This is a genomic window from Fontibacillus phaseoli (genome assembly GCF_003337355.1).
GTDB classification, from domain to species: Bacteria; Bacillota; Bacilli; order Paenibacillales; family Paenibacillaceae; genus Fontibacillus; species Fontibacillus phaseoli.
In genome coordinates this window covers 115,343-173,013 of the sequence record NZ_QPJW01000001.1, presented here as the reverse complement: position 1 = coordinate 173,013, position 57,671 = coordinate 115,343, and the positions used below count along the sequence as shown (strand labels likewise).

At 47.6% G+C, this 57,671-nt stretch carries 55 protein-coding genes and 1 pseudogene (2 of these 56 running past the window's edge); 16 read left to right on the top strand and 40 right to left on the bottom strand.

Annotated elements, in window-relative coordinates:
* A protein-coding gene (locus DFP94_RS00825) for an ImmA/IrrE family metallo-endopeptidase (RefSeq protein ID WP_114494555.1) crosses the window boundary here: on the top strand, window positions 1-241 show its final stretch. It extends 362 nt beyond the left edge of the window; only the last 241 of its 603 coding nucleotides appear in the window; its start codon lies off the left edge, out of view; its stop codon occupies window positions 239-241.
* Window position 242: 1 nt separating this feature from the next.
* Window positions 243-599: a hypothetical protein gene (locus DFP94_RS00820; protein WP_114494554.1), complete on the top strand. Its 357-nt coding sequence runs from the start codon at window positions 243-245 to the stop codon at window positions 597-599.
* Window positions 600-976: 377 nt separating this feature from the next.
* On the opposite strand, the gene DFP94_RS00815 is transcribed toward DFP94_RS00820, so the two are convergent.
* From DFP94_RS00815 to DFP94_RS00785, 7 genes and pseudogenes are all read right to left on the bottom strand, one after another.
* The gene (locus DFP94_RS00815) at window positions 977-1,954 is read right to left on the bottom strand and encodes a sugar kinase (protein WP_245954407.1); all 978 of its coding nucleotides are present in this window, start codon (window positions 1,952-1,954) and stop codon (window positions 977-979) included.
* A 93-nt stretch (window positions 1,955-2,047) separates the two neighbouring features.
* Window positions 2,048-3,622: a glycoside hydrolase family 43 protein gene (locus tag DFP94_RS00810; protein ID WP_114495718.1), complete on the bottom strand. Its 1,575-nt coding sequence runs from the start codon at window positions 3,620-3,622 to the stop codon at window positions 2,048-2,050.
* Between the two features lie 155 nt (window positions 3,623-3,777).
* Complete coding sequence (locus DFP94_RS00805) at window positions 3,778-4,695, bottom strand: dienelactone hydrolase family protein (protein WP_114494552.1); 918 nt, start codon at window positions 4,693-4,695, stop codon at window positions 3,778-3,780.
* Window positions 4,696-4,773: 78 nt separating this feature from the next.
* Window positions 4,774-6,126: a glycoside hydrolase family 28 protein gene (locus tag DFP94_RS00800; RefSeq protein ID WP_114494551.1), complete on the bottom strand. Its 1,353-nt coding sequence runs from the start codon at window positions 6,124-6,126 to the stop codon at window positions 4,774-4,776.
* Window positions 6,127-6,200: 74 nt separating this feature from the next.
* Window positions 6,201-7,313, bottom strand: a complete 1,113-nt coding sequence (locus DFP94_RS00795; protein WP_114494550.1) for a glycoside hydrolase family 88/105 protein — start codon at window positions 7,311-7,313, stop codon at window positions 6,201-6,203.
* Window positions 7,314-7,420: 107 nt separating this feature from the next.
* On the bottom strand, window positions 7,421-7,798 hold the full coding sequence (locus DFP94_RS00790; protein ID WP_245954406.1) for a type 2 periplasmic-binding domain-containing protein: 378 nt from the start codon (window positions 7,796-7,798) through the stop codon (window positions 7,421-7,423).
* Window positions 7,776-8,171: pseudogene (locus DFP94_RS00785) on the bottom strand (sugar ABC transporter permease); the annotation flags it as partial. The pseudogene DFP94_RS00785 and the gene DFP94_RS00790, both read right to left, overlap by 23 nt.
* Window positions 8,172-8,559: 388 nt before the next feature.
* Here DFP94_RS00785 and DFP94_RS00780 point away from each other — a divergent pair.
* Window positions 8,560-9,444, top strand: coding sequence for a carbohydrate ABC transporter permease (locus DFP94_RS00780; RefSeq protein WP_114494549.1), 885 nt, complete (start codon window positions 8,560-8,562; stop codon window positions 9,442-9,444).
* A gap of 150 nt (window positions 9,445-9,594) precedes the next feature.
* On the opposite strand, the gene ptsP is transcribed toward DFP94_RS00780, so the two are convergent.
* From ptsP to DFP94_RS00745, 7 genes are all read right to left on the bottom strand, one after another.
* Complete coding sequence (gene ptsP / locus DFP94_RS00775; RefSeq protein ID WP_114494548.1) at window positions 9,595-11,307, bottom strand: phosphoenolpyruvate--protein phosphotransferase; 1,713 nt, start codon at window positions 11,305-11,307, stop codon at window positions 9,595-9,597.
* Window positions 11,300-11,575, bottom strand: a complete 276-nt coding sequence (locus tag DFP94_RS00770) for an HPr family phosphocarrier protein (RefSeq protein ID WP_114494547.1) — start codon at window positions 11,573-11,575, stop codon at window positions 11,300-11,302. The genes ptsP and DFP94_RS00770 overlap by 8 nt, the downstream gene beginning before the upstream one ends.
* 64 nt (window positions 11,576-11,639) lie before the next feature.
* The gene (locus DFP94_RS00765) at window positions 11,640-12,254 is read right to left on the bottom strand and encodes a YczE/YyaS/YitT family protein (protein WP_114494546.1); all 615 of its coding nucleotides are present in this window, start codon (window positions 12,252-12,254) and stop codon (window positions 11,640-11,642) included.
* Between the two features lie 10 nt (window positions 12,255-12,264).
* On the bottom strand, window positions 12,265-13,704 hold the full coding sequence (locus DFP94_RS00760; protein ID WP_114494545.1) for a glycoside hydrolase family 1 protein: 1,440 nt from the start codon (window positions 13,702-13,704) through the stop codon (window positions 12,265-12,267).
* A gap of 23 nt (window positions 13,705-13,727) precedes the next feature.
* Window positions 13,728-14,075 carry a PTS lactose/cellobiose transporter subunit IIA gene (locus DFP94_RS00755; protein WP_114494544.1) on the bottom strand — a complete coding sequence of 116 codons (348 nt, stop codon included), beginning with the start codon at window positions 14,073-14,075 and terminating at the stop codon, window positions 13,728-13,730.
* A 46-nt stretch (window positions 14,076-14,121) separates the two neighbouring features.
* The gene (locus tag DFP94_RS00750; RefSeq protein ID WP_114494543.1) at window positions 14,122-15,351 is read right to left on the bottom strand and encodes a PTS sugar transporter subunit IIC; all 1,230 of its coding nucleotides are present in this window, start codon (window positions 15,349-15,351) and stop codon (window positions 14,122-14,124) included.
* Window positions 15,352-15,365: 14 nt separating this feature from the next.
* Window positions 15,366-15,674 carry a PTS sugar transporter subunit IIB gene (locus tag DFP94_RS00745; RefSeq protein ID WP_245954558.1) on the bottom strand — a complete coding sequence of 103 codons (309 nt, stop codon included), beginning with the start codon at window positions 15,672-15,674 and terminating at the stop codon, window positions 15,366-15,368.
* Between the two features lie 271 nt (window positions 15,675-15,945).
* On the opposite strand from DFP94_RS00745, the gene DFP94_RS00740 reads away from it, so the two are divergent.
* Entirely contained in the window at window positions 15,946-17,853 is a 1,908-nt protein-coding gene (locus tag DFP94_RS00740) for a BglG family transcription antiterminator (protein WP_114494541.1), read from the top strand.
* A gap of 2 nt (window positions 17,854-17,855) precedes the next feature.
* Here DFP94_RS00740 and DFP94_RS00735 read toward each other — a convergent pair whose 3' ends face one another.
* Entirely contained in the window at window positions 17,856-20,108 is a 2,253-nt protein-coding gene (locus DFP94_RS00735; RefSeq protein WP_114494540.1) for a helix-turn-helix domain-containing protein, read from the bottom strand.
* A gap of 184 nt (window positions 20,109-20,292) precedes the next feature.
* On the opposite strand from DFP94_RS00735, the gene DFP94_RS00730 reads away from it, so the two are divergent.
* From DFP94_RS00730 to DFP94_RS00720, 3 genes are all read left to right on the top strand, one after another.
* A complete protein-coding gene (locus DFP94_RS00730; RefSeq protein ID WP_114494539.1) occupies window positions 20,293-21,288 on the top strand; it encodes a LacI family DNA-binding transcriptional regulator in 996 nt (331 codons plus the stop codon).
* 165 nt (window positions 21,289-21,453) lie between these two features.
* On the top strand, window positions 21,454-22,176 hold the full coding sequence (locus tag DFP94_RS00725; RefSeq protein WP_114494538.1) for a rhamnogalacturonan acetylesterase: 723 nt from the start codon (window positions 21,454-21,456) through the stop codon (window positions 22,174-22,176).
* Window positions 22,177-22,181: 5 nt separating this feature from the next.
* Entirely contained in the window at window positions 22,182-23,054 is an 873-nt protein-coding gene (locus DFP94_RS00720; RefSeq protein WP_245954405.1) for a sugar phosphate isomerase/epimerase family protein, read from the top strand.
* Between the two features lie 92 nt (window positions 23,055-23,146).
* Here DFP94_RS00720 and DFP94_RS00715 read toward each other — a convergent pair whose 3' ends face one another.
* On the bottom strand, window positions 23,147-24,184 hold the full coding sequence (locus DFP94_RS00715; protein ID WP_114494537.1) for a DUF4179 domain-containing protein: 1,038 nt from the start codon (window positions 24,182-24,184) through the stop codon (window positions 23,147-23,149).
* Window positions 24,153-24,683 carry an RNA polymerase sigma factor gene (locus tag DFP94_RS00710; RefSeq protein ID WP_114494536.1) on the bottom strand — a complete coding sequence of 177 codons (531 nt, stop codon included), beginning with the start codon at window positions 24,681-24,683 and terminating at the stop codon, window positions 24,153-24,155. The genes DFP94_RS00715 and DFP94_RS00710 overlap by 32 nt, the downstream gene beginning before the upstream one ends.
* A gap of 164 nt (window positions 24,684-24,847) precedes the next feature.
* Here DFP94_RS00710 and DFP94_RS00705 point away from each other — a divergent pair, with 164 nt between their 5' ends.
* Window positions 24,848-25,471 carry an acetate uptake transporter gene (locus DFP94_RS00705; RefSeq protein WP_114494535.1) on the top strand — a complete coding sequence of 208 codons (624 nt, stop codon included), beginning with the start codon at window positions 24,848-24,850 and terminating at the stop codon, window positions 25,469-25,471.
* Between the two features lie 132 nt (window positions 25,472-25,603).
* On the opposite strand, the gene DFP94_RS00700 is transcribed toward DFP94_RS00705, so the two are convergent.
* From DFP94_RS00700 to uxuA, 7 genes are all read right to left on the bottom strand, one after another.
* The gene (locus DFP94_RS00700; protein WP_245954404.1) at window positions 25,604-26,785 is read right to left on the bottom strand and encodes an MFS transporter; all 1,182 of its coding nucleotides are present in this window, start codon (window positions 26,783-26,785) and stop codon (window positions 25,604-25,606) included.
* 192 nt (window positions 26,786-26,977) lie between these two features.
* On the bottom strand, window positions 26,978-28,054 hold the full coding sequence (locus DFP94_RS00695; protein ID WP_114494534.1) for a Gfo/Idh/MocA family protein: 1,077 nt from the start codon (window positions 28,052-28,054) through the stop codon (window positions 26,978-26,980).
* 41 nt (window positions 28,055-28,095) lie between these two features.
* Complete coding sequence (locus DFP94_RS00690; RefSeq protein WP_114494533.1) at window positions 28,096-29,178, bottom strand: Gfo/Idh/MocA family protein; 1,083 nt, start codon at window positions 29,176-29,178, stop codon at window positions 28,096-28,098.
* Window positions 29,179-29,180: 2 nt separating this feature from the next.
* Window positions 29,181-30,134, bottom strand: a complete 954-nt coding sequence (locus DFP94_RS00685) for an AraC family transcriptional regulator (RefSeq protein ID WP_114494532.1) — start codon at window positions 30,132-30,134, stop codon at window positions 29,181-29,183.
* 3 nt (window positions 30,135-30,137) lie between these two features.
* The gene (locus DFP94_RS00680; RefSeq protein WP_114494531.1) at window positions 30,138-31,181 is read right to left on the bottom strand and encodes a Gfo/Idh/MocA family protein; all 1,044 of its coding nucleotides are present in this window, start codon (window positions 31,179-31,181) and stop codon (window positions 30,138-30,140) included.
* A 449-nt stretch (window positions 31,182-31,630) separates the two neighbouring features.
* Window positions 31,631-33,241: a mannitol dehydrogenase family protein gene (locus DFP94_RS00675; RefSeq protein WP_114494530.1), complete on the bottom strand. Its 1,611-nt coding sequence runs from the start codon at window positions 33,239-33,241 to the stop codon at window positions 31,631-31,633.
* The gene (gene uxuA, locus DFP94_RS00670; protein WP_114494529.1) at window positions 33,242-34,327 is read right to left on the bottom strand and encodes a mannonate dehydratase; all 1,086 of its coding nucleotides are present in this window, start codon (window positions 34,325-34,327) and stop codon (window positions 33,242-33,244) included.
* A 202-nt stretch (window positions 34,328-34,529) separates the two neighbouring features.
* Here uxuA and DFP94_RS00665 point away from each other — a divergent pair, with 202 nt between their 5' ends.
* Window positions 34,530-35,183: a GntR family transcriptional regulator gene (locus tag DFP94_RS00665; protein ID WP_114494528.1), complete on the top strand. Its 654-nt coding sequence runs from the start codon at window positions 34,530-34,532 to the stop codon at window positions 35,181-35,183.
* A gap of 429 nt (window positions 35,184-35,612) precedes the next feature.
* Here DFP94_RS00665 and DFP94_RS00660 read toward each other — a convergent pair whose 3' ends face one another.
* The 5 genes from DFP94_RS00660 to DFP94_RS26245 all read right to left on the bottom strand — a co-directional run bounded on the left by DFP94_RS00660 (window position 35,613) and on the right by DFP94_RS26245 (window position 40,977).
* Window positions 35,613-36,371: an ABC transporter ATP-binding protein gene (locus tag DFP94_RS00660; protein ID WP_114494527.1), complete on the bottom strand. Its 759-nt coding sequence runs from the start codon at window positions 36,369-36,371 to the stop codon at window positions 35,613-35,615.
* A 4-nt stretch (window positions 36,372-36,375) separates the two neighbouring features.
* The gene (locus DFP94_RS00655) at window positions 36,376-38,706 is read right to left on the bottom strand and encodes an ABC transporter permease (RefSeq protein ID WP_114494526.1); all 2,331 of its coding nucleotides are present in this window, start codon (window positions 38,704-38,706) and stop codon (window positions 36,376-36,378) included.
* A 2-nt stretch (window positions 38,707-38,708) separates the two neighbouring features.
* Window positions 38,709-39,851, bottom strand: a complete 1,143-nt coding sequence (locus DFP94_RS00650; protein ID WP_114494525.1) for a HAMP domain-containing sensor histidine kinase — start codon at window positions 39,849-39,851, stop codon at window positions 38,709-38,711.
* A complete protein-coding gene (locus DFP94_RS00645; RefSeq protein WP_114494524.1) occupies window positions 39,848-40,534 on the bottom strand; it encodes a response regulator transcription factor in 687 nt (228 codons plus the stop codon). Before DFP94_RS00645 ends, DFP94_RS00650 begins: the two co-directional genes overlap by 4 nt.
* Before the next feature lie 347 nt (window positions 40,535-40,881).
* On the bottom strand, window positions 40,882-40,977 hold the full coding sequence (locus DFP94_RS26245) for a cysteine-rich KTR domain-containing protein (protein WP_281269467.1): 96 nt from the start codon (window positions 40,975-40,977) through the stop codon (window positions 40,882-40,884).
* Window positions 40,978-41,234: 257 nt separating this feature from the next.
* On the opposite strand from DFP94_RS26245, the gene DFP94_RS26440 reads away from it, so the two are divergent.
* Window positions 41,235-42,035, top strand: coding sequence for an IS110 family transposase (locus DFP94_RS26440; protein WP_181872982.1), 801 nt, complete (start codon window positions 41,235-41,237; stop codon window positions 42,033-42,035).
* 357 nt (window positions 42,036-42,392) lie between these two features.
* On the opposite strand, the gene DFP94_RS26435 is transcribed toward DFP94_RS26440, so the two are convergent.
* Entirely contained in the window at window positions 42,393-42,701 is a 309-nt protein-coding gene (locus tag DFP94_RS26435; protein WP_114494522.1) for a transposase, read from the bottom strand.
* Between the two features lie 859 nt (window positions 42,702-43,560).
* The gene (locus DFP94_RS25815) at window positions 43,561-43,842 is read right to left on the bottom strand and encodes a beta/alpha barrel domain-containing protein (protein WP_245954554.1); all 282 of its coding nucleotides are present in this window, start codon (window positions 43,840-43,842) and stop codon (window positions 43,561-43,563) included.
* Between the two features lie 183 nt (window positions 43,843-44,025).
* Between DFP94_RS25815 and DFP94_RS00615 the strand changes: the two genes are divergently transcribed.
* Entirely contained in the window at window positions 44,026-44,979 is a 954-nt protein-coding gene (locus DFP94_RS00615) for a sugar kinase (protein WP_114494521.1), read from the top strand.
* Window positions 44,980-45,482: 503 nt separating this feature from the next.
* Here DFP94_RS00615 and DFP94_RS00605 read toward each other — a convergent pair.
* Complete coding sequence (locus DFP94_RS00605; RefSeq protein ID WP_114494519.1) at window positions 45,483-46,391, bottom strand: EamA family transporter; 909 nt, start codon at window positions 46,389-46,391, stop codon at window positions 45,483-45,485.
* A gap of 180 nt (window positions 46,392-46,571) precedes the next feature.
* The gene (locus DFP94_RS00600; RefSeq protein ID WP_114494518.1) at window positions 46,572-47,048 is read right to left on the bottom strand and encodes a MarR family transcriptional regulator; all 477 of its coding nucleotides are present in this window, start codon (window positions 47,046-47,048) and stop codon (window positions 46,572-46,574) included.
* A 343-nt stretch (window positions 47,049-47,391) separates the two neighbouring features.
* On the opposite strand from DFP94_RS00600, the gene DFP94_RS00595 reads away from it, so the two are divergent.
* Both DFP94_RS00595 and DFP94_RS00590 read left to right on the top strand, forming a co-directional pair.
* Window positions 47,392-47,961 carry a nitroreductase family protein gene (locus tag DFP94_RS00595; protein ID WP_114494517.1) on the top strand — a complete coding sequence of 190 codons (570 nt, stop codon included), beginning with the start codon at window positions 47,392-47,394 and terminating at the stop codon, window positions 47,959-47,961.
* Window positions 47,962-48,005: 44 nt separating this feature from the next.
* Entirely contained in the window at window positions 48,006-48,488 is a 483-nt protein-coding gene (locus tag DFP94_RS00590; RefSeq protein ID WP_114494516.1) for a nitroreductase family protein, read from the top strand.
* Between the two features lie 789 nt (window positions 48,489-49,277).
* Here DFP94_RS00590 and DFP94_RS25810 read toward each other — a convergent pair.
* Together DFP94_RS25810 and DFP94_RS00585 are read right to left on the bottom strand one after the other, a co-directional pair.
* The gene (locus DFP94_RS25810) at window positions 49,278-49,661 is read right to left on the bottom strand and encodes a hypothetical protein (protein ID WP_245954403.1); all 384 of its coding nucleotides are present in this window, start codon (window positions 49,659-49,661) and stop codon (window positions 49,278-49,280) included.
* Complete coding sequence (locus DFP94_RS00585) at window positions 49,588-49,923, bottom strand: alcohol dehydrogenase catalytic domain-containing protein (RefSeq protein ID WP_245954552.1); 336 nt, start codon at window positions 49,921-49,923, stop codon at window positions 49,588-49,590. The genes DFP94_RS25810 and DFP94_RS00585 overlap by 74 nt, the downstream gene beginning before the upstream one ends.
* Window positions 49,924-50,494: 571 nt before the next feature.
* Here DFP94_RS00585 and ytxJ point away from each other — a divergent pair.
* Together ytxJ and DFP94_RS00570 are read left to right on the top strand one after the other, a co-directional pair.
* The gene (ytxJ, locus tag DFP94_RS00575; protein WP_114494515.1) at window positions 50,495-50,833 is read left to right on the top strand and encodes a bacillithiol system redox-active protein YtxJ; all 339 of its coding nucleotides are present in this window, start codon (window positions 50,495-50,497) and stop codon (window positions 50,831-50,833) included.
* Between the two features lie 88 nt (window positions 50,834-50,921).
* Window positions 50,922-51,182 (top strand): rhodanese-like domain-containing protein, encoded by a 261-nt coding sequence (locus DFP94_RS00570; protein ID WP_114494514.1) that lies wholly within the window; start codon window positions 50,922-50,924, stop codon window positions 51,180-51,182.
* Window positions 51,183-51,441: 259 nt separating this feature from the next.
* On the opposite strand, the gene DFP94_RS00565 is transcribed toward DFP94_RS00570, so the two are convergent.
* Window positions 51,442-51,930: a MerR family transcriptional regulator gene (locus DFP94_RS00565; protein ID WP_114494513.1), complete on the bottom strand. Its 489-nt coding sequence runs from the start codon at window positions 51,928-51,930 to the stop codon at window positions 51,442-51,444.
* Between the two features lie 175 nt (window positions 51,931-52,105).
* On the opposite strand from DFP94_RS00565, the gene DFP94_RS00560 reads away from it, so the two are divergent.
* Window positions 52,106-52,963, top strand: coding sequence for an SDR family NAD(P)-dependent oxidoreductase (locus DFP94_RS00560; protein ID WP_114494512.1), 858 nt, complete (start codon window positions 52,106-52,108; stop codon window positions 52,961-52,963).
* A 164-nt stretch (window positions 52,964-53,127) separates the two neighbouring features.
* On the opposite strand, the gene DFP94_RS00555 is transcribed toward DFP94_RS00560, so the two are convergent.
* The 4 genes from DFP94_RS00555 to DFP94_RS00540 all read right to left on the bottom strand — a co-directional run.
* The gene (locus DFP94_RS00555; protein WP_114494511.1) at window positions 53,128-55,404 is read right to left on the bottom strand and encodes a preprotein translocase subunit SecA; all 2,277 of its coding nucleotides are present in this window, start codon (window positions 55,402-55,404) and stop codon (window positions 53,128-53,130) included.
* A 35-nt stretch (window positions 55,405-55,439) separates the two neighbouring features.
* Complete coding sequence (locus DFP94_RS00550) at window positions 55,440-56,150, bottom strand: ABC transporter permease (RefSeq protein WP_114494510.1); 711 nt, start codon at window positions 56,148-56,150, stop codon at window positions 55,440-55,442.
* Window positions 56,147-56,992, bottom strand: a complete 846-nt coding sequence (locus DFP94_RS00545; protein WP_114494509.1) for an ABC transporter ATP-binding protein — start codon at window positions 56,990-56,992, stop codon at window positions 56,147-56,149. The genes DFP94_RS00550 and DFP94_RS00545 overlap by 4 nt, the downstream gene beginning before the upstream one ends.
* A 138-nt stretch (window positions 56,993-57,130) precedes the next feature.
* On the bottom strand, window positions 57,131-57,671 hold the 3' portion of the coding sequence (locus tag DFP94_RS00540) for a LytTR family transcriptional regulator DNA-binding domain-containing protein (RefSeq protein ID WP_114494508.1). Its footprint extends 395 nt past the window's final position; 541 of the gene's 936 nt are visible here — the last part of the coding sequence; its start codon lies beyond the right edge, outside the window — the gene reads right to left on this strand; the stop codon is at window positions 57,131-57,133.

The following is a 57,671-nucleotide window of genomic DNA, read 5'->3' as shown; positions in this document are numbered from 1 at the left end:
CGTTCCGGATCAGCGATGTGAAGCGATTCCTTTTCTCGCCGAAACCTTCCGCGTTCCGTATGAGTTGGCGGAACATAGGCTGGATCAAATCCAACGGCGGGTGCTCCACGGCAGTCTGATGGCCGCCGCCAAAGAGGCGGATCGGCAAAATCAGCGTCCCTCCGTCTGGTCCGGGGAAACCAAACGCGTTCTGGCCCAACTGGAACGCCAGTTAAGCGGCAGCGGAAAGCGAGGATTATAGGGTGCGTTTGGCGGTATACTGCGATTTCGTTTTGGATGGAATACGCCCCTTGCAGCTTGTGATTCAAACTGAGCATGGAGAGTTGGACTGGAGTGAGATATTGTACTTGCCGCTCTCGGGTCCTTTTGAGCGGTTCGAGCCCGAGCAGTTTGACGACCAAATCGGGGTGTCCGTGCTGTTGGAAGATCTCGTCTTGAAGCGCGATGGGGATGAGGAACTCGGCATTTCCCTCCCGAATCTCGCCCGGCGACATCCGGGAGCCGACATTACGCTGCTGGTGATCCAAATCAGCGATGCGGAAGAAGTGTTGGAATATAAGTGGGGCGACCGCTTAATGGAAAACGGGTGGGTTGAATAAAGAAAGCGGCAAGTAAAAGAGAGAAGCCGTGGCGGATTCGAAAAGATCGTGGATACTCAGCTTGGGGTGGGGGGGCCAATCTGATTGCTCAACTTGCTTTCCAAGTAACTTAGATCTCGAATCGCGCCTCTCTCTGTTACCTAAAACAATTTTAATGGAAAAACTACAGCTATTTCGGGGTAACCCCCCTTTTTTCACAAACTAACTGTAAAAACTACCGCTAAATATTGGACTTTTGTGCTTTATAGCCTGTTTTGATCAAATTAGAAAAGAATAACTGTAGGTTTTCCATCTATTTTCTTAGATTGGATGAATTGCTGAAAATTAGATGTAGAAAATCCAGTTAATCAGTTCTAGCACACTCGCACTCGCATCCGCTAACGCTCGATATGGATAACTCCGCTCAACTTGCTCCGGACCTCTTCCCGGGTCGGTAGCCCTTCCCAGTCTCCGGGGGCCTGGATAACCATGGAACCGATCAGGTTCCCCAGTCGTATCGCCTCTGGGTGTGAATCCCCCTGAAGCAGGCCCGCCAGAAAGCCCGCGCAGAAGCCGTCGCCGGCTCCGACGGAATCGACGACATGCTCCACCGGATAATAAGGTACGCTCGACAACTCCCCGTCCTCCAATAGGTAGGTCACCTGGTCGCCGCCTTTGATGATCTTTACCGCAGCCAGCTTGTTTAACTCAGGGATCATCTCTTCGAGGTGCTCCTTATTATAAAGAAGCCGCAGCTCATCCAGGCCCGGCAGGAAATAATCCGCCTGTTCGGCGAGCGCCAGCAGAACAGGCCTGGCTTCTGCCAGATTCCACAGCTTCAGCCGGAGATTCGGATCAAAGCTGACTTTCGTTCTGTGCTTTTTGGCCAGGGCCACCGCTTTAAACAGCGTTTCTTTACTGGAAGAGCTTAATGCGGCGGTGATGCCGGTTACGTGCAGAATTTTGGCGGAGGCGATATAATCTTCATCCAGGTCGCCCGGCCGCATCTGGCTGGCGGCTGAATGACGGCGGTAGTAGTAGACTGAGCTTCTGCCAAAGGCCTTTTCCCTCAGCATCAAACCGGTCGGAGCCTCGCCGGCCAAGCTGACTCGGGATACATCGACCCCTTCCCCCCGAATCGTTTTGTGGATTCGGCGGCCCAGCGGATCTTCCCCCAACCGTCCAAACCAGCCGGACCGGCAGCCCAGCCTTGCCAGCCCGATGGCGACGTTGCTCTCCGCACCGCCAAACGACATTTCCAGTTTGGAATCGTACTCCAGACCTCTCATATCGGCTGAAATCAGAAGCCCCATCGATTCCCCGAACGTTACGACTTCCGGCCCGCCAAATTCACCCGGAGACATACCAGTCCTCATGTTCAATTCGCTCCTTTTACAGCAGATGGGTGTGTACAAATCCAATTCGAGAACTTTCCACACTAATAATTAATCCAAATCCCAATTAACCGCTTAATCATCGTATCCGAAGTATTTAAAGTGCGAAAAATCGGCATAGCTGCCTTGGAGCATCCCCATATCATGGGCCGCGATGCCTACGAAATTCCCCGTAAAGCCGCCGGACAGAAATCCGATATGCTGTTCCGCAAACAGCTTCGACCACTTACTTTCATTGATTTGGCGCCAATGGAATTGCGCGGAGGCATTCTGCACTTCGACAGCCAGTTGAATCGGTAATTTCCCGTCAATCTCGATGACTTCGGAAATCAGAGAGAACACATCGGCCTCGCACTTCAGCATGCGGATCACTTTTCCCCGTTCTGTCTCATGGCTCACATAGGCATACAAATAATTGTCTTCATTCAGGTACAAGAGCAATCCGGCCATTTGCAAATAGTTATTCGGCTCGTATTCCATAGCCGTCTCGGCCCGAAAATGGATATCCCGCTGCCGGATCGCCAGAATGTGATGGTCAAACAGGCTTTGTACCGACTCCCCGGCCGTAAGCCGCAAATAACCGGGACGGGCCGTAAGCGAGCACCAGCTGTCGTCCGCCAGAATGCGCAACGTATTCCAAGTTTCGTGCAGGCGGGGACCATTAAAATTATCTTCAAAATAGTACCGTTTCGAAGATCCTTCCCGATCTCTTCCGCCGCCTGGCACCGGAACTTCTACCGATGGCGTGTTTCCGCCCGCCGTAAGCCGCAGCCAGCCTTCCTCGTCCCAATAGACTTGCTGCAAAGCCGTCTCCCGGCCAAGTATGGCATACTTTCCTTCCACCGGACGGGTACACAAATGCGCCATGTACCATGCCCCTTCCGGCGTCTGCACCAGGCTTCCATGGCCTGCACATTGCAGAGGCAACTCCGGTTGGTCCCGCGATGTCAGCATCGGATTGCGCGGATCCACTTCATACGGTCCGGTCAATTCACGGGAACGCGCCACGGTGACAGCATGCCCAGAACCCGTGCCGCCTTCCGCCGTGATCAAATAATAAAAGCCGTTTTGTTTATAAATATGTGGCGCTTCCGTTTTTTTCAGCCAGGTTCCGTCGAATAGCTTAAGCGGTTCTCCGATCAGCCGTTGCTGCTTGTCATCATATTCCTGCATCACGATTCCACTTGATTTATTTCCTTCCGGTATCCGATAATCCCAAAGCGTATTAAGCAGCCATTTCCGGCCGTCGTCATCATGAAACAGGGACGGGTCGAACCCGCTGCTGTTAAGATAAACCGGTTCCGACCATGGACCCCGAATATCCTTCGCCGTAATCAGGAAATTGTGATCGTCCTTGAACGGCCGCTTGGTGCTTTTTACATCCGTATAAATCAAATAAAAAAGACCTTCATTATAGCTCAACTGCGGTGCCCAAATGCTGCAGTTTTTCGGATTTCCCCGCAGGTGGACCTGATCCGTCAAAATATCGGTACAGTGCTCCCAGTTGGCCAAATCCTCCGATTGATACACCCGTACCCCAGGCAGCCATTCGAACGACGAAACGGCAATATAATAAATTTCCCCCACCCGTAAAATGCACGGGTCCGGATTAAATCCCCGCAATATCGGATTTTTGATTATGGTATTCATCTTCATCTTGTAACCCCCATCTCCCTTCTTCCTCATTCCCAGCAAGCACCTGCTCCATGCTCCAGGCTTCCCCGCCCGATAATGAGCATGCTGCCCAGTCCACTGCATTTTGCATACATTAATTATAAGGCCAAGACCATGAATCAATCCTGTCGTCAATTCTCCAGCAAATGCTTTGCCAAGAACGGCATCCAGGCGGCCCTTATCTCCGCGGTCTCCATATGGCCGCCCACGCCAAGAAGGGATTGCCAGTGTTCCGGTTTTCCGGCCGCAGCATAGGCCGCGCTTAGCCCGGATGATAGCAGTTCCACGCCTTCGACCGGGCAAAGCCGGTCGTTCCGGCCGACCAGGCTCATCCGCGGGCGCGGCACGATCAGCTTTTGGATATCCAGAGTCGAAAAATGCTTCAGCAGACCGGGCACGTAAGAATAAAAACCGTGATGATCGAGCCCTCTTTTGGCGATCAGGGTGCCGGCATCCACCTGGCCGGAGATGTCGATCGTCACCCCGACCCGCTCATCGAGCGCGGCCAGCCACCAGGCCATCAACCCGCCCATGGACATGCCGATCGTGGCGATCCGCGCAGCATCGATATCCCTGCGGCTGCACATGTAATCGAGAAGCCTGCGGTTATCGTAGAGCATCATGCCCCACATCACACGGCCCTGCCACAGCATCTCCTTGACCAGTTCGCTTTCGGTCTTCCCGCCGCGTTCGTTGAAGGCCCACATGTCGATGCAGCAGACCGCGCAGCCCATGCCGGTAAGCACTTTGGCAAACGACGGCTCCTGCAGATAAGGACTGCTGACAATCAGCTCCTTGCGCCCGTTCCCGTAATTCCCGCCATGGGAATGGTTATAGACTATGAGCGGAAACGGTCCGGTTCCTTCCAGTGGTTTGGCGACATAAGCCGGAACCGGTTCGATCCCGTTCAGTTCCAGCAGCAGCGTTTCCAGCACATATCCGTCCCGTTCCTCCAGCTTCAAGACTTTGGCCGATATCGGCTGCTCCGCCGGCAAATCTCCCAACAAGCCTAACAATTTGTTCCGAGCTCCATCCGCGCTCCGATCCATGCACTCTTCTCCCTTCCAAACTCTTTATTCCTAGTCCGCCCGATTCTAGATTCGTGTTCGTGAATCAAAGTACCTGCATCATGATTCCGCCGCTGGCGGGACGGCGACCTGTTCCAACAGCAACTCCTCCTGCTTTGTGTTTCTGGACTCGCAGTGCTCTAAGTTAACCCGCTCTCCATTCTCCACAAAAAAACCCGGCCCCTCATGATTTTCGATCGTGACATGGTGGAAGCGGATATCCCTTACATTTCCGAGGAAGAAGCCGCGATTGTTCATTTCGCCGACGCCCGCCATCATGGCCGGGACTCCCGGAACCGCATCCTCCGCCATGGAAATATCGATATGATCAAACGTGATTTCGGAAATGTATTGCTCGGCAAGCCCGTATAGGAATCCTGCGGCCGCATGAACCCGGCGCGCGGTAATGTTACCAAAGTAAATACGCCGGAAGCATGGCGTCTCCTCCGTCACGGGATAAAAATTTTTGTCCCAAACGTATTTGTCTTTGCCGCGCGGGCCGCAGAAATAATAGAGGTTCAAAATGAACGGACAAATGACGTCGTCCATGACGATATTGCTGATGCGGATATCTTCCACGATTCCTCCGCGTCCCCGCCGGGACTTCAGGCGAATGCCGCGGTCGGTGTGCTGGAACACACAGCCCGTGATTGTGACATTGCGGATATCCCCGCTCATCTCGCTGCCCAGCACCACGCCGCCGTGACCGTGAACCATCGTGCAATTCGTGATCGTAATATTTTCGCAGGAAACACGCTCCGCCGTATCTTCTGTGCCCGCTTTGATCGCGATGCAGTCGTCTCCCACATCGATATGGCAATTGCTGATCCGCACGTTCCGGCAGGATTCCGGATTAATACCGTCCGTATTCGGCGAATCGGCGGGATTCAGGATCGATAAATTGTCGATCGTGACGTCCGAACAACGAATAGGATTCACGGTCCAACTTGGGGAATTGACCAGGTGCAGATCTCTCAGCGTAACCCGGCGACAGCCGTAGAAGCCGATTAACGTCGGCCGGGGATATTCTAGTTCCTCCGGTGCGTTGCGCTTCTTGTCCCACCACGGCTGACCGTTCCCGTTCAGCGTACCGCTACCCGTGATTGCGATATTTTCCAGGTCCTGGCCGAAAACACACGATGCGTGCACCTGCTGCAGCACGCCCTCCCAGCTGGAGCTCACGACCGGATAGTGCTCCGGATTTGAACTGAAGGAGAGTACGGCACCAGGGCTTAAATGCAGCTCAATATTGCTTTTTATCAGGATCGCGCCCGTCAAATACGTGCCTGCCGGAACGAACACCGTTCCTCCGCCCGCCGCGGTCGCAGCATCGATGGCGGTCTGAATGGCCGCGGTCGATAAGGTTACGCCGTCTCCGGCCGCGCCATATTCGGTTATATTATATTCTTGCATCCTTCTTCCTCCCGTTAGCAACGTTCTTTCTTGCAGATTCCCCTTTATCTCAACGACTTTGATCGTCCTCTACTCTACTCTACTCTAAGTCCTTCAACTTCGACGCAGGCCTGCAAGAACGCGCCGAGGCCCTTCAAGTCGTTCGTAATGATCGGCTCGCTGATGTAATAGGCGTAGGTTCCGTCCCGGCGGTCTTCTCCGCCCAGTCCGGCTACCATGCAGTTTTTGTTCAGATTGACCCAGCCCTCTTTCGTTTCCAGCACAAACTCGGTAATCAGTCCCTGGAACGCTTTATCCAACGTTGCCTGCCAGCCGTCACCATCCAACAGCCCAAGCCGGATTCCCTTGGCGATGGCAAACACGATCATGCTGGAAGCCGAAGCTTCCAAATAATTTCCTTTGCGATCGCCCATATTCACAACCTGGTACCACACGCCGCTAGCCTCATCCTGATAATTTCTCAGGGCAGTCAGCACATCCCTGAAAATCCGGACGAGTTCGGCATAATCGCCGTGATCCTTCGGCAACAGCTCCAGGACGTCTGCCAATGCCATGACATACCATCCCAGGGACCGGCCCCAGAAATTCGGAGACAATCCGGTGGCGGAATCGCACCAGGGTTGAACCTTTTTTTCATCCCAGGCATGATACAGTAGCCCCGTTTCGGCGTCTTTCGTATGCTTTTCGCAAAGAACAAATTGCTTGGTTACGTCGTCAAGCCCTTTCCCCTCTTCAAAAACCAGTAAGTATTCAAGATAGAACGGCGATCCCATATAAAGACCGTCTAACCAAATTTGATAGGGATAGATTTGCTTGTGCCAAAACGCGCCCTCCGACGTGCGCGGATGACCGACCAGTTGCGCTCTCAGCAGCGCTGCCGCCTGCCGGTACTTGTCCAGACCCGTCTCCTTATGCAGCATGAACAGCAGTTTACCGTTATTGAGGTGGTCGATATTGTATTCATTCTGGCGGTAACCCCTCACGCTTCCGTCATCCCCGATAAAGTAATCCAGATTATCTTGGATGTACCGAAAATACTTGCGGTTTCCCGTCTTTTTCCACAGCAACGCAAAGCCCCTTAACACTACGCCGTAATCGTAGGACCATTTGCCCTGATACCCGTTGCCTTCGTACATTTTCGGCATCCGCGCCATGACGGATTCCGCGGTCTTAGCGGCCCAACTCATCACATTTGCACATCCTTCCGGTGAAATAATGACGGTCCTCGCCACGGATACATGGAAAGGACCCTTTAAATGGTCTGAGCTTAAACTTACTTAATCTTAAAGCGAAATCAGGAGTTGGCTTCCTTATAAGCAGCTTCGTATTCGCCAATAATTTTGTCGCCGCCTGATTTTTTCCATTTCTCGACCTCTGCCTTGAAACCATTCAAGTCGAGGGAACCGAGGATGTATTTATACGTGGCGTCCGTTATGATTTTTTGCAGCTCGGAGCCCATCGTATTGAAGTTTTCCGATTCCAGCGAATAGACCGGATTCAGGACGGCAAATTTCTCGTTTTCCAAAATCAGTTTGGCGGCTTCGACTTTCAGCGGATCCGAATCATGAATTTTATAACCCGGCTCCTTCGGACGGGATGAGGAGAACGGCTGAACTTCCTGCTGCCACTTATCCTGATCCAAAATGGTAGCCAAGCGAGGCAAGAAGTTCATTAATCAATCCGCCATCCACATTCAAAAACACATACGTAATCGATACGATGATGACCCAAGACATGAAATGCGGAAGATACACCATCGATTGCACCGTACTTTTAAACCATTTGCTCCGCACCTCGTTCATCATCAACGCCAAAATAATCGGTAACGGAAAGAAAAATACGATGTTCATGGCAAACAAGATCAGCGTATTACTTAGCAGCATGAAAAAAGTGGGCTCCGTAAACAGACGAACGAAATGCTTAAAGCCTACCCAAGGGCTTCCCGCGATCCCCAGGAAAGGCTGATAATCCTGAAAGGCGATTACCAATCCCCCCATCGGAAAGTACTTGAATACAATGAAGTATAAAAGCCCGGGGAAAATCATGAGGTACAAAAGCTTGTTGCGTTTTAAGCCGGTAAGAACCGGAGAAGCCTTTCGCTTAAATCCGGGCTTCAGTCTCACATCCAACGGTGCAGCACTTGATGACTTCACTAGACAACCTCCTTGGAACATTCCTTTTTACGTTCCCTAGCGTACCTTGATGAGGGCGTTCCGTATATAATCATCAGATGACAACGGTTTCATAACCGCCGTAGACTGGGCGTTCCCGGCTACTTCGCCTCATTTGATGATTATAAGCTAAGCTAATGAGTATGTATCGTTTTTGATTTCTTTTTCGCAATCGCGCAAGACCTAAAATGAGGATTATATACGTAATCCTCCTGTCGTTGTTAAGGTTGAAATGTGAAACGACGAAGAGGAGGATACTCAAGTGACTCAAATATCAAGTAAGAAACATTCCATCGGCGATCGTATCTTTACGATTGTCAACAACACGTTGTTAGCTCTCATCGCTCTAGCTTGTCTCTTGCCTTTTGTAAACATCATCGCCAGTTCTTTTGCTTCAACTCAGGAAATCGTGGAGAAACGCTTCATCCTGTTTCCAACCACGTTTTCCCTGGACGCTTACAAGTACATTTTTTCGACGCCGACAATCTTTAGGGGATTGGGCGTTTCGATTGGAACAACCGTAATCGGAACTATCCTGAGCATGATCCTTACCGCTGCAATGGCGTACGGATTGTCCCGCAGATATCTTTATGGAAGAAATACGATCAATTTTATCGTTGTGTTCTCCATGCTTTTTAGCGGCGGGATGATTCCTACTTTTTTGGTAGTAAAAAGCGCTCATCTGATCGATTCCTACTGGTCCATGATTATTCCGACCGCGATCAACGCGTTCAATCTGATCATCATGCGCAACTTCTTCCAGTCCTTGCCGGACAGTCTGGAGGAATCGGCCAAGATTGACGGCTGCACCGATCTTGGCGTATTCCTCAAAATCATGCTGCCCCTGTCGCTGCCATCGATTGCAACCATTTCACTCTTTTACGGGGTAGCGTATTGGAATACGTACATGAGTGCCATTCTTTACATCAATGACTATCTCAAATGGCCAATTCAGGTACTTCTGCGGCAAATCGTCATCGTATCCAGCGGCATGCAGGGAGACAACAGCGTCGTGGATATCATGCCTCCGGCGCAGGCGATCAAGATGGCCGTTATCGTTGTTGCCACCTTGCCGATGCTGATCGCTTATCCTTTCGTACAGCGCCACTTCGTTAAGGGAGCCATGCTCGGCTCGGTTAAGGGATGAACTGCTTACCTTGGACGCAAGCAAGGCACTAAAATAGATAAGTATGAGGCGTATCATCAAACCAATAACAAAAAAACGGTCTCTCGAAAGAGACCGCTTATAGAGTAGTTGGAAAAGTAAATTTCAATAACGGAGAAAACATGACAAAACCTAGATCAAATTGTTCTGCACAAGTGCGACAACTTCCTCAACCGTGCCAAACTGTAACGCTTGGGCGGCCATTTCCTCCATCTTGGCAGCCGATAGTCTTGAAATCTGACTGCGCGCCGGGAGGATCGAGGATGCGCTCATACTGAATTCATCCAGACCGAGACCTAGCAGCAACGGAATTGCTGTGGCATCTCCGGCCATTTCACCGCACATGCCGACCCATTTGCCTTGAGCATGTGCGGCGTCGATCACGTTCTTTACCAGGCGCAGGATCGCCGGGTTGTACGGCTGATACAAGTAAGATACCTGTTCGTTCATTCGATCGGCCGCCATAGTGTACTGAATGAGATCATTGGTGCCGATGCTGAAGAAATCGACTTCCTTGGCAAACTGGTCAGCCAGTACGGCCGTGGAAGGAATCTCCACCATAATGCCGAGCTGAATATTGTCCGAAATCGCGTGCCCCTCATCACGGAGCTTGGCTTTCTCCTCGAACAGCAAATCACGCGCGGCCCGGAATTCGCCTAGCGTGGCGATCATCGGGAACATAATCCGCAATTCTCCGTGCATGCTCGCTCGCAGCAGGGCACGCAGCTGCGTACGGAAAATGTCCTCGCGATCCAGACAGAGACGGATGGCCCGGAAGCCGAGGAACGGGTTCATTTCCTTCGGCAGATTCAGGTAAGGCAGCTCTTTGTCGCCGCCGATGTCCAGTGTGCGTACGACCACCGGCTTGCCGTTCATGCTTTCCAGCACGGTGCGGTAAGCGTTGTATTGGATCTCCTCGGAAGGCAGCTTGTCGCGGCCCATATACAGGAATTCAGTCCGGTACAGGCCCACGCCCTCACCGCCGTTCTCAAGCACGCCGGACATATCGTTTGGCGTACCGATATTGGCCGCCAGTTCCACGTGCTTGCCGTCTGCGGATACGGTCGGTTCCTCGCGGAGCATTTTCCATTCTTCAATTTGCCGGTTGTAGGCTTCCTGCTTTCGCTTGTACTCGGCGACCTCGGCTTCGCTTGGATGAATCAGCACTTCTCCGCCAAGCCCGTCGACGATGACAAGATCGCCGTCCTTCACTGCGGACAGCACCGTTTTAGCGCCGACAACCGCCGGAATTTCCAGAGAACGGGCCATAATCGCCGAGTGGGAGGTGCGTCCGCCGATATTAGTCGCAAATCCTTGGACATATTTGCGGTTGAGCTGGACTGTATCGGACGGAGTCAAATCCTCGGCGATTACAATCACCTCTTCACTAATCTCTGCCAAGCTCACATAGGTAATGCCCAGCAGGTGGTTCAGCACGCGCTTAGTTACATCGCGCATATCGGCGGCACGTTCTTGGAGATACGCATTTTTCATATTCTCGAACATTCCGATAAACCGGGTGGCCACTTCCTGCAGGGCATAGTCCGCATTGACGGCTTCCTCGCGGATCTTGTCCATCACGGGGCCGATCAGCTCAGGATCTTCCAGAATCAATAGATGGGATTCGAAAATCTCCGCCTTCTTTTCCCCTAGATCGACTAATGCACGTTCTTTGATACGTTGCAGCTCACCCTTCGATTTCTCCAGAGCAGCTCCCAGTTTGGTGATCTCGGCTTCCACATCAATGCCGGATTGTTTGGCAAAGACATAACCCGGTTGCTCCAGGATAAAAGCACGAGCCACGGCAATGCCGGCGGAAGCCGCAATTCCGGAAATTTTACTCATGAAGCTCGCCCAGTCCTTCCTTGATCATCACATCCTGAAGTGCATCGAGCGCTGCGGCCTCATCACTGCCTTCAGTGATCAGAGTCAGGATATCGCCGGTTTCGAGTCCCAAAGACAATACGCCCAGTATGGATTTCAGGGTTACTTTTTTGCCGTTAGCTTCCGCAAAAGCCTCAGCGCCCTTGAACTTATTGGCTGTATTGACCAGCGCTGTAGCAGGACGCGCATGAATTCCAGCTTCGTCGATAATTTTGAATGTTTTTTGCATGATCATTTCTCCACCCTTTACCGTCTTATTATATATTTAATAAATCCAGTCGCTACGGGAAATCTCATGATGCCTCGGGTGTAAACAGGATCTTTTCGAGCAGCATAGTTCCCGGCCCCGTTAAAGCAAATGCTATAACCGTTCCGATCCCCACGACTCCCCCAAACAAGAATCCGATGCTTAAAAAGATGGCATCAACACCTATTCTCCCGATATCATACCTTAATCCAAACTTTGACTCCGCATATCGCAAAATGGCATCAATCGCATACATACCATTGCCAAATCTCATCAACAAAACATAAGTGACGGAGTAACAAAAGTTAGCCATAATTACGATGGCTATTTTTATGAATAGAGATAAATCCGACAGTTCCATATTTGCAATTATTGGATGAATCAAGTTAATTAAGGGCCCTACAAAAAAAGAATAGATAATCGAAGAAAAACCTATAGATTTACGATTTAATAAAAGGCCAGCGGCAAGAAATACAATATTTACAAAAAAGCTTGTCAGGCCTACACTCATTCCGGTACTTTTATGCAATCCATCCAATAAAACGGTTAATGTATCGGACCCTATACTGCACTCGATAAATAAATTAACTGCTATCGCGGTAAACAACATGGCAACGACCAAAATCATAAATCGTCCGCCAAATTTCAGATAAATAGGCATTTACGAAACCTCAATCCAAGTTTTCTCCATTAGAAGCGATCACTTTTTGCATCCAGTAAAAACTGTCTTTACGTAAACGCTTTTCACTGCCATTGCCAAAATCATCTTGATCTACGTAAATAAATCCATAACGTTTGCTCATTTCCGAGGAAGAACAACTAATGATGTCAATGGGCCCCCAAGCATAATACCCTCTTAAATCCACCCCATCTTTTATGGCCTCTTTCATTTGCTCAATATGGGCCCGGAAATAGTCAATACGGTAGGAATCATGTATCGATTCGTCTTCTTCCAATGTGTCATGGTAGCCGATCCCGTTTTCCGTTATATAGATGGGGCACTGATACCGGTCATAAAACAGGTTAAGCAAGGTGCGAAGGCCAGTCGGATCAATGGTCCATCCCCAAGGGTTGGCCGGAAGATCGGAATTGCGGTAAGCTCCTGTTTTATTTTTCATACTTTCTTCATCAAAAATACGAGTATAGTAGTAGGAAAACGACATAAAGTCGGCCGTGTTTTTCAGGGCTTCTTCGTCGCCTTCTCCGAATTCGACGGTAATGTTATTGTCATGGAAATAGCGGAAAGCGTAACCGGGATAATATCCCCGGAGTAATACATCGGCGAAAAAGTACTCCATTTGATTTCTTCGAACGGTGGCAAAGACATCTTCCGGCCGGCAAGTAGCCGGATAAGCCGGTCCGCCGCAGAGCATCATACCAATTTGCAAATCCTTATTCAGATTTTTGGCATATTTCGTCACCAGACCACAGGCCACCATTTCATTATGCACACCCTGATATTTGGCAGAGTCCAGATCATCCACTACATCTTCAGCAATTCCCAGATGATTAAAGGATTCATACGCAATTAAGTTAATTTGATTAATAATAATCCAATATTTTACTTTTTTATGATAACGATCTATCACCACTTTGCTGAAGCGAACAAAAAAATCAATCACTTCTCTGGAGTACCACCCTTTATAGGCAGTTGTTAAATGAAGCGGCATTTCATAATGCGATAGGGTGATCATCGGCTCCATGCCGTTCGCTAAAATTTCGTCGATCAGGTCATCATAAAATTTCAAGCCTGCTTCATTCGGCTGTGCTTCGTCACCATTGGGAAAGATTCTTGCCCAGTTAATCGAGGTACGAAAGGTTTTCAGTCCCAGTTCCCTTAGCAATTTCAAATCTTCTTTATAGGTGTGATAGAAATCGATTCCCCAACGTTTCGGGAAAATTCGATCTTCGCTTGTAATAGCTTCTTTAATATAGTCTGTAGTTAACTCTGTATTTGATTTTTTTTCTAAAGGAATGCCATCCACATATTCATTAATATCCGCTACGCTTAACCCTTTTCCGTCAACATTATAAGCACCTTCTATTTGATTGGCGGCGACCGCTCCCCCCCATAAAAAATTGGAGGGGAATCCTTTTGGAATGTTGTTCATTATGATTTCTTCCTTCCTGATCTTTATTTATGAGCCAGCTCCAGGTTCGTTAGTCTTTGATTAAAGCTCTCAAAAATGTCGATTAACCGCTTGGCAATATTTATTTCACTATAGACCGTCATGAGCGTATCTTGCGCATGGGCAAATAAAACGGAGTACTCCCCATCTGCTCCTTCCGTTTCTTTTTGGATGCAATTCGTTTGCACGCGATGGGCGATGACAATTTCCGCGTTGGCTAATTTTATCTTCTCCTTAGCTCCAGCAAAATCGCTGTTTTCAATATCCTTTAAGGCATCGGTACAATGTTTTCTTGCTTCCCCTGCGTGCAAAATGATTTGCATCGCATCTTGAGCCACTTTTTCCGAGGTCATAATAAATATCTCCTTTATTAGAGGTTGTTCAAACTCGTATAATAGATTAATTGGTTTGCTGTAATTCTTTTTCAAGTTCTTGTTTTTCGTAGGTTTTGAAAAATGGATACCAAATCAGCGTGGCTACCGCGACACAGATTAACATCAAAATAATGCCTGTGATGGTTCCGGTTGTAATCCACGTCGAAATTGGAAAAGGGGCGTACCACATATCGAACACAACTTTCGGGATGGGGGCAAAGTGAATGACTTTGGTTCCGACCCAAACGATCAACGGTAAAATTAAACCGATGAGCCACATCGGCAGCATCAAAATGGGATTCCATACGATAGAACCAAATACTAAAGGCTCGTTGATATTAAAGATAGAAGGTACAAAACTTGCGCGTCCCAGCGCTTTTAACTTGTTGCTTTTGGAAAACACGTGCATAATGGCAAGCGGTAACGTACAAGCCACGCCTCCAACCCACAGGTATGCCGAATAAATCGTTTCGGCCGTTACGATATTATGTGCTCCCATGGTAGCGTTTGCGGTAATGGCTGCCAGAAAAATAGGTTTGGTTACAGGAGTTAACACCCAGCCGGAAATCCCCATGGAATATAAGAAACAACCGATAAACATGATTAACATGAATCCCCAAGGCGTCTCTACCACGCCGGCCAACGGCATAAAAATATTTAAAATGATGTTGTATATATCAATATGAACGAGATCGACCAACACCCAAGCCAGAGTTAAAGTTACCCCAATAGGGAGCATGGAATCAAACCAGGATCTGACAAAATCCGGTATGACGGAATCTTCTTTGAAAAAAGAGAATTTTCCGAACAGACCCATGATAAATCCGGTAAAAAGAGCGGCAATGATGGCGACAAACATGCCCCCGGTGCCTAAAGATTTATGAGTGAAACCAATCGTCCCGTCTTTTACGACTTGGGGAGTAATGATGATCAAAAGAGTAATCAGGCTTGTACATCCCGCGATAAAGCGTTGTTTTCTTAACTTCTTCTTTTCCATCAAATTAAATGGAATCAGGAAAGAAACCAACAGCGAAAGCATACCCATCGTCCATCCAAACGGAACCCAAAAATTAGGGTAGTTTTTGATTTGATATACATCTCCAGGTATAGTGAGAAGGCAAAATACCGATCCTAAAAGAATAAAAGGCAACAATTGCATGACGGAATCCTTGAGTGTAACTACCCATACATTGTTATTGACTTTATTCATCTTTGGAGAGAAGTCATTTTTCAGCCATTCCATTAATTTATTCATTTTTCTTATCCCCTTTAAATTTTCAATTCACTCATTAAATCATCCAAAGCAGCTTCCCCATCTAAAGTGGAATAATAAGAAGACTTCATTAAGAGCACTTTGACATCGGTATCTTTGGTAATTTCTTTGATTTCATCAATGACATAAGCCAAGTGGGGACCAACCAACAAAGCATCGATATCATCGATATAATTTTCAATTTCCGCTTCCCCTCTGGCTTTAATATCCATGTTCAGGTTTCTCTTTTTAGCAGCCTTGCGAATATTGGCAGCCATAAAACCGGAACTTGCTCCTGATCCGCAAACCAGCAACACGTTTAACATTTCTTTTGTATTTCCCATGGTAATCCTCCTTGTTTTTATTTTAGATTAAAGAAAGTATGAGTTTTCAGCGGAGCTGAAGCTTTCTTTAATCGCAAGAAAAACTTCCGATAAATGCGGTCTGTCTTCCGTGACTGTACATCGATAGAAGTTTTTCTTATAATGATTTGACAGCGCTATCTTTGTTACAACCAAACTATAATACAAACCCCAAAACGGGCTCAAATAAAAAACTGCACCCCTATGGTGCAACATTTAAAGCGAGGGATCTTGTGTGAAAACGCAGTATATCGATTTAATTCAATATTTAATCTCATATAACAATGAATGGATTTCATCGCAAAGTTTAGCAGATAAATATGGCATGTCCAAACGTACCATCAAATCTTATATAAGCGAGATCAATGCTATTCACCACGGGTTAATCCTATCGTCAAATAAAGGTTATAAAGTCGATACGGATAAAGTAAATATATTTTTAGCTAGTGAACATAAAGCAATTCCGCAAACCCAAGCCGAAAGAATGGCTTATATTCTAAAAAAACTGGTACATACCAATGAGTCAATAAATATTTATGATTTAAGTGACGCTCTTTTTATCAGCGAGTCAACGCTTAGACTTGATTTAAAGCTGATCAAAGAAAAGCTTGCCAAAAATAATTTGGAATTGCTTTTGGTTAAGGATCATATAGGCTTACTAGGAAAAGAAAAAGATAAGCGCAAATTAATGAGTAATATTTTGTACGAAGAGGCCAATGGAAGTTTTATTGATATTGATAAAATCAAAGGATTTTATAAAGAACTAAATGTAGATTACATTCGGGGAGTCGTTGTTGAAACTTTTTCTTCCCATCACTTTTTTACCAATGATTTTTATTTAACCAATGTAGTGATCCACATCACCATTGCTTTGGATAGAATGAAACATGATTTTCAATTTTTAAATAAAAGCGTGAATTATAACATGGATAACACTGCCTATTTCATCGCTAAAGAAATCGCCTTTAAATTGGAATCGTATTTTCATGTAAAATATTCGGAAGAAGAAATCACCGATTTGGCGATCTTAATTTCATGTAATGGGACCAATGTTAATTTTACGCAAATTGAAGTTAGCGACCTGGAGAATATCGCCGGCAAAAGTTGCATTGACTTGGTCAGTGAAATAGCATCGGATTTGGATAAGTATTACTATATCAGTATTGCCGATTCTGATTTTATTACGCGTTTTACATTGCATATAAAAAACCTTTTGATGAGATTAAAAAATAATCATTCAACGAAAAATCCATTAACGAACACGATCAGAAGAGAATGCCCGCTCATTTATGACTGCGCCGTTCATGCTTCACATGTGATAAAAGAAAAAACCGATTATATCATAAGCGATGATGAAATTGCATATTTGGCTTTTCACCTGGGATATGCCATTGAATTGCAACGGCAAACGAACGTAAAAATCTCGTGCACGGTACTGTTTCCGCTTTACTACAATATGAATGTGCAAATCATCAATAAATTACAGCAGTATTTTGGGGATGATATTTCGATTCATTCGATTGTAACCGATGAGAATGATTTGAATTATGCAACCAGTGATTTTATTATTTCTTCTGCCCAGTTGCATAAGATTCCGGAAGTACCCTATGTCGTAATTACCCCGTTTTTTATAGAAAGCGACCGGGAAAAGGTATCGAACAAAATATTTGAATTAAAAGAGCAAAAAAAGAAAAATCAATTTAAGCTCCATTTAAAATCTTTTTTGGACGAAAGACATTTTTACAACTCCACAAAATGGACTGATAAAGAAGACGTTTTACGTTTTATATGTCAAATTATGAATCAGGATGGTTATACAGATGAGGATTTTTTGGAAAAAATTATGGAACGGGAAGCCATGTCATCTACTGCGTTTGGACAAGTTGCTCTTCCTCATGCGATAAAAATGGAATCCCGCAAAACAGGGATGTTCATTTATTTGAATCCGAATGGGATCAAATGGGATTCTTCTACCGTGAAAATTGTATTATTGCTCACCGTAAGCGGAGAAGATCGAAAATTATTCCGTGATGTATTCGATGCATTTGCCACTATCTTAACGGACGATACAAATGTGAATCTGTTGTCTTCTACTCATAGCTTCGAAGATTTTACAAACAAATTAATCACTTGCTGGGAATAAATCTAAATGGCTTGCCTTGCTTTGCGATATTCCCCTGGGGTGACATGCTCCTTCTTTCGGAACGAGCGAATAAAGTTTTGCGGTTTATGATACTGGAGCCGCTCTGCGATCTCCCGAATGGTCATGTCGCTCTCGACCAGCCACTTCTTGGCCATTTCCAGCCTGTAATTCATCAGATAATCGCTAAAGGTCGTTCCGTATTCTTTTTTGAAAATATTGCTTAAGTAGTTCGGATTATAATGCAGCCGGTCCGCAATTTGCTCCAACGTCAATTCCTGATCGTACTCGGATCTGACGATGACGGCGATCTCTTCGGACAGACAGCGGAATTGCTTGTTCGTCTTGTCTTTCATGCTTCTGACCATCGGGAAAATCACTTCATTCACCAGTATCCGCTCAATTTCTTCGGGATTGCGGGTATCCAGCAGCACATGGTAAAGGGCGTGATTGTCCTGCGTCAGCAGCACCTCGATTCCGAGTAACTGTTCAAGCTGGATCAGATTGTTCACGAACCGGACCAGGGCCACCTCGAAGTTCATCGAATATTTATTTTTCTTCATCATTTCGGCAAGCAGCAGATACAAGGTGCGACTGACCTGCTCTTCATCGCCGAGACGAATAGCGTCAAAAAGCTGGGACTCCAGCTCGACCGGATAATGAAGCAGGACCGGGCCGGAAACGACCCTGGAGATGTCTTCATAAAAAATGATCGATTCCTTGCCCAGATTGAGGCGATGATGCAGCGCCTGTTTGCCCATTTCACAAGCCTCTTTGCTCTCCAATAAACTGTCAACCGTCTTGCTGATCCCGACGCTGATGGACACTTTCAAATATTCCCTGGCGTTTTTCATCAAGGCCGTAGCTTGCTCAAACAGTTGTTTACGGATTTCCGGTTCGGACTTGCCCGTGAACCTCAGAATGGTAGCCTGGGTTTTATCGTTCAAGATAATGGGAATCAGCCGCTGTTCCGGCGGGATCTGTTCTTCCACCAGCTTGTTGATCGCCAACAGCAAAATATCCTTGTCCGAGGCTTCGCGTTCACCGAGATTGTCCAACTGAATCAGCATCGTTACGTAAGACGTATTTTCGGGTAGCCGGTACCCCAATCGTGGCAGCTTTAAGGCCAGTTCTTCCGCAGAAACGCGGTTGCGGAACAGATTCACGATCAACTGCGTCTCGAGCTGCGGCTTTTCCGCTTCCATCAGGTTCTCGAGGCTTTCTTTCTCCGTCAATATCGTGTCAATGGAATGAATAATCGTTTCGATTTCATTTTTGGAGCCCGTCTGGTCATTCAGCGACAGGCTGCGTTTGATTTGACGGATCGGCCTGGTAAAGTAAACGGCAAAAATATAGGCCACGATTACTATTAAGAGCGTTAGCACCGTTCCCATCGTGATGATCCCAAATTTGGTCGTCTTAAGGGCACCGGAAATCTCCTTTTGATCCAACAAAGACAGATAAACCCAGTTGTTATAATCCGATTGCGCATAGATGACTTTTAACGGCGAACTAAAATTGTCTGTCTTTTTCAGGGATAACGCACCACTCGGTTCGTCTTCTTCCAAAATCGCGGTTAAAACTTGCTTCAATTGTTCATCACGAAGACCGGATTCGGCGGGGTTGCTTCCATACATCAGTTCGCCCTGCTTATTCAAAATATACACGACGCTATCGTCCCCGGTCTGAATCGTTTGGTCCAGCGTATCCAGCGAGATGTCCGACAAAGCGATCGCTTGCTTGTTTTTGGAGAACACGGGCAGCGTGTTCACGAGTCGGATGCCCGTTTCCGTCTTAACCCAGAACAGGCTTTGATCGTTGTTACCGATATACGTTTGGATCAATTCCGCCCTTTCTTCTTCATTCAGCTTCGACAGCCTTCCGTTGGATATCCGCCAGTTATGTTCCAGGCTGATCAGCGCATATTGCGTCCGCTCCATTCCCATGGTAGCGATGTAGTTAAGCTGGGTGTTCACGTCCCGGTATGCGATGAAATCCTGCTCCGTGATCGGATGATTGACGACCTCGCTGAACGATGTCGTCGTGCTGTATGTGTCAAACGCATATTCGATAGTTCGAATTTGCTGCTCCAAATTATTTTTGGTCTGCAAAATAAAGTTTTGCTTGCCGCCGGCGATCCGCTCATTCACCGAATTTACCGTGCTGAAATAAATATAACTGGCAAAACTGACCACAAGACCAATCCCAAGCACGAGAATAGGAATTAATATTTTATAGAACAATCTCCCTCGATGCATGATCGTTGCTCCTTTTCACGTGTAATCAATGGCAATTATAGCGCTTTCAATCCAACAGGGGCAATAACAATTTTCACGTGTGCACTACAAATCTACCTTGACTTTTAAAGAAAAAACAAATTAGAATGAAATCGTTAAACTAATTCGATTCCGATGAAAATTTCCTTTGGGAAGAAGAGGTTCTATGGTCACGATTAAAGATATTGCAAAAGTTGCCGGCGTTTCGCATACCACAGTTTCCCGGGCACTAAACGGCAGTCCGCTTATCAAGCAAGAAACCAAGGATAAAATTGCTAAAATTGCTGCAGAACTGAATTATATCCCCAATTTCAGCGCAAAAAGTTTGGTCATGAAAAAATCGTATACCATCGGCTTGTTTTTTTCCAGTATTGATCAAGGAACTTCATCCAGTTTTCTGGTCGACGTCATTAAGGGAATCCATCATGCGCTGGACGAAAATTATAGTTTGACGGTCCATGGGATCGACAGCATCCGGCATCTGGACGGCATCTCGCCGTACCGTTTTGACGGCATCCTGGTCATGAGCCAGAGCGATGCGGACAACGAATTTATTTATCATGTAAAAAGAGCGGGCATTCCGCTCGTCGTCCTCAACCGTCACCTGGAAGACCCCGGAATCATGAACGTCGTCGCCGATGACAAGTCCGGGGTACGGGAAGCGATCGACTACGCTATCGCTCTGGGCCATCGTAAGCTTGCGATGATTGAAGGCAAAGCCGGATTCAAATCGTCCACCGAGCGCAAACAGGGCTTTATGGACAGTTTGCTGGCCCACAGCCTCCCCCCGAGCTCCGAATATTTCGTAAGCGGCGATTACAGCATTGAGAGCGGGTACGTGAGGATGACTTCTTTGCTTGCCCTGCCGGTCCCTCCTACGCTCGTTTTTTGCGGCAATGACGACATGGCAATCGGGGCGATGAATGCTTGCTATGCCGGCCGAATAAGTATCCCGGATCAACTATCCCTGATCGGATTCGACGACATTGTGTTTGCCCGGTACACGAACCCGGCCCTTACGACCGTCCGCAGACCGATTGCGGATATCAGCGAACTCGGCACGCAAAAGCTGATCGAATTGATGCAGGAACCGCAGACTAAGCCGGAGCAGGTCCTGGTAAAAACCGAATTCATGATTCGCAAGACCGTTGCGAAGATATAATCCGGAGAATGATTCGCAATCTACGAATATTCATATATTGTCGACTTTTTAGAAAAAGAAGAGCGCTGCTTCTCTTTTTTTAAAACAAATTGTTCACGTGTGCATTAATCCTTTCTTCCTATTATGGATCAAAAACAATGAAATAGATTGGCGGGAGGAATAATCATGACAAGTACGTTGTTTATTGCAGGCGATTCTACGGCAGCGATAAAGGGAGCGTCCGAAAAACCGATGACGGGCTGGGGGGAATATCTTCAGGGTTACTTCAGATCATCATTCACCGTTGACAACCGGGCCGTGAACGGGCGGAGTACCAAATCGTTTTTGACGGAACGGCGGCTAACCGCGATTGAAAAGGAATTTCAGGCGGGAGACTACCTGTTCATCCAGTTCGGCCACAATGACGGCAAGTTGGAAGATCCCCTGCGCTACGCGGCACCGAATCCCGAATACCGGGAGAACCTCGTCCGCTTTATTGAAAGCGCTCGCCGCAACGGCGGGACGCCGGTGCTGCTGACTTCCGTCAGCCGGAGGCGTTTTCTGGAGGGCGGAATCCCCGATCCGCTGGCGGTCGGAGAATATCCGGAAGTCATGCGGCAGGTCGCGGACGACACCGGGACGGCACTGCTGGACATTTTTGCGGCTTCGCAGCAGCTATATCGGGCTTTGGGCGTCGACGGCACCCGGCATTTGTTCATGCATCTGCCGAAGCAGGCTCATCCGAATTATCCGGACGACATCAGCGACGACACCCATTTTTCGGATGTCGGGGCAAGGCATATCGCCAGTCTGGTGGCTCAAGCCATCCATCAATCTCATGCTTTGCCGGAATTGAAACGGCATCTTAAAGGAACCGCCGAAAGCGCGTTCCCCGGAAAGGGGGCTTGACCGCCGTGAACGTTACTTCGAACCTGGCATTGTCCTCGCCGCCGCCATTAAATCTGGGGGTGCGCGCCCATGATTTCGGGCGAATTCCGCTGGACAGCCTCATCGCGAAAATCCGGCGCTATCGATTTTCCCATGTCCAATTCGCTCCGGGAAAATCGTTTCCCGAGAGCGTTCCGAGCCTGTCCGCATTAAGTCCCGGAACCGCCGCCTATTATGGCGGTGCTTTCCGCGGGGCAGGCATCCACCTGGCGGTTCTCGGCTGCTACGTCAATATCGTTGCCTCCGATCACGCTAAACGGGTGAAAGCGCTGAGCGATTTCTCCACCCACCTGCGCCTGGCCAGGGATTTCGGAGCCAGTCTGGTCGGCACGGAAACCAGTAGTGTCGGCGAAGGCTATACGACGGACAACTTTACGGAGGAAGCCTTTCGGCAGGTTGTCGCTTCCGTCAGAATCATGGTGGCCGAGGCCGAGCGTTTCGGCGTTACGATCGGGATCGAAGCCGGACAGAATCACCCGCTTCATACGGCACCCCTGACGCGCCGGTTGCTTGACGAAGTCCCGTCAAACAATCTCCAGATCATCCTGGATTGCGCGAATTTGATGTCTCCGGCCAACTATTTGCGTCAGGATGAGATCATCACCAAGGCGCTTGAACTGCTGGACGACCGGATCGCCGTCATTCATCTTAAGGATTTTACAATCGAACAGGGACGAATTAACATCGTCCCCGTAGGTCTAGGGCAGCTACATTTCCACCCTATTCTCCGGTATATGAAATATAAACGCCCCCACATCCACGGGATTCTGGAAAGCACTCCCGAGCCGGATATGGAGGGAAGCATCGCCTTCTTGCAGCGAATTTACGCCGAGGTATGACCGATGCCCGTAGTGAGTACACTACGGGCATCTCGTATTCCAGTTGCTGCTATGATCATGATCCTCGCCGGCGTTGAAATCCGATGCCGGCTTTAATTCATCGGAATCACGGTACCAAAGAATTCTATCGTTTCGATTTGCTTGTCATTAATAAGAGGGGTAAAGGTTTTTACTATGGTGATGGTTTCGCTTAAATGATCCGCTACGACCATCCCCGTAAAAACACTTGTAGTTTCCGACGTCCCATCCTGGTAACGGATAATCATGGGATAATGGTCCGAATACTCGTTTAGTCCGATTTCCTTCCACGATTCGCTGGCCGCTTCCGAAATCTGTTTTGTAAAAGTGCTGCTCACCTTTAACGTAACTGAAATCGGGGAAACCGAAATCGATGACCATGTCGCTTCGTATCCGTAGAGCGTTAGCTTTTTATCCACCCGGTGCTGTGTCGAGATATTTTTATAATCCAGTTTTAATCTGGTTTCCCAGGAACCTGAGATGACGGTCTCATATTCGTCGGGGAAAGCTTCCGCCCCTTCCAGGTTCTCGACTAATAGAGTCACCTCCTGGCCTGGCGCCGTTTGATCCGTCACTAAATAACTCATCACTAAACTGATCTTATTATCCTCCGAATTTCCGTCATCCAATAAAGCAAAATCATAACCGGCACTGGAGGAACCTGCTGAATCCCAATCTAAGTCGCCCTCAAAACGATAGCGCTCCGCATTGAGGACGGTTCCTTCCGGTGCGGTGAAGTCCATTAAAATATAGATCAAATGACCGTCGCCGATAATTTGCTTAATTTCCAGGGTCCCGTTCTTGTTTGCGACCTGTTTATTAACTACATAAGCTCCATTTTGCAAATACCGCTCCTGCTCGCTATCAGACGGTTTCAGAAAATTTAGAAACTTCATATCTAGTCCAAAATACGCGGCCGCATAAGCCGTAGTCGTGATGAATCCGATCATCATCGCTGTTGCCAACATAGCCGTTCTTACATGTCGCCAGGGGATCGGCATTCTTTTCTCCGCCTGTTCGCCTTTAGCCGATAACGCCTGAAATAGTGTATCTTTATGTTCCTCCTTCGGCTTCAACGATTCAAATAGTCCCTTTAGACGGTTCTCGTTCAAAACATTCCCCTCCTCGCAAATCAGCCTTCAAACGTTCGCGCCCCTTCGATAATTGCGTTTGTATCGTGCTCTCCTTGCGATCCAGCAGTTTCGATATTTCTCTTACGGAATATTCCTCATAATAGTATAGATACAGAACCGTTCTGTATTTTTCGGGAAGCGAAAGAAGTTTTGCCAGCACCTCTCCCTGCTGCTTATCGTTTTCCCAACTCGTCTTTTCCGGCAATACGTCCATGTCAATGCGGCGGGATCTCCACCAGCTTTTTAACACGTCTTTACAGTGATTTTTGGTGGCAACGATCAGCCATGCCTTCTCATGCTCATGGTCATTAAACGTTTTGTTGTGCTTGAACATTTTTAAAAATATGGATTGAACGGCGTCATCCGCATCCGCCGTATTTTTCAAAAGGATGAAACACAGTCTGTATACCGTATCCACATGCATTCGATAGATTTCAGCAAATTCGTCATCTCTTGGCCCTAAAGCAGGATTGTCCATCGGTTCACCTCCTGTATATAACACGATTGACCCTGTAAAAATATCTTACTTAATATAAAACATTGTACGAACCTGTCCAAATCCATTACAATATTTCAGTATGCATTCCGGTATCGGAGGAATGCCAAGACAGCAAACGATCTCGTGGAGGCTCTTAAGGAACCATGCAAAACGCAACTTCAACTCAAGTAAAAATCATTACGGCCGATCCCAGCGGAATCGGCCTGTTCGGGCTGGCGATCGTCACCCTCGTCGCTTCCTCGCAAAAGCTGGGACTGACTGAAGGCCTTAGCTACGCTATCCCCTGGGCCATATTTTTGGGCGCCTTTGCCCAGCTGTACGCCAGCATTCAGGACGCCAAACATAACAACACTTTCGGGATGACCGCTTTCGGGGCGTATGCCTTTTTCTGGTTTGCCATGGGCGTCAGCTGGTTGATCAAGCTGGGAGCGCTTGGACCGGAGTTGGCGTCCGGCATCGACGGCAAGCAGCTTGGTTTTGCGTTTGCCGGATATCTCGTCTTCACCTTGTTCATGACCATCGGTGCGATGGAGACGCATAAAGTCCTGTTTTTCATTTTCGTATTGATCGATGTTCTTTTTCTCGGCCTTAGCCTGGATGCATTCGGTATCGTGCCGGAAGTATTCCATAAACTTGCCGCATTCGCGGAATTGGGTATCGGCCTGCTTTCGCTTTACGGCGCGGGCGCTGCGGTGCTGAATGTTCATTTTGGCCGGGTGTTCATGCCGGTCGGCCGTCCGTTCGGCATTTTTAAGGACCGGACTTAAACAAACGTATTCCAACCAAGCAAATGCAAAATCAAAGCCGCCTGATGCGCTCCGATACGCGCGACAGGCGGCCTTCGTTTTTTCTTCCGTTTAACCTGAACGTTGCTCACTTCACTCCGCTTCTTACCGCTTCTAAACGCGTCGGCGGGAATAAAACTCGGTCGCAAGAAACAAGATCCCCCCGGCAAAGGAGGTGAAAACCGCGAACAAATACATGCTTTCTCCCCCAAACAAGTCCGCTAGTCTTCCTCCAATAACGCCGCCGGTCATGCCGGACAAGCCGAGATACACCATGCTTAACAGGGAAAATCCGGTCGCGCAGAGCTGCGGTGGAAGGATCCGGGCGACATAATGCATGGAAACAATCCAGAATATCGCGAATGTAACGGCCGCTCCCGCTTGCAGTGCCAGCAGGACCCATGGATCATCGGTCAAATAATACATCAGCCAGCGCAGCGCGTACACAAGACCGACAATCCCGATCAGCACATATTCATGAATCCGGTTGATATACTTGCCAATCAAGGCAAATACGGGAATCTCAACGGCAGCAGCAAGCGCCCAGGCCCATCCCGCCATGGAATCGGAAGCGCCTAATTCCTTCATGTACAAGCCAAGCATAACATCGTTCATGCGGTGGGGTACTGAAATGATGAACACCATGAACAAAAACCATAAGAAAGATTTGTTCGTAAACAGTTCTTTTATAGATTTCAGGGACATGCCTTCCCCTTCGGCCGGTTCGTCGCGCAGAAAAAACAGCAGCAAGAGCGGCACAATCCAGGCTGCCCAAAGCAGATAAGGCAATTTGGCAATTCCTCCCAAAGCGGCCAGCAGCACCCCCCCTGAAAGAGAAACCACGGTATAACCCATGGAGCCGAATAACCGAAGCGAACCGTAGGCAACGCCTCTGCGCTCCGCCGACTGGACGGAGATGCTGTCGAGCAGCGGCATGGAAGGCTGAAAGAAGAAGTATAAGGCCAACACAAAGCATAGAGTCAGCGCGTAGCTCGTACCGGAATTAAACAGACCTATACTGCTAGCAATCGCTAAACTCCATAGCAGAAATATCATGATCTTTACCGCACGCAACCGATCGCTCAAATACCCCCAGAACGGCTGGATCAGGCTGGCCGCGAACGGGCCGATCATCATGAGAAAACCGACCTGGGAAGATGAGTATCCTAAGTCGGCAAAATATAAGGGCAAAAACGGTGCAAGCACAGCTAATATAGCATACTGCCAAAAATTCAATCCACGGAGAATCCACATTTGTCTGTCTTGCCGTGATTTATCTTTCTTGTTGTTGCTCAAAATTCGATCTCTCCATTTCATGTCGCAAGCATATGTTAGCTGTACAATCACATTCTATCATCCCATGAGAGCAATAGGAAAGGGGTCCCCGCTCGTTGAGCCGATAGTTTTATAGTGTTGATAAAAATCGGGGGCAAAACCAAAGAAACTGCACCAAAAAGGAGCAGTTTCTTTAATATTGGTCACACGCCTTTATTTGTACAGGTCAAAGTCCTTCACGGTTTCGCCGGTTCGTCCGGACCGGAAAATAGCTTCAATCAGGTTCAGCACCCGCAAGACTTCATCATTACGGACGATCGCCTCGTCCGCGCCTTCTATGACCGCAGCGAAATTGTCATAGAAGCTGCTGCGCTGAGCGTAAGGTTTCGGCAATGCTCCCGTGAGGGTCGCCATTTCCGATGGAGGCGCCATCGTTTTGGTCAATCCGACCCCGGCTTGAACCGGTTTCGGCTCCACGATTTCCGCATCGCGATTCCGGGTCACGATCCGGCCCGTCATCGACCAGTCTTCAATCACGCCCGTGCCTTCCGTTCCCTTCACATACCAGCGCGGAAGCGTAATGAAATTGGTGGTCCCTACCTCGACCAGAGCGGATACTCCATTTTCAAATTGCAGCATGGCTTCAAACCCGTCATCCACCTCATCGCCCAAAATAAAGCTCAAGGTGCTGCTCACGCTGATGATTTTACTGTCGATCATAAAGATCAATTGGTCCAACAGGTGAACGCCCCAATCCAGCAGCATTCCGCCGCCATGCGCATCAAGATGGCGCCAGTCGCCAGGGATTCCGTTCGCCCCGTGAACTCTTGACTCGATGCGGAACAAATCACCGATCGTTTTTTGTTCGTACATTTGTTTAATGATCAGGTAATCCTCGTCCCAACGACGATTTTGGTGCACCATCACCACCTTGTTCGCCTGGTCTGCCGCAGCCGTCATGGCTTCGAAATCCTCCACCGACATCGTGACCGGCTTTTCGCAAATGACATGCTTGCCTGCAGCGAATGCATGCAGCGCCAGGTCCTTGTGCACATCGTTCGGCGTCGCGATGAGGACGATCTCCGCAGCAGCATCGTTCAGGACCGCTTCATAGCTTTCGTAAGCGCGATAGCCGTCCTGTTCCGAAGCTTTTCCGCGGGCATGATCGATATCATAAGTGCCGATCACCTGAAGCCGGCCATTGTCCTTGATCAGTTTGGCATGATAGCTCCCCATGCCGCCGTAACCGATGATGACTACGGTATGTTTGTCGTCGTGATGATGATCCATTGTCGTTCTCCTCTCACCTTTCCAATGCTATGATGCAGGGATCAGTTCATATATACCGCCTTACCAGTGCGAGCCGATTCATAGATAGCCTCCAATATTTCAGAAACGACGCAGGCCTGCTCCGGCGTAACCACCGGCTCCAGATCCTGATCCACGGCTTCAATCCATCGTTTCATTTCCACATCGGCCGCGTTTTCGGCATTGCCGTCATAGAAAGCTACTCCGCCTGCGCCAAGTTCAATTTCTTTGGTATACAAGCGGCTGAATTCTTCCCCGTTAATGCGTAGCCCATTCTTCATGTCCGCTCCGGCTTCCGTGCCGCTAAGGCTGCATTTGGCTTCGTCCACCTCTAGCGAATTGATCGCCCAACTGGATTCTAGCATAATGGTTGCCCCGTCTTCCATAACAATCATACCAAACGCCGAATCCTCTACCTTAAACTTTTCAGGATCCCATGGCCCCCAGGCGTTTGCCGCATTTTCTTTCCGGGAGAGCTCATGGTATTTCGTACCCAAAACTACCTTCGGTTTATAATTGTCCATCATCCAAAGCGTCAGATCGAGCGCATGGGTCCCGATATCGATAAGCGGTCCTCCGCCCTGCTTGTCTTCATCCAAAAACACGCCCCACGTTGGAACGGCTCTTCTCCGGATCGCATGGGCTTTGGCAAAATAAATGCGTCCCAGCTTCCCTTCCTGGCACACCTTTTTCATGTACATGCTGTCCTCACGAAACCGGTTGTTATAACCGATCGTCAGTTTCTTTCCCGTGCGCTTGGCCGCTTCAACCATTCTCCGGGCATCCGCCGCCGTCTTGGCCATCGGCTTTTCGCACATCACGTGTTTGCCCGCTTCAAGCGAAGCTATGGAGATTTCGGCATGGGCATCGTTAGGCGTAAGCACATGCACGATGTCCAGGGAGCCGTCCTGCAAAAGTTCCCGGTAATCGCTGTAAACCGCGGCTCCCTCGGCGCCGTATTTGGCCGCAGCTTCTTCTGCACGTTCGGGGACAATGTCGCAAAAAGCAACCAATTCCACATTATCCAATTTGCTTAGGCTGGGCAAATGCTTACCGTTCGCAATGCCACCACAACCGATAATTCCAATACGATATACTTTACTCATGTTCAATTCACCTCATAATTGGATTTGGATTCTTTAGCCTTACGGTAAGCGGAAGGAGTCATTCCGAACCGCCTGCGAAACACTTGATGCAGATAAGTCGCATTGGAAAACCCTTCCGCCACCGCTATGGTTTCGATGGATGAAGCGCTCTCTTCGAGCTTACGGCAAACGGCATGCAGTCTGATGTCTTCCAGCACCTTGCTGAATGGCATTTCGGCATTTACGTTTCTGAAAATCCGCTGCAGCTGTCTCGGACTGATGTTCAACTTTTCGGCAACATTGTCCAGCGTCAGACTTGCCGAGTGATTGGCTTCCATGTACTGGACAGCATATTGATAACGGTAGGCCAGCATATCCCTGATCGGGGCTTCAGTACTTATTTCACCAGAGTCGTAGGCTCTAACCGCTTTTAACAAAATACTGATCACCATTTGTTTGATCGAAGTGTAGAATCCCCGGTGCTTTCCTTCGCAGACCTCATACGCTTCCAAGAAACAGTACATGGCCCGGTGACTGTCCAGTGCCGGTTTTCGCGGCAGGCTGCGCAGCTTTTCCACGCATTCTTCAGCCTCGGCCGCTTCCCAGGGATCGGCTTCAGGGTTGGATTTGGCAACGATATCCACATGCAGGCACAATTCGTACATGCCCTCTTCGAGGGAAGCTTCCTGATAATGCATCACCCCGGGACCGGTCAAGTAGAACATGCCTTCCGATAAAGCATAAGGGCGGTCTTCAAGAATGACGGACCCTTTTCCTTTCGGAATGAAATGGAATTCAAACTCCGCATGGTTATGAAAATCGATGATCCTGCCGGGTTCAAATGAAGTCAAATGGAACCTTAAAACGCGAATCTCGTAATTTCCCCAAGCGATAACGATATCCAGCCGCTCCAGCATATCCTGCTTTTCGAACATGACTTCAAAAGGAAAAGCATTCAACTTCAAGCTGCCGTCCATGGCTTACCGGCCCGGTTCCTGCAGCCGGATTACCCGGCCTTCTTTGGCCGAAGCATTCGCCGCCTCCATTAACCGCGTAAGCTCAACTGCGGTTTGAACATTGTCGGTTGCTGACGTATCGTTCTGAATGTGACGAACCCATTGGTCAAAGGCGCTTTCACGGTTGTCCGGAACGGCCAGCTCGGTCCAGTCGCCGCCCTTGTCGGCCGCTAAATTGGATCGGAGCAGCAATTTGTTTTCGGGCGTGCCGTACAGCAAGGTTCCTTCCGTTCCATGAACCTCGACCGTAAACGGAGAATGGCTGTTCACGAACCCCGCCTCGACCACGCCGATGGCGCCGGACCCGGTAAACAACGTCACTACGGCGTTATCTTCAACTTCCTTTCCGGTGACATAGCCGAAGTTTGCGCTCACTCCGGTCACTTCCTGTCCGAGGAACAGCCGGGTCAGGTACATCGGATGGCAGCCCAGATCGATCAGCGCGCCTCCGCCGCATTGCTCCAAATCATAAAAATGCTCGGGAAGCCAGCCGGCAATGGCGCCGTTATGAGATAGCCGCACCCGAACGTAAGTAACGTCGCCGAGCAGCCCCTGGCTCAGAACATCTTGAATTGCTAGGGTGTATCCGTCATTAAGCCGGGGCAAAGACACCGTAAATTTCACGCCGTTTTTAGCCACTTCATCCACGATTTCATGAACTTCCCGCAAAGTTGGAGCTATCACTTTTTCCGTAAAAATATGTTTGCCGGCCCGCGCCGCCGCGATGATCACTTCCTTATGCATGTTACTCGGCGCGTCCACGATGACCGCGTCCACATCGGGCCGGGCAAGCATCTCGGATAATGTCTCATAAAAAGGTACTCCCAGTTCTTCGGCCGCTTGCTTTCCTCGTTCCGATTGCTCATCCCATACCGCCGCGATTTCGGTGTCGTGATGATCTTGAGCTTGACGGGTATAATCCCAGGCATGGACGTGCCAATAACTGGCCTTGCCAATACGAATATTCAATGTAACTCCCTCCGGTTTCCATATATAATATTCTGACATCTACTTATTAAGTTATCACAATAGAAGTCATTTTTTTAGTAGAAGTATACGACAAAAATATGTAAAATCACGACATGAATATAAAGCTGATTTTTCATGACATGGCAAAAAAAGAACCTTAACTCCGTTTTTCAATAAAGCAAAGGAACGCTTTTCGTCCGGCTTGCCGGAGCCAACATTCAGCGGACTAACGCGCCGAACCCCGGTCTCCTGCAGCCCATTCCAGCGCATCGCCGATAGATTCGTTCCAGAAATCCCATGTGTGCTCCCTGACCTTCTTTATAGATGTGTTTCACGTTTTCACGATTCAGATATCCGGTAACCTTCCCGATTGACATCCAGCAGGAAGTCATCGGTTCCGCAGGCCATATAAATCTCCGGAATCGGAGCCGTTTCATCACAAAAAAGAACCTTGGAGATTTTGCCAAGATTCCTTTTAATACATACCGCTATTTTTTTACGTACTTTTCCACAGTGCTTCGCACCGCTCCCGGACCGGCCAGCATTTCTAGAAACATGGCTTCGATCTTGTCGCCGAGGCCGATTTCGTATAAGTTCACTCCGAAAAGTTGGTCATCCTCAAGAATTTTGCGGACCTCGGATGTTTGATCGCCCAAAGCCGTATTCCGCAAATGACCCTGAAGTTTGTCAAGCAACGGATCAGGGCTAAGCGTAAATTCCCGCCCTTGATCGTCTACGCCCAGCAGATAACGGCACCAGACAGCAATAGCCAACGGAATGGCGGTCAAGCCGGCGGGATCCAAATCCTCTCTGCGCATATAGGACTTGATCGTCTCACCAAAACGGATGCCCATCTTTTGGGACGTATCCGTGGCGATCCGCTGCGGCGTATCGGGGATATACGGATTGGCGAACCGCTCCTGCAAGACTTCGTCAAGAAACTGCTTGGGATGGATGATTTCCGGATCCACCACGACCGGCAATCCTTCCTCATAACCGATGATTTCGACGAACCGCCGCAACACGGAATCCTTCATTTCGTCCGCAATAAGGGTATAACCGAGCAAACAGCCGGAAACGGCAAGCGCGGTATGCAGCGGATTAAGGCAAGTGGTAACTTTCATCGTTTCCACCTTATTGACCGTTTCCCGATCGGTGAAAATAACCCCCGCTTCCTCTAGTGCCGGACGACCATTGGTGAATTTGTCTTCAATGACCAGATATTCGCTAATCTCTGCATTAACAAATGGAGCTGTGTACGTATGTTTGGAAGTGACGATCATCTCCATATCGGACAAACCGGAATCGACCAGCGCCGATTGAACCTTTACCGACGGGCGCGGCGTGATTTTGTCGATCATGGACAGCGGGAACGTAATTTTGCTTTCATCCTGAAGATAAGCGACGAAGCCTTCTTCTACCAAGCTTTTTTCCGCCCAAGCTTTAGCGACGGCAAGCACGCTGTCCCGCAGCTTGTCGCCGTTATGGGAACAATTGTCCATGCTTACGAAGGTCATCGGATACTGCCCTTTCAGGTAACGCCGGTAAGCAAGCGAGGCGACGATGCTCATCGCGTGAACCGGTTGCTCAGGACCGTTCATCAAATCCTTCTCCACAATGCTTAGGTATTTGCCGTCAGGCCCCGTCAGGGAGTAGCCCTTTTCCGTAATGGTGAAGCTGGCCATCTGCAGGCTCGGATTCTCGAACGCCTCGATCAAACGGCGATACTCGCTCGGCCGTTCTTTGTCCACCGCAAGACCTTCGACGATGCTGGCGACCACATTTTTCTGAAATTCGCCGTTCGCGTTCATCAGCACCAGCAACGTTAAATTATCATAGGGCTTGTAAACTCTACCGATCATTTCAAAATCGAAGGTCTCTGCCGCAATTATGCCGGTATCCGCTTTTCCGGCGTTCAACAGCTTTTGATGAGCATTAGCCACGAAACCACGGAAAATGTTGCCCGCTCCAAAATGTACCCATTGCGGATTATCGGAGGTTTTCCTCGCTACGGCGTCCAAGTCAAATTGCGGCAATTCGATGCCGGCCGCTTTCCAAGCAGCCTTGTCCAAAAGCCCCTTCCGGTCCAGCTTCAGCATCTAATTCACTTCCTTTGCATTCTTGGCATTTTCCAGGCTGTCCCAGACGCCGAGCAAATACATGATTCCCATGGCCCGGTCATACAAGCCATATCCTGGGCGGCAATTCTGCTCCTCACCCCACAAATGTCTGCCGTGATCCGGACGGACATATCCCTTGAACCCATTTTCATGGTATGCTTTTACGATTTCAGGCACATCCACGTTGCCATCCTGTCCGCGATGAGACACTTCGATGAAATCACCGTTTTCAAACACCTTCACGTTACGGATGTGGGCAAAGTAAATGCGGTCGTGGAATTCGCGAATCATGGCCGGCAAATCGTTCTCCGGATTCGTGCCTAACGAGCCGGTGCAGAAGGTCAGGCCGTTATATGGACTGTCGACCATGTCAAGAAGGCGGCGAATCGTATCTCGGCTGCGGATGATCCGCGGCAGTCCGAAGATCGGCCAAGCCGGATCGTCCGGATGGATGGCCATCTTGATGTCAACCTCTTCACATACAGGTATGATACGCTCAAGGAAATACTTTAAGTTCTCAAACAGCTTCTCTTCGGTGACTTCAGCATAGGCCGCAAACAGTTCGTCCAGCTTCGCCAGCCGCTCCGGTTCCCAGCCCGGCATCGTAAAGTTTCCGGCACCTTTGAGGATTTTGTCAACCATTTTGCGAGGATCGTCATTGATGGCAGCCTTTTCATAAAATAGAGCGTTAGACCCGTCAGGCAACACCTTATAAAGCTCCGTTCTAGTCCAGTCAAAAATGGGCATAAAGTTATAGCAAATTACTTTAACGCCTACTTTGGCCAACTTCCGGATCGTGTCGATGTAAATATCGATGTATTTATCGCGGGACGGCAGGCCGATTTTGATGTCATCATGAACATTGACGCTTTCCACAACCGCCGTGCTGAAACCTTTGCTTGTAATTTGATCGGCAACCTCCTGAATCCGCTCCATTTCCCACACTTCTCCGGCGACCTTATCATGCAGAGACCAGACAATACCCATCACCCCCGGAATTTGCCGGATATGATCGAGCGTGATATTGTCGTTCCCCTCCCCATACCATCTCCAAGTCATATTCATAACGAAGCCCTCCTCAAGATGTTAACGCATCAATCTTGTATACAAGATTTTTCTTGATCATAAATTAGGGAAATATATTTGTCAATCGTATAAAACAGAGTTCTTTCTCGGGTTTTTAAGTGAATTTAATTACAAAGGATTTGAACTCGCTCAAAGCAGTTGTATACTAGTAATAGATATTTCAAACGAAAGTAGGAATGGAATGTTTACGAAAGAAGAAATCATGAATCTGCTCAAAAGCGATATTTTGACGCTAAAATTAAAGCCCGGTACGATATTGAGCGAGACCGCCTTGTCCGAACGTTTTCAGCTTTCAAGGACGCCTTTGCGCGACGTGCTGAAGCAGCTGTCTCTTGAGTCTTATATCGATGTCTATCCCAAAAAAGGAAATTTCGTTTCGCATATCGATTTGGATTCCGTCGAGCAAATGATTTATATGAGAAGCACGCTGGAGAAGGAAATTATGAAAGACCTGGCCTCCCAGCTTTCGCTGAAAGAGATGCAGGAACTAAAGGAAATTTTGGACGCGCAGAAGGCCGCCATCAGGGAGGAAAATGCCGCGGATGCTTTTCTCGGCCTTGATGACCAATTTCACTGCACAGTGTACAGATTGGCGGGGCGCGAGTTTTTGTGGAATTTGATCCAGCAATCCAATGTTCACTACGTCAGATATCGAAAATTGCACATGTTGGAAAAAGGAAAGCTGTTGCAAATTTGGAATGAGCACCAACGCATGCTGGAATACATGGCGAATAAAGAAACGGCGAAAATCGACGACTTGGTGCACCATCATCTGAGGGAGGACATCAATTCTTTGGAATTTCTCGAAAAGTTCTCGGAGTATATCAAAAAATAGCTTAATCCAAGAAGAAGATGCTTGGCGAATTCTTACTTCCAAGGAATTCAAGCACCTCTGTATTCCTTTCCTGTTTTCCAGACAATTGTCGTGACTTTTTCTGGAGTAACTAACTAATGGCTTGTCCATTATACTTCCTCCATTCATCATGTGGCGAATTGCTTCGCCGGATTGACAGGTTGATGAATGGAGAAAGGCGGAGAACGGCCTAAATAACCTACCAGAACAATTACCATATTCTTCAGGAAAGTTGTGTTTATCTCTCACCACCTCACACTCACTAATTTATACATGCATTGTCCAAGTTCGGACTTTCGCCCAAAGAAGGCACGGTTACGCGCTCCGTGTTCATCGTTTTCGCAAGGCATAAGCAATAAAGTTCAGAGGTTTTCCGCGCCGCCTATGGCTATTTGCAATTTTAAATCGCACCTAAATACCCACAGCCGCCATCTCAGCGAGTACCTTTTCCCCTCTCTCCTCCATATCCCTGCCGCTGAACTTTTGTAGCGGCAGTTCGGAAACGATATTCCCGTCCTTCGTAAACAGAACCCTGTCAGCCCTGGCCGCTACTTTCGCGTCGTGGGTCACAAGCAATATAGCTGTGCCCTCTTTGTTGATGTCCACCAGCAGCCCCATGATTTCCTCCGCCGATTTTGAGTTGAGCGCGCCGGTCGGCTCGTCGGCAAAGAGAATCTCCGGCGCATTCATCAAGGCGCGACAGATGCCTGCCCGCTGGAGTTGGCCGCCCGAAACCTCCGTGGTATCCCTGCTTTCAAGCCCGGCAATCCCCGTTTTCTTCATCAGGGCTTTCGCCTTTTGCGTGAGTTTCGCTGTATCCTTTTTGCCCTCATGCGTGGCGGGGAGGATGATATTATCCAAAAGATTCAAGTTTTTCAGCATAGTGGGCTGCTGAAAGACAAAGCCCATTTTTGTCCGGCGAACATCCGCAAGCGCGTTTTCCCGGAGTTTAGATAGTTCGGCATCGCCAAATTTCACCGACCCGCCTGTAATCTCGTCCATGCCGCTGAGCGCGAACAGCAGTGTGGATTTTCCCGAACCGGACGGCCCCATCACGGCAACAAACTCGCCTTTTGCTATTTCCACGTTTACTCCGTTCAGCGCCTTGGCCTGCTCGTTACCCTTACCAAAGGTTTTCACGATATTTTTACCTGTAATAATGCTATTCATAATGTTAAGCCTCCTTGATATGTTCGGAAATCTTTAATGCCTGGATGCCGGAAACGCCCAGCATGGTGGCGACGACGACGCAACCCGCAATCAGCAGAGGCGAAACGAGGTAGACAAACCACGGGTTTACCGCAAAATGGAAGCTTGTTGCGCCAAAGGAAGAAACGATTGCCATGCCGACAAGCTCTCCCAGCGTGTTTGCCAGAATTGTGCCGATGATTACGCCCAGCGCCAGCACGGTGATGGAGCGCGTAAGATACTGCCCGCGAATGTCCGCACCGGTGAAGCCCATTGATTTCAGTATGGCGATGGGATAGCGGTCTTTCGCCACCAGCATTTTCATAAACAGCACCGTGACCAGTAGTGTGAGTAGGACGGTTACCCCGATAGCGACGGCGGAAGCCATTTTGATGGCGTCCCGTATAGAGCCGAGCATCTGCCCAATGCTTTCATCGATGCCGGTAACCTTGGCAAAGGGGAACTGTTCCCTGTACTGTGATATTGCCGCCTTTACACTCTGGCGGTCACGGAACGTGACCGCCATGCCGACGCTCAAAACATCTCTGCTATTTGCCTCAAAAATGGCCTGTGCCGTTCGTCCGCCGTTGGTGACATCAGAGTAAATCCCACAGACCGTCAGGTGCTTTTCCGCGCCGTCAACGATTAAAATGATTTCATCCCCAACGGTTTTTTCAAGGTCTTTAGCATTGAGGACGGAGAGAGCGAGTTCTGATTCCGACTGCGGCGCACGGCCTTTGGAGTAGGTGATAGGAAAGGCGGAATAGTCACCAAATGCCACCCGCAGCTTCTCCATCGTTCCGTCGTCCGCTTTCCGGTCTAACATCATGCCGGTGAACAAAGCATACTTTTCAACATTCTTATCCGCCGCCAGCACGTCGGCAACTTCCGCCGCCTTCCCCAGAACATCCTCCACCTGTGTCCGCATCACCCCGATATTAACGTCGGAAATTCCCATGCCCATGTAGGTGATGAAGCTTTCCGCAGAAATGGTGCTGCTGATATTTTGCGGCACAATCATAATGAATGAGGAAATGATCAGCACCATCAGCATGGTGACATACAGCTTTTTCCGGGAAAGAACATCCTTGATTCCAAGAAAGATATTCCGGGAAAAGAGTCTGTTATTACTCAGCCGGAAGATTCTGGCCGATTTCGATTTTTCCTGCGACGCGCCGAACCGCACCGCCTGTGCCGCGGATATTTTACGGAAACGCCGCAACACGCCGTTCACATACAGCATGACCCCCCCGCAGATTACCGTCGCCCCCAAAAGCCCGCAGAGCAAGCCGGGTAACGGGCTGCCGCTTTCGCCCATGTACAGGCGGATGTTTTGCATGAAAGGCGTTTGGAGCGGCAGGGAGGCCAGAAAGCCCAGCGCGCAGGCCACCCCCGCGATAGCGCCGTATTTCGCAAGGTAGAGCTTTTTAATCTGCGATACCCGCATCCCAACGGCCTTCAGTACGCCTATTTCCTTATAATCCTCTTCGATTTTAGCCAGTAGTGTAAAGCGGATGCACAAAAACGCCACGATGATGACAAGGACGCCTATCAACACCAGCACGGCAATCATGATGCCGTCCGTAATGCCGTTTATCATCTTTACTTGAGTGTAAGTGATAGCGGGCGGGCCGTTTGCAGGAAGCCCCGAGTCGAGATAGGTTGCCTCGAAAGCCGGGAAGGAAACGTCCTCTGCCAGCCGGAACTCAATAAGGTTTTCTAACTGTCCGAACTCACGGACTCTTTCAAAATCCGCTTGGCTCACAAGGAACCGCTTGGAGCTTACCATCGCCGCGTTCATGATAGAATCCCGTAAAAACCCCGCGACGGTAAAGGAAATGCCGTGGATTGTCACCGTATCGCCAAGTGCCGCGTTTCCTTCCTGCATGTAATAGATGGGGACATAGATTTCGCCGTCGGCGGGACGGACGACTTCGCCGTTTAAGTTAAGCAGGAAGTCGAATTTCTCGCCCTGCACTGAAAGGCCGTTGTCCTGTATGCTTCCAGCAAGGGAATCGTCCCCGATGACAATGTCCGCGCCCTCGATGTTGAGGAACTCCAACACCTGATAACCCTCTACGTTCTCATTAGCGTCCGCGAAGCTCCGCAACTGTTCCAGATCTACGTCGCCTGTGTGCATCTGCATAAAATGGGGCGACTTTGCCGAATGAAGCATATTGTCAATAGCGCCGAACAGATTTACTGTCAGCGATGCGCCCAAAGCGGTCAACATGGCGGCAACGAGGATAAACGCCGTAATCGTCGCGGTAATCAGCTTACTTTTGCGTATATCGTTTTTAATAATTTTTTGATACATATTCACCCCTCCGTCTTTCTGTGTCCTGAAACTTTTGGAAAACTCAGGACAAACATCTTTGTATAAGGAGAGGGGGCGTCCAATACGAAAACCTCACCGGAATGCTGTTCCATCACCTTTTTCACAATGGCAAGCCCAAGTCCTGTTCCACTACTGGTACTTCTTGAATCACTGCCGGAAACAAAAGGCTCGAACAGATTCCCGGCGATGGCCTCCGGGATAGCCGCTCCGTTATCGGCAATATGTATCTTAATACAGCCTGGTTCATCCGTCAGCTCCACAGACAATAGGCTGCCCACCGGGTTATGGCGGATTGCGTTTGTCAGCAAATTTCCAATAGCACGGTTGGTTTCCAACAAATTCGCCATGTAAAATACTGGATTGTCCGGCAACCGCAGCTCCAATTTCATCAGCTTGCTTTCGATTTCACCAAACAAAGTGGCGCAAGATACGCGAAGCAGCTCTACAAGGTCAACCTTCGCAAAATTCATCCGGTATTGCGGCGTACCCAGCTTGGAATAGGAAAGCAACTGGTCAATCAATTGGTTCATCTGCCCGGATTTCGCTTTAATCGCCAGATGGTATTCCCGCTGTTTGTCCGGCTCCTCCACCATACCGCTTGCCAAGGCTTGCGCGTATCCGGAAATCGTTGTCATGGGGGTTTTCAAGTCATGGGCAATGTGCGAGAAAAGCCGCATTCTCTCATTTTCCATTGTCATTCGCTTTTCTTCGGAGTCTTTCAGCTTTCGTACCATAAAATTGAAGGCATCCCGCATTTCCCCAAATTCCGTTTCTGTTTCAAAGTTCAGCGTAGTGTCCAAATGACCGGCCGTAACCTCCTTGAAACCTTCATCCATTTTCTGTACAGGATCCATGATTTTCCTGTTGATTCCGCGCCCAAAAAGGACAATCCCTATAAAATATATCGCAACTGTGATAAGATTCCAGAAAACTGAAAGCGTGATTTGAAGGGTTTCCGTTCCCTCAGCCAGAGGGGAAGACGCCAGTTCCGAGAAGTTCATCCCGTTATTCAATGTAAACAGACTGAATAAAAACTCCAATACCAGAAGCGTCAGTGCAATTCCGATGGTATAGCCTATGAATCTGCGCATGATGACTCTTTTGAAACTACGCTTTTTCTTCATGTACGCACCTCCAGACGATACCCTAATCCCCGGACGGTTCCGATGGATACCGTACCGTCACCTGGAAGTTTGCCGCGCAGCTTGCTGATGGCGACCATCACCGTATTGTCGTCCACGACGGCTGCCTCCTGCCATGCAGCTTCATAAATCTGCTGTTTGGTGTATACACGTCCGGGGCTTTGCATAAACAGTTTCATCATGTTAAATTCCGTGGCGGTAAGAGGGATTGTCCCGCTGCCAAAGCTAAGCGTGCAAGCGGAAACATCCATACACAGTTCGCCTGCCGTCAGCAAAGCCGCTTCGAAATCCGCCGTACCTCCGTCATAGCGGCGTAATTGAGCTTTGATTCGGGCTATGACCTCCAAAGGGTCAAAAGGCTTTGTCACATAATCGTCCGCACCAAGGTCAAGCCCCAATATTTTCTCATGGTTTTCCGTTTTGGCGCTCACGATAATAATGGGAAGATTGCTGAGTTCTCTCAAACCTTTGATAAGCTGATAGCCGTCAAGCTCCGGCATCATAATGTCGATGACAGCCAAATCAATCCGTGCGGACGCAGCCTGTTTAAGCGCCTCCAATCCATTTTCAGCCTGTATCACGGAATAGCCGTCCTTTTCTATATATAGCCGCAGAAGCTCACGAATTTCCTTCTCGTCATCTACAATCAGAATAGTTTTGCTCATGGTTTCACCTCTCTTCTTACTCATCATACCTTCGAGCCGTAAGTTCATTATAGTTGCCCTACCTTTCAGTTAAACATGGTTAACCTTAACATTACCTTAAGATTTCTCCAGCAATCCGGCTGTCAATCCTGAACATTGTGCCGGGAACGAAAATACTGCGACTTTGCGGGTCGAGGCATTGGAGCATAAGTTCCTGCGCATCTACTACGCCCGTGTTATAGAACACCTGATTAAACTGGACTCAGAAGCATGGTCACATTTTATTTTGAATGATTCACACGACTGCGCGAAAAATTGGCAGGTTTGATAACTGACATATTTAGTTGTTTGACATTGATTTGGCTTTTCTACTTGCACTTTGGACAAAACAACGGGAAGTTTTTTAGATCCATATCTTCTCGCATCTGAATCCGCGTTCCACTTTGGCAAATAGGACAGAACAACCATTCCAACTTCAATAATATATCACCCCAACAAATTCTTTCCGGAAAAGGGGCTGTCCAATAAGTCCCTAAAACAAAACATCCATGGTGTTTAACCGCAACCCTGACATGAAAATGAAGTCATGCTGGGTTTAGCGGTTTTCTGTTTTTCCATACTGGTAAGGAACGTAATTGGAATAAACACGTTGTTTTTTATGGTGGTTCGACCTTGCAAACAAAACAATGAGGACTCGAAGCGTGTAAGGAGATTACACACCTTGCTATGGAGAAGTACCGGTATTTACTGGCGCCCCGTTTACAATGTGTTAGAAGGCTACTTCGACATTACTCTGGCTAACGCACAGCGAATTAAAAACGTACCGGGACGGAAAACCGATGTATCTGATGCCGAATGGATTGCCAAGCTCCTTCTTCACGGTTTGGTCGAGCCAAGCTTCGTTCCTCCCTCTGAGCTTCGTGAGCTCACTCGCCTTTGCAAGAAACAGGTTGGCGGTTTAACCGCAAAGAAGAACCGACTCCAAAAGGTTCTAGAGTGTGCCAACATTAAACTTGGAACGGTCATTAGCGATGTCTTCGGTGTTTCCGGACGCAATCTCCTAATACGATTAATGGAGCAAGGTTTTATTGAGTCCGGCAAAATTGAAGCACGCATGAAAGGAACAATCAAGAAGAAAGTCTCCGCACTAGCGAATTCGCTGTTCGGCACACTAGATGAACACGAGCTTTTTATGATCCGGTTTCTGTGGAATGAAATCGCAATTTACGAAGAGTCTATTCGCCAACTGGATGAACGGATCGAGGAATATCTCAACAGTTACAAAGAAGAGATTGATGGCACTCATGCAAACGATACCCGGCGTAAAACGTACAACAGCGGCGAGCATCTTGGCAGAGATGGGGACGAACATGGTGCAATTTCCAACAGCAGCCCACCTGGCTTCCTGGGCTGGTGTGGCTCCCGGAAATCACGAAAGTGCGGGTCAAAAAAAAGTACACGCACCGTGAAAGGTAACCCCCACATCAAAACCGCATTGGCGAAGCTGCTTGGGCTGCATTGAAAGCCCAAAATACACGACTATCTACGAAGTTTTGGTCATTAGCTTCACGTCGCGGCAAGAAAAAGGGCTTTGGTGGCTCTCGCCAAGAAAATGCTAGTCATTCTCTACCACATGCTCAAAACGAAGCAAGCCAACGTTGAACGAGACCACTGCTAAATATGTAACTTAAAAATATAGACGGATGTATGGAAGATAAACAGGGTACCGAATATTCCGGTTCCCGGGCATCCTCTTGTCCTTTTTCCGCTCTCCTTCGACGTAGAAAGATAAACCCATCATAGTGCGGACTTCTTTTCTCAGAAAAAAAGTTGGGCTGGAAACCACCGTGTTTTCCACCCAACTTTTTTATGTGCTTGTTTATGCAGGAAAGCAGCGAGGCGGATGCCTGCTATCTTCAGTAGATTGTGGGCTAAGGCCACAATTTCCAAACTCGATGTGTACCTTGTCTAGTGCTCGCAAGGAGAACCGACGGAACGACCGGTTGCCCTTAATGTGACCAAATACACTTTCCACCTCGACTTTGCGTCGAGCATAGATGGCTGATTTCTCGCCATCCTCAAGGGCTTTTTCGGCCTTTGCTTTTAACTCTTCCCAGATCGTATTCCAATGGACCTGGCGTTTACCCTTTGCCTTCGTGCAGCTTGCCTTGAATGGACAATCTCCCAATCCTCACATTCATAATTGTAAAAGCTTTGCTCCAGGCCCGAAGCGTTCTTTTTCGTTTGGTATTTCTTAAAAGTGCACGTAGCGGCCATTCGGGCAAACAAAGCGGTCATTGCACGCGTCATACATCCAGTTAGCGGCGTTCCTTCTCTTTCATGTAGCTTCCTTAAGGGATAAGAAAATCAAAACGCGGCTCTTTTCTTCGCCAACCGCGTACAGATAGTTTTCCTCACTGCCATAGCCCGCATCGGCAAAAAAGACACAGCCAATCGCTCCAAATGTGGAATGAAGCAGCGTGTATCCATCGGCCGCTGATGAAGACTGTAAAACAGATTCCTTCGATCATCTCATCAATGACATGCGCCACATGATGGGCAGGAATATACATCTCCAGATCCAGAATCATCTGAGCCTGTTTGTTATCATAGTCTTTAAAGGTGGGTGCAAGGGTTCGTTGGAAACCATCTTTTCTTCCAAGCCCTCTAGAGGAGGCGTCAGCTCCGTGATATACTGTTCGGTAGTAGCCGTTTAATTATGCAAAAAAATCGCCTCTTCCTGAGCTGGTGGTGTGGTAACTTCTATTCTACAGGAAAAGACGGTTTTTTTTGTTCTATTTTTTCATTCAACAAAAGCGGGGCTTCCAGCAGTCAGTTTTCACTGACTTTCTGGACAGCCCCATCGGTTTTGGGGCTTATTTGCCGGATGACTTAATCTCTTGAAATTTTGTCACGTACTGGGCCGCCAAATCCGTGATCTGGTCGTAACGCCCTTGCGCCGCCGGTAGGCATGATGTTCAGGTGCGGCATTGGGCCTCTTACGGCCTTGACGAAATCCTCTCCGTACGCGCTGCCGGGGAACAGTTTTAATACATCGGCCCAAATTTCATCGCTTCTTTGATCTCGCCGAGCGTTTGCACCCCGGGCATATATGGAATGCCGTACAAATTGCAAAGCTTTGCCGTTTCTTCCTCGAACGATGGGCTGACGACGAACTCGGCTCCTGCCAGCAAAGCGATTCGGGCGGTCACCGGATCCAGTACGGTCCCGGCTCCAATCACCGCCGAATCACCTCGTCGGCTGATGGAGTGGTAAAGGTGACTTCGATATTCGTAAGTCCGCCCGCCCTTAACGCAAGCTTCGGACATTTTGAAGGCATCGTCGGCGTTATCAGCACGAATGACGGCTACCACGCCTACGGAAATTGAGTCAATCTTTTTAAACTCATCCCATAACACCGGTTCATAGAGCTGTCATTGTCAAACATCAGAATTATATGATATTTTATTTAGCCAAGTGAAAGCGCTGCATTATCCAAAGGAGGAAGTATTATGAACAAGTCATTATCCGTAATTACCTTCGGTGAAGCGATGGCCATGTTTTACGCCAACGAAGCCGGCGAATTGCATGAGGCAGCATCCTTTTCCAAAGCGCTTGCCGGAGCGGAAAGCAACGTAGCGGTAGGCTTGAGCCGTCTTGGTCATCCTACCGGGTACGTGACCAAGCTTGGGGAAGATAACTTAGGCAAGTTTATTATAAACATCCAAAACGAAGAGGGCGTCGATACGTCCCGCGTTATTTTCACAAAAGAACATGCCACCGGCATGCTTATGAAATCCAACGTGATGAGCGGAGATCCGAAAGTGGAATACTTCCGCAAGAATTCGGCGGCTTCCACGTTAAGCGTGGCGGATTTCGACGAAGCGTATTTCGACGGCGCCAGACATTTGCACGTCACCGGGATCTCGGCCGCTTTATCGCCGTCCATGCTGGAATTCTCCCATCACGCCATAGACTACATGAAGCTGCGGGGCAAAACGGTTTCGCTGGACCCCAACCTGCGTCCGGTATTATGGCCGGATAAGGAGACGATGGCTCGGACCATCAATGCCTTGGCAGTCAAAAGCGACTGGTTCCTGCCGGGAATCGGCGAAGCAAAAATACTTACCGGATTAACAGAACCGGAACATATTGCAGACTATTACTTGGATCTTGGCGTTTCACTGGTGGTTATCAAGATGGGGCCGCAAGGAGCTTATTATAAATCTCGTCAGACCGAGGGATTTGCCGAAGGATTCAAGGTGGAGCGCGTGGTCGACACGGTCGGAGCAGGGGACGGTTTCGCTACCGGCGTCATTAGCGGGCTTCTGGAGGATCTTGGCGTGCATGCGTCCGTCAGCCGTGGAAACGCGATTGGGGCACTTGCGATCCAGTCGCAGGGCGACATGGACGGCCTTCCGACGCGGAGCGAGCTTGAACGCTTTTTGGCGACCGCAAGCCACTAAGATTAACAATGATATTCTGAAAGAAAATCGTTCATTTCCCGATTCCTATCCTAAAAACGTAAAATAGTCGATTATGGAAAAATGCAAAAGCCGGTGATCAAGATCATCCTGATCACCGGCTTCCATGGTGACGCATAATTCCGGCTGACCTAGACGGGAAATCATCTGTAAAATTTCCAGAAACGTAATGCCCAGAATAACAAAGCGTATGAATACCACGAAATTTCCCAATTCAAAAAACCAAATCCGAAAGTCCCTCCCCATGGGAAAAGTGCAAAGGAATTCCTTCAGGTACTAAGCTGAATCGCTACCCTTGGTCTAAATTAGAAGAGCCTCTATTGAAACCCACAAACAAAAAATACAAGGTTAAAACGGTATATTAAACCAACAGTACCCTAACGATTTTTCGTAACTTTCCTTGATACATAAGTACATTCTTTCTTTTTTGCCTTCTCATTCTTAATACGGAAGCCCTTAAACGACCCGCAGCTTTTTATATTAATCTAACCGGCCGCCTTTTGGATATTTAAGGCTTTCTTGTTCGAATTTCCGGATCTGATATTGCCGTTAATAATCCCGCCTAAAATAACGATCACTCCAATCCACTGAGGCAAGCTTATTGGTTCAGCCAGCACCAAAGAGGACATGGTAACGACAACCGGCAGTTCGGATGCCGTCAGGATGGTTCCCAACCCTGAACCGACATGCGGCATTCCAATGGAAAACAAAAGGGGCGGAAGGACGACCCCGAATATACCCAATACCAATCCATAAGGAATCACCCCCATCAATACCTCCAAATCAAACAAAAACGTGGGCGGAAATGCGATAAATACGGTTATTACTCCCCCCGTGGAAAGAAGAGCGCTTTTTAATATGGGAGGGGCTTCCTTTTCAACAAAGCTACTCAAAAAAACGAATGAGGAAAAAGATAATGCAGCAAGCAATCCCCAAATGCTTCCCTGCCAAGACAACGCCATGCGTTCCTGAAACAGCAGATTGGCTGCCAAAATAGATCCGATTAGTAGCATTACAATGGAGATAAGCTTACTCTTTGTCGGTTTTTTCTTATGGAACACCCACTCCAATAGGGCCCCGATCCAAACAAATTGGAACAAAAAAACAATGGCAAGTGAAGCATTCAGGGTTTGTAAGGCTTGATAATAAAATATGCCCGTTAACCCGAACGGAATTCCGGACAGAATAAGTTTTGAGATTTGTAAAGAAGTTAATTTTTTCTTTTTGGTAAATAAAACGGCAAGCCAGGCAAGTACAACTCCGAAAAAATACTGTCCTCCGGTTACTACCGACACTGTAAAACCAGCTGCATACGCCAATTTAACAAATGTGGACAATATCCCGTAACAACAGCCTCCTAAAAAAACAATCAACGCATAGTGCCAGAATTTCATGATAGTCCTCCCTTTTTGAATGCAAAAAAAACCACACAAATGGCCAGTAAGGCCTTTGTGTGGCGAAAATAGAGATCGATCTCCAGAAAAGTCCACATCCAAAATCAATTTTTAGTATTCCGTTTCGAAAAACAGTATAAAAGCACACTTTAGTCGTTGTCAAGCTTTCTCTTATTTTCGTTATCGATAGAATTCAGTCAGATCTTCGAACAGTCGTTTAATAATTTCAAGCTCGGCTTCGCTATATCTTTCCAAAAACTCGTACATTCTTTGCTCTTCCTTCGTATGGAGCTCATCATGAGCGGCAAACAGCTTTTTCCCGACAGGCGTAAGCCGAAAGTACACTTCCTTTTTGTTGTCGTTGAGCTGGGCTTTTCGAACCCAACCTGCCTCGAGTAACTTTTTGGCGATCTTGGAGGTGTTCCCTTTGCTTAAATTTAACCTTTCCGCGATGGAAGTGAGATTGATCGGCTCTTGCTCTCCGATGCACGCAATGGTGTGCAGCTCCGTCATATTCAAGCTAAAGTCCGCATCTATATGCTTGCGGATATCCTCAAGGTAAGTGGATGCTATTCGGGTTTCATATTGTTCTTTTTGCTGAAGAAACCGAATGAAAAATTCATGTATTGCGGCTTTGTTTCGGTTGGAAGTACCCATAGTTCTGCTGGCTCCTCGACTCATTTTCAACATTATATCATAGATTATTTCCCTAGAAACAATAGTGACCGATTAGACCGTTAGTTGACACAATAAAGTGTGGACAGTACAATAAATATTGTTTCATAAGAAACTATGTTAATTGTTTTAATAATGGATTTAAATGATTTAATGTCTAATAAATTCATTCTAATGAAACTATAAATCGTCAAGAAGGTTCTTTGTTTTTTCAGAAACAATTGTCCGTGGCTGGGGGAAGAGTCATAAATACGGAAGCGGAAGCCCATAGATGATTAAACAATCAACTCAAGGCAGTTATTTTACTTGGAAGGCAGGAATGTGAATGAGCGTGGAATCCATAATCAAAGAGCGTAGAAGCATACGGAAGTTCGCCGATCAAGCTGTGCCGGATCATTTGATGCAAGAGTTATTTAATCGGGCGGCGGTTTCGTGCGACCCACAAATGCTGCAATCCATGCGGCTTATTATAGCCCTGCAAAACGAGTCCAAAAATCGCTTGTCGCATTACATGCTGGATTCCTTTACTGCTACCCGAATGGGAAAACTCATTCCCCGTTCCGTGAAAGAGACGATGGCTAAGTTTTTTTCCGAGGTCCCCGGTCTCTTGGTCATAGTAGTGGATGACCATGATTCGCAGCAACAGAAAGATATGCATTATGCGAATGCTTGCTTTTTCCTGCAAAACTTGCAGCTTTTGGCTTGGGAGAAGGGCATCGGCATGTTTTGGCGTTCGGATGAAATGTTGTATACCAAACCTTTCTTCGAACAACTGGGCATCTCGGACCGGGAACGATTGGTAGGTATTTTGCTCTTCGGTTTCATCGAAAAAACGCCTCGCCCTAGAAAACGTACGCCAGCCTCCAAGAAGTGGCTACACTGGCCGCAAATCTGATTTCTTTGGTTTCATTGGGACTTTGAAAGGAGGAGAAGAATGCCTTGTCTATAACGAGTTTATTGGGGAAAAGTTGCCGGCCGGGTCGTTTTGAACAGAAAGAAGTTGAACCCGAATTAATTCTGAAACTGTTGGAAACAGCCGTATGGGCACCGAATGATGGCTTGAGGGAGCCTTGGCGGTTTCTGTTCGTGGAAGGTGAAAAAGGGAGAGAAGCGATGCCGCTCCACCGCGAGGCACCGGCTCATCTTGTCGTCATTGCGGATGCAGTAGACGATATGCACAAGCAAGAGGAGGATTTAGCCGCCGTATTCTGCTTGATTCAAAACATGAGATTGCTTGGTTTGGAACAAAACATCGGCATGTTAATTTGTATGGATGATTGGATACACGATTCCTCATTGCGCCAAAGATTAGGAATCCGGGATCATGAACGAATTGCTGCAATTCTTGATATCGGTTATGCGGAAATCGGAGACACAACTAAAGAAATTCATACCTCTAGGCTTCGTATTAGCGAATGTTAACAGACAAGCGATTTCGGCGGCTTGAATTCATATGGGTAAGGAAAGTGCCTAAACTGAGATATCTCGGGCGCAGTGCTCCTCCCCGTTGCTCGATGAATACGCTACTGCAGCTCCTATTGAAGACTTTCTAAGTACTTATTGAGCACTTATTGAGTACTTATTGAGTTCTTATTGAGTACTTATTGAGTACTTATTGAGTACTTATTGAGTACTTATTGAGTACTTATTGAGTACTTATTGAGTACTTATTGAGTACTTATTGAGTACTTATTGAGTACTTATTGAGTACTTATTGAGTACTTATTGAGCACTTATTGAAGCTATTTGAGATCTTCACTACTGAAGCCCACTCTTGAGAAATAATGCAATAATACAGCAATTTGAGGCGATTCATCGTACCCCAGCAAAAATCCTGCAAATGTGCATCTTTTTCGCTCAGTAGTGCCTCTTTTCTATATATGCCAACAAAAAATAGTGCACTTTTGCAGCAATTTACTTCATTTCCCCATTTTCCAGCTAAAAATAATGTATTTTTGCAGCAATTTGCTGAGTATAGGCTGAGAGTGAACTATTTAACAAAATGCATGCTTGAGTTTATTATCCAACGCAAGTGATTTCTCGACAATCATGCCAATCACTCTTCTGCAATGCAAGATAACCCGCTCCGCGGAACGATTGTTGCGGATAAATAAATTTCTTTGGCTGCAGTAGTGACGAAGATGCTGTCATTGAACGAAAACGGAACAAGCAAGCGACCCGGATGGATCGCTTGCTTGTCGTTGTGAACGATTAGAGAAGCTTCTGCTGCATCATATCGATCAACGCCGCCGCTTCTTGCCTAAGAAGAGGGTCCCGCGGTTTATAATCGACTTTTCCGCCGCTCGCTTCGACTTCGGGACCGTAGAGTTCCCGGCTGACCACGTACTGAACGCCTTCCGAAGCCCATGGAGCGACCGGCCTCTTCAAGTCTGCTTGGGCGGGCGCGGCATCCATGGCGAATTTGACCAGGCGCCAGATGAAGATCGCTGCCTCTTCGCGCCGGATCGGCTCATCCGTTCCGAACGCCCCGCCCGGCCGCGCCTTACTATTTCGAATAACGCTAAAGGTGGTCTCTCCGGCACACATTAGCGGCGCAGCATCTTCGATCTTCAAAGGCAACCATGTATTCAGCATATCCTCCGTCCATGGTTAGGCCCGTCACATGGTTATTACCTCCATGCCCTCCAATGCCTACTCGTTGTCCAACCTTCCATTGAATTGAACCGGCTCCAAGCTCCTTTACAATACCGATAACTTCATGACCCGGAATCCGCGGATACTCAGGAGCGAATCCACTAATAGCTATCGAGTCCCCGTTACATACGCCGCAAGCTTCTACACGAAGGTGCACTTGTCCTTCTCCCGGTTGAGGCACGGGAATATCAACTAACCTCATTTTTTCTCCTTTACCCGGGATTTGTATAGCATTCATCATTTTCATGCATCTTTCCTCCTACAATTCGGATGCGGAATCATGATTCATATATAACAAAAGGAACCGGAAGTACACATTTTGCGCTCCCGGTTCCTCTCTTAGTATTTTTGATTTAATTATTTGCTTTTCTAAAGGGGCTAGATGATTTAATTAATAAGCACTGTAAATTCGAATTTCCGGTTCAGCTTGAAGAAGAAGTTTAAGCCCAGCTACGACATCCTTGTTAAATAGTTTACTTTCCAAATAAGCCTTGGCATCTGCAGCACTGCAGAATCCGTGAAGCACTTGAACATCTTCGTCACGAACCAACAATTCCTTAGAAACAAAACCCCGGTAATTCCTGTTAGGAACGGCTCTCTGTATGTAGTGTACACCTCTAATCAATTTATCAATCAATTAATCCTTTAGTATTTGAGAACGATATTTACTTCTTTTATGCAATTTCAATTTTACATTTAATAAATGAACGAAACATGTTAAAATTCAATTATTCAATTGATTGACACCTAATAATTGAAAGGAGCATACTTGGATGAATTGGAAAGAAATCACTACTCTTGAAGAATGGAACGAGATCGTTAAGAAATCATCGACGCGGGGACAAGTTATTCTCAAACATAGTACGACCTGTCCGGTTAGCTCCAATGCGCTTCATGAATATGAACAATATTTGAAGGACACTGCGAATGAACAAATAGATTATACACTTGTTAAAGTTATCGAATTCCGTTCCATATCAAATCAAATTGCAGAAGATTTAGGCTTGAAGCATGAATCACCCCAAATTATTTTTGTGAAAGACCAATCTAAATATTGGTCTGCATCGCACTGGGCGGTTACAAAGGCACACATGACAGCAGTATTAAACTGATTATCCAATGGGTAAGTCCTTCAGATAATTCATACTAATTAACTGAAAGAATCGAGGTAGTGAGTTATTATGGAAGACATGCTAAATTATGCAAAGGTCCATAATTCTGTTAGACTTACGACCAAAAGAAGAATATGAGACTGGCCATATAGCTGGCGCAATTTCGGTCCCTATTGAGGAACTTGAGACATTTATTCGTGAGTTACCGCAAAATACGGAAATTATTGCTTACGGCAGAGGTCCTTTATGTGTCTACTCGGCTTTGGCTACCCAAAAATTGCAAACCGAAGGCTTCACTGCCTATCGAATGGAAGAAAGCTTAAATGAATGGCAAGATCATTTTCAATGATTGAGTCTTCATTTTGTCAAAACTTTTCAATTGATTTTCTGCAGAAAAAAGAACTCCCCATTTTACGGAAGTTCTTTTTTTATTTTTCAAGTAATGCACTCGTTTGTTGAAGATCCAAGTAAAATTATCATCTCTCAATGAGACACTCAGTACGTTTTTTAACGTTTGAAGATCTTCCTCAGAAATATGCAAGGAAATCAATTATATGAATCAGAGTCATTCTTGTTACTTTTTCTTAAGGTTGTAGTCACGAACGGTGTCACTTGTCCCCTCTGGCCAACATGGAAAAATAACTCCTCTCAACGGGTGAAACAGACTTGGATTTCGGCTCCCCCATCCTGTTCTCCAATAAGCCGTCCTGCCCTTCACCCGGGCAGTCCTGTCGGAATCTCCCTTCCTCCAACTTCATGTCGATAAAATCGACAACCTGTTGCAGCGAGGCGATTTGGCTGACAATATTTTTCCGGTGGCTCCTTAAGAGTTCCACCAGTTCGGGATATTCTGCGGGATCGGTATCGATGGAGACCCCCAAAAAAGGCCTCATTTCCTCTAGCGGCATCCCCGTTTTTTTCAGGCAGGCGATCAGCCGGATCGTATCGATGTCCTCCTGTCGATAGATGCGATGTCCGTTGTCCTTACGCCTTGCACGAGGCAGCAGCGCGATCTTTTCGTAATAACGGATTGTATCCTCAGTAATTCCGGTTTGCTCGGCAGTTTGTTTTATCGAAAAGGTCTGCTCTTCCTTCATCCTGTTCCCTCCATAGATTGTTTTTTTATGCATTATACATCTTGGAGCTGGCTCCAAGTCAAGTTGCTTGTTTTTAGGAAAAACTTTGATTTTTACGCCTTGACTTGGAGTCGACTTCAAGTTGTAGTATTTGCGCTATCAAGGCAAATATTTCGATATCAGGAGGAGATGCACAATGAACAAGAACCCGCGTGAGCATATCGCATTAATAACAGGCGCAAGCGCCGGGATCGGGTTGGAATTAACCCGGAAATTGCTGTCGGAGGACTGGCAAGTGGTTGCTTTGAACCGCTCCGACTTTCCAAAGGAGGATATGAGCATCCAGAATGCGGTCAAAAGTGGATTGCTTCGAATTTATAAAACAGGCGATCTTGCCGATTATGTCAGCTTGAGACGTACTTTGGAAGAGATCAAAAGTAAAGAGCCGCGAATCGATATTTTGTTCAATAACGCCGGCGGGTCCTTTCCCGAGCTAAGCTATTCGAAACAAGGACGCGAGAGGCATTATGAGCTGTTGACGGTCGTTCCGTATATTTTACTGATGGAGTTGAAGGAGCTCCTGAAAATCAGCAGCTTTAAAACGGTGATCAATACCTCATCCTCCGCGCTAAAATTTACGAATGAGTTTACGATCGATATCCTGGAACGTCCCAAAACCTTCCGCAAGCTGATCGGTCCTTACGCCACCTCTAAGCTAGCTCTTTCACTGTGGACTCAAGCCATCGCGCCGAAGCTTGCCGAAGACGACATCATGATCCGCAGCGTCGACCCAGGCGGCAATAATACGCTAAAAAAAGGGAAAACATCCGGATTGCCTCTCTTGGTTGGAGTATTAATGAAGTTATTTTTCCCGCCGCCAACTCACGGCGCCAACAAGCTGTATGAAGGGGCTCTCGGGGAACACCGGAATAAAACCGGCGTGTTTTTGGTGAAAGGCCAGGTTGCGGAATTAAAATTTTCAGACCAGGCGCGGAGCGTTTTGGAAAGGCTACAAACGATTTATGAACACGATTTTTTGCAACGGAATTTATAACCTTCGGCGGGATGAACCTGTCCTTTGGTTACGCGGAAATAGAAAAGATCGCAGATACTATCTCTGCGATCTTTTTACAAAATTGAGAAATCCAAGCGGACAAAATATATAAGCAGATTCTAGGGGAAACGGATGAATCGTGCGTTTGCTCATATTCGTCCCGATCAAAATTTTTCCCACCCGAATATCGGCCTCATAAACTTGCGAAGGTAATAAGCCATTACGGTCGCCCAGGTCCATGAATTGCGCTTATTCTGGATGTATTGATCATTGATAATATACGTCCGAGTGGAAGTAGGGCTCTTCAGACCGAACTTCTCCCACTTCGCCGGATCATTCGAACCTCCGAGCTTTGCAAGCATATCCGCCGACTCTCTATTTACGTTGTCCATAATCTGCTCGTATGCTTCAGTAATTTGCGCATGAAATTCGTCGATCGGATTGCGGCTGGCAAGGCTCTCCAAGTGGATGCCTTCGCGAAGGTAAGAAACGTATGCCAGATGGTTAGACCAGAGCTTATCGATATAAAAAAGCCGTACCCGCTGCTCCGAAGGGCTCAGCGGCTTCTCGCCTTTCAAAATTCCGAGCCGCTCCCAGTATAGAATACGCCTCTGATCCTCCACCATATCCGAATAACAGTTCAGTTCCTGGTGGATATCGAAGTTTTGCCCCATAACAATGCGTTGAATACGCGTGATTTTGCTGCGGAGTCCCGGCTCTTCGAGCGCCTCATCCTGTCTGGGAGCGCGAACCGTTTTATGCATACCGAACTGTAGCAGCAACTCATCCTCCAAACTTACGAAGAATACGGAAGCTCCAGGGTCGCCTTGGCGGCCGGAACGCCCGCGCAATTGGTCGTCGATCCGCACACTTTCGTTAACATGTGTACCAATTACGTACAACCCGCCTAGCTTGGCGACAACTTCAGCTTGCATGGGGTTGCCGCCGCCAAGCCGAATGTCGACGCCGCGCCCCGCCATATTCGTAGACACCGTCACGGCACCGACTTCTCCCGCTTTGGCCACGATTTCAGCTTCTTCTGCGTCATTCTTCGCATTCAGAACATGGCAAAGTACGCCAGCAACCGCCAGCGCCTCCGCCAGCTTGTCAGACTCTTCGACGCTTGACGTGCCAATCAGAATGGGACGTCCCGCCCTATGGACAGACAAGATTTCTTGGATAAGCGCCTTGAATTTGGCTTCTTTATGGGTGTAGATCCGGTGTGGATGGTCGATCCGTATATTTGCCCGGTTCGGCGGGATTTGCACGACCTGCAACCTATAAGTATCTTCGAAATCCATTGCGGAAGCCTGCGCGGTAGCCGTCATTCCGCAAATACTTGGGTACAGGCTAATGAAGTGTTGAATGGTGATTGTCCCAAGAATTTTCCCGCCGGCTGTCCACTGCAGCCCTTCTTTGGCCGCTAGCGCGGCTTGCAGCCCGTCCGGCAAATATCTGTTCTCGGCCACGCGGCCGGTATATTCTTCGATCAGCTCGATTTTACCGTCCCGGACGATGTAATCGACGTCTTTTTTTAATAACGATTCCACATGCAGCGCACAATTCAATGATGTTAACAAATGACTATTATGGCTATCGTACAAATTACCGCATCCCAGCATCGACTCCGCTTTCTCGGCGCCTGCTTCATTCAAGTAAACGTTCCGCTGAAAATCGTCGAAGTCGTAATGCTCTACTTGCTGTAGCTGCCGAGCCACTTCTGCGAAACGAGTACCGTCGCTCTTGGAAGAGCCCGGCTCGCCGGCGATAACTAGCGGTACCCGCGCTTCGTCGAGAAGCAGCGAATCCGCTTCGTCGACGATGACGTAGTGGAAAGGACGATGCACGGTATCGGCTTCGTGTAGCGCTATTGTATCGCGCAAATAATCGAATCCCGCCTCTTTGGCCGTAACATAGGTGATATCCGCGGCGTACGCTTCCCGTTTCTCGGACAAGCTCATGCCAGCCTGAACCGAGCTTACCGTTAACCCGAGGAAACGATAGATCGGGCCCATCCACTCCGCATCTCGCTTTGCCAAATAATCGTTAAAAGTCAGCACATGAACGCCTTCGCCGGTTAGCGCATTTAGATAAGCAGGCATAACAGCGGAGAGTGTTTTTCCTTCACCGGTATGCTGCTCGATCAAAAACCTCTCGTGCAGAGCGATGGCAGCCATGATCTGAACATCGTAAGGCTGTAATCCGAGCTTTCTCTTCGCTGCCTCGCAGACTAACGCATAAGCATCGACAAGCAGTTCATCCAAAGGCGTACCCGATTTTGCTGCCTTTTTCAGCCGGAGAGATTCCGATTGCAGCCGCTGATCGTCCCAAGCTTCCAGGTTTCGTTTCCTGATGAGCTCCACTTTGTCCCGATAGCCTTTCAGCTTTTGCCGGTTATCGTGGTCTTTGAATTCTCGTATCAACTTAACGGCTAAATTCATCGGAATTTGATCCCTCCTCGGTAGAAACACACCATCTACTCATCCTTTAACCGTCGTTGATACAAAACAACAGACACAATCGTTAATACAACCGTCCATACCAATGTAATGAGGAGGGGTTTTAATAAATCTCCCGTCGTAAAGCCTGTATTGCTTATACCTAGCAAACGCACAAGCTGACTGCTTGGCACGTAATCCAGCACTTTGAAGACCGGATAATCCTTCACTAGTAGCGCTCCCCAAGGTGCCCCCATGAATACGAACGCCACAGGAAGTATAGATAATGATGCTTCAAGCAACGTCTTGGAGAATAAACCACATATCGTCCCGGCTGCTGTATAGAGAATAATCGAAAGAATGATTGTTGCCACAAACGCCCATATACTAGCTGGCTCATATCCAAATATAAACGTAGCAATAGCCAGAACAACAGCAGACATGACAAAGACTAAAGAACTTTTACCGATTAGAACATCCAAGGTCGTAGCCGGAGTCATCATTAATGACCGTAAAGTGTTACGCTCCTTTTCTTCCGCAATCAAGCAGGCTTGTGCGAAACATGTTAATAATACAAACGAAGTATTAAAAAGAAAACCGCTGGCTCCAGGCAAAGACGCACCTGCCCCCCGAAAAAGAAATGCGAGGATAATTGGGAAAATCAACATAATGGAGACCGCATAATTGCGAGAAAACTCTTTGTAATCCTTCACAAATATCGCCCGGGCACGTTTTAATGAGATACTCATAGTAACTCACTTCCTGTCATTTTAATAAAGATATCACCTAGACTTGGCTCTTTCGTCTCTAATCGATCAACTAACCCTCGTTTCATCCAATCGGCGATTTGATCAGCCGTTCCCTCATCGATCGGGAGGTCGTAGGCTTCCCCATTGATTAGCTCAACACTAACTATGTTTTCCCGATGCTGCCGTTTAAGTTCCTTTGGTGAGCCGATGGTTTGGATTTGTCCCTGATACAAAATCGCTACACGGTTGCATATCAATTCTGCCTCAGCCATATCATGGGTCGTTAAAAAGATCGTTGTCCCTTTCTCATTTAAGTAGCGTAAGCCTTTATAAATATGCGCTGAGTTTACTGGATCTAAAGCCGAAGTAGGTTCATCTAAAAATAATAATTCCGGCTCATGGATAATTGCGCATGCTAACATGACACGCTGACGCATCCCTTTCGATAAGAGATTGACTTTCTTTTTGCGCTCTCCGCTTAAGTTAACAAACTGCAGAACCTTATCGATCGAAGATCTTGGAAGATCATATAATTGGCGAAACAGCTCCAGATTTTCCTCAATCGATAATCTCTCATATAGACCACTGTTATCCGTCAAAATGCCAAAGCGCATTTTCTGAGCAGACTGATCCATCATTTCTGCCGGCTGGTTAAATACACTTGCCTGTCCGCTTGTCGGATTTAACTGCGCCGTTAAAATCTTTATTAATGTCGTTTTTCCTGAACCACTCGGACCCAGGAAACCAAAAATTTCCCCTTTCGGAATTGAAAAAGACACATCTGCCAATGCATCCTTATTTCCAAATCTCTTTCGAATATGTTCTACTTGGATAACATCCATGAACGCCACTTCCTTGAGAGTTGATGGCTTAAGTTTATAAAAATCGCATGCCTCCAGCCATCAAAACCCGTCGAAATGTAGCTTTTATTGTCTGAATGGTACCATGGAATGCTTGATTGGTCGATATTCCCCCGGAAATTAAAGGTTAAGAAGTACTTTTAATTCCTGCAATTTTGAACGGGATAACGGAACCACGGCATCTTTACCTGTATTTAATCGCAAGCTGTAGCTATTCTTCGTCCATGTAATAATCTCTCTTACTTTTTGCAAGTTAACGATATAGGATCGATGACACCTAAAAAATCCAAAATTCAACAATCTCTGCTCAAGCTCGGTTAGCGTCAAAGCACAGACATAATTTTCTCCACCCACATGAACAAGAATCGAACCATCTATACTTTCTATGTAATCGACTTCCGGCGGATCAAATAAAATCACTTTGTCATTTCTTTTCGTATAAATCTTCTGCAAGGTGATATTGGCCCGATCCTGTTCCTGCATCTCCTGCTTATCCTCTTCCGAGTCCCGAATATCCAGCGGATGAAATCCCAATTCGTTCAATCGATAAATGGCATCGCAGGAAATCATGGCATCCTCTAAATTTGAAGTTAAAATTAAAATCTGCTTCTCTTTCGAAAGGTCATCTAAAATCCGTTTAATATGACAACGATCTTCTTCT

What these genes read in the sequence shown, in the direction of transcription:
- DFP94_RS00815 (WP_245954407.1), bottom strand. Translation starts at nt 1,954, where the DNA reads ATGAGGACTGGTATGTCTCCGGGTGAATTTGGCGGGCCGGAAGTCGTA.
- DFP94_RS00810 (WP_114495718.1), bottom strand. Translation starts at nt 3,622, where the DNA reads ATGAATACCATAATCAAAAATCCGATATTGCGGGGATTTAATCCGGAC.
- DFP94_RS00805 (WP_114494552.1), bottom strand. Translation starts at nt 4,695, where the DNA reads ATGGATCGGAGCGCGGATGGAGCTCGGAACAAATTGTTAGGCTTGTTG.
- DFP94_RS00800 (WP_114494551.1), bottom strand. Translation starts at nt 6,126, where the DNA reads ATGCAAGAATATAATATAACCGAATATGGCGCGGCCGGAGACGGCGTA.
- DFP94_RS00795 (WP_114494550.1), bottom strand. Translation starts at nt 7,313, where the DNA reads ATGAGTTGGGCCGCTAAGACCGCGGAATCCGTCATGGCGCGGATGCCG.
- DFP94_RS00790 (WP_245954406.1), bottom strand. Translation starts at nt 7,798, where the DNA reads ATGAACTTCTTGCCTCGCTTGGCTACCATTTTGGATCAGGATAAGTGG.
- ptsP (WP_114494548.1), bottom strand. Translation starts at nt 11,307, where the DNA reads ATGAGTAAAATTTCCGGAATTGCGGCTTCCGCCGGCATTGCCGTGGCT.
- DFP94_RS00770 (WP_114494547.1), bottom strand. Translation starts at nt 11,575, where the DNA reads ATGCAAAAAACATTCAAAATTATCGACGAAGCTGGAATTCATGCGCGT.
- DFP94_RS00765 (WP_114494546.1), bottom strand. Translation starts at nt 12,254, where the DNA reads ATGCCTATTTATCTGAAATTTGGCGGACGATTTATGATTTTGGTCGTT.
- DFP94_RS00760 (WP_114494545.1), bottom strand. Translation starts at nt 13,704, where the DNA reads ATGAACAACATTCCAAAAGGATTCCCCTCCAATTTTTTATGGGGGGGA.
- DFP94_RS00755 (WP_114494544.1), bottom strand. Translation starts at nt 14,075, where the DNA reads ATGACCTCGGAAAAAGTGGCTCAAGATGCGATGCAAATCATTTTGCAC.
- DFP94_RS00750 (WP_114494543.1), bottom strand. Translation starts at nt 15,351, where the DNA reads ATGAATAAATTAATGGAATGGCTGAAAAATGACTTCTCTCCAAAGATG.
- DFP94_RS00745 (WP_245954558.1), bottom strand. Translation starts at nt 15,674, where the DNA reads ATGTTAAACGTGTTGCTGGTTTGCGGATCAGGAGCAAGTTCCGGTTTT.
- DFP94_RS00735 (WP_114494540.1), bottom strand. Translation starts at nt 20,108, where the DNA reads ATGCATCGAGGGAGATTGTTCTATAAAATATTAATTCCTATTCTCGTG.
- DFP94_RS00730 (WP_114494539.1), top strand. Translation starts at nt 20,293, where the DNA reads ATGGTCACGATTAAAGATATTGCAAAAGTTGCCGGCGTTTCGCATACC.
- DFP94_RS00725 (WP_114494538.1), top strand. Translation starts at nt 21,454, where the DNA reads ATGACAAGTACGTTGTTTATTGCAGGCGATTCTACGGCAGCGATAAAG.
- DFP94_RS00710 (WP_114494536.1), bottom strand. Translation starts at nt 24,683, where the DNA reads ATGGACAATCCTGCTTTAGGGCCAAGAGATGACGAATTTGCTGAAATC.
- DFP94_RS00705 (WP_114494535.1), top strand. Translation starts at nt 24,848, where the DNA reads ATGCAAAACGCAACTTCAACTCAAGTAAAAATCATTACGGCCGATCCC.
- DFP94_RS00695 (WP_114494534.1), bottom strand. Translation starts at nt 28,054, where the DNA reads ATGGATCATCATCACGACGACAAACATACCGTAGTCATCATCGGTTAC.
- DFP94_RS00690 (WP_114494533.1), bottom strand. Translation starts at nt 29,178, where the DNA reads ATGAGTAAAGTATATCGTATTGGAATTATCGGTTGTGGTGGCATTGCG.
- DFP94_RS00685 (WP_114494532.1), bottom strand. Translation starts at nt 30,134, where the DNA reads ATGGACGGCAGCTTGAAGTTGAATGCTTTTCCTTTTGAAGTCATGTTC.
- DFP94_RS00680 (WP_114494531.1), bottom strand. Translation starts at nt 31,181, where the DNA reads ATGTCAGAATATTATATATGGAAACCGGAGGGAGTTACATTGAATATT.
- DFP94_RS00675 (WP_114494530.1), bottom strand. Translation starts at nt 33,241, where the DNA reads ATGCTGAAGCTGGACCGGAAGGGGCTTTTGGACAAGGCTGCTTGGAAA.
- uxuA (WP_114494529.1), bottom strand. Translation starts at nt 34,327, where the DNA reads ATGAATATGACTTGGAGATGGTATGGGGAGGGGAACGACAATATCACG.
- DFP94_RS00665 (WP_114494528.1), top strand. Translation starts at nt 34,530, where the DNA reads ATGTTTACGAAAGAAGAAATCATGAATCTGCTCAAAAGCGATATTTTG.
- DFP94_RS00660 (WP_114494527.1), bottom strand. Translation starts at nt 36,371, where the DNA reads ATGAATAGCATTATTACAGGTAAAAATATCGTGAAAACCTTTGGTAAG.
- DFP94_RS00655 (WP_114494526.1), bottom strand. Translation starts at nt 38,706, where the DNA reads ATGTATCAAAAAATTATTAAAAACGATATACGCAAAAGTAAGCTGATT.
- DFP94_RS00650 (WP_114494525.1), bottom strand. Translation starts at nt 39,851, where the DNA reads ATGAAGAAAAAGCGTAGTTTCAAAAGAGTCATCATGCGCAGATTCATA.
- DFP94_RS00645 (WP_114494524.1), bottom strand. Translation starts at nt 40,534, where the DNA reads ATGAGCAAAACTATTCTGATTGTAGATGACGAGAAGGAAATTCGTGAG.
- DFP94_RS25815 (WP_245954554.1), bottom strand. Translation starts at nt 43,842, where the DNA reads ATGTCCGAAGCTTGCGTTAAGGGCGGGCGGACTTACGAATATCGAAGT.
- DFP94_RS00615 (WP_114494521.1), top strand. Translation starts at nt 44,026, where the DNA reads ATGAACAAGTCATTATCCGTAATTACCTTCGGTGAAGCGATGGCCATG.
- DFP94_RS00605 (WP_114494519.1), bottom strand. Translation starts at nt 46,391, where the DNA reads ATGAAATTCTGGCACTATGCGTTGATTGTTTTTTTAGGAGGCTGTTGT.
- DFP94_RS00600 (WP_114494518.1), bottom strand. Translation starts at nt 47,048, where the DNA reads ATGGGTACTTCCAACCGAAACAAAGCCGCAATACATGAATTTTTCATT.
- DFP94_RS00595 (WP_114494517.1), top strand. Translation starts at nt 47,392, where the DNA reads ATGAGCGTGGAATCCATAATCAAAGAGCGTAGAAGCATACGGAAGTTC.
- DFP94_RS25810 (WP_245954403.1), bottom strand. Translation starts at nt 49,661, where the DNA reads ATGCTGAATACATGGTTGCCTTTGAAGATCGAAGATGCTGCGCCGCTA.
- DFP94_RS00585 (WP_245954552.1), bottom strand. Translation starts at nt 49,923, where the DNA reads ATGAGGTTAGTTGATATTCCCGTGCCTCAACCGGGAGAAGGACAAGTG.
- ytxJ (WP_114494515.1), top strand. Translation starts at nt 50,495, where the DNA reads ATGAATTGGAAAGAAATCACTACTCTTGAAGAATGGAACGAGATCGTT.
- DFP94_RS00570 (WP_114494514.1), top strand. Translation starts at nt 50,922, where the DNA reads ATGCAAAGGTCCATAATTCTGTTAGACTTACGACCAAAAGAAGAATAT.
- DFP94_RS00565 (WP_114494513.1), bottom strand. Translation starts at nt 51,930, where the DNA reads ATGAAGGAAGAGCAGACCTTTTCGATAAAACAAACTGCCGAGCAAACC.
- DFP94_RS00560 (WP_114494512.1), top strand. Translation starts at nt 52,106, where the DNA reads ATGAACAAGAACCCGCGTGAGCATATCGCATTAATAACAGGCGCAAGC.
- DFP94_RS00555 (WP_114494511.1), bottom strand. Translation starts at nt 55,404, where the DNA reads ATGAATTTAGCCGTTAAGTTGATACGAGAATTCAAAGACCACGATAAC.
- DFP94_RS00550 (WP_114494510.1), bottom strand. Translation starts at nt 56,150, where the DNA reads ATGAGTATCTCATTAAAACGTGCCCGGGCGATATTTGTGAAGGATTAC.
- DFP94_RS00545 (WP_114494509.1), bottom strand. Translation starts at nt 56,992, where the DNA reads ATGGATGTTATCCAAGTAGAACATATTCGAAAGAGATTTGGAAATAAG.